This window comes from Paraburkholderia sp. UCT31, from assembly GCF_014397655.1.
GTDB classification, from domain to species: domain Bacteria; phylum Pseudomonadota; class Gammaproteobacteria; order Burkholderiales; family Burkholderiaceae; genus Paraburkholderia; species Paraburkholderia tuberum.
On the sequence record NZ_VZQP01000021.1, the window covers coordinates 1 to 57671 of the forward strand.

Consider the following 57671-nt stretch of genomic DNA (forward strand, 5'->3'; position numbering starts at 1 on the left):
CACCCCGCCCTCCCTTTTCCCAGTTCCCGCGATGATCGGTGAAATCGATATCTTCGGCGTGTTCGTACCGTCCGTGCTGGTGCTGATGTTGATCGCGTATCTGATCAACCTCGGCATTCGCACCGCGCTCGATTACACCGGCTTTTACCGCTTCGTCTGGCATCGCACCATCTTCGATCTCGGCGTCTATGTGCTGGTGCTGGGCCTTGTCGTCGTCGTTTCGCACAGACTAATAACGTGAAAAAAACCTGGTTCTCCGTCGGTCAGATCCTGCTGACCCTGATCGTCGTAGTGGTCGCAGCATTCGTGCTGTGGAAACTCGTCAACTACTACATGTTCGCGCCGTGGACCCGCGACGGGCGCGTACGCGCCGACGTGATCCAGGTCGCGCCCGACGTGTCGGGACTGATTTCGTCGGTCGAGGTCACGGACAACCAGCAGGTCAAGCAGGGCCAGGTGCTGTTCAGGATCGATCAGGCGCGCTACACGCTCGCATTGCGTCAGGCCGAGGCAACGGCGCAGCAGCGCCGCGCGACGCTCGATCAGGCGCGCCGCGAATACGCGCGCAATCGTCAGCTCGGCAACCTCGTCGCCGCCGAAGTACTCGAAGAAAGCCGCTCGCGCGTCGAGGCGGGCGAAGCCGCGCTCGCCGACGCGAACGTCGCGATCGACACCGCGAAGCTGAACCTCGAGCGCTCGACGATCAAAAGCCCGGTAGACGGCTATCTGAACGACCGCGCGCCGCACGTCGGCGAATTCGTCGCGGCCGGTCGCGCGGTGGTCGCGGTGGTCGACATGCATTCGTTCCGCGTCGACGGCTACTTCGAGGAAACCAAGCTGCGCGGCATCGACATCGGCCAGCCGGTCGACATCATCGTGATGGGCGAGCCGAAGCCGCTGCGCGGGCACGTGCAGAGCATCGTCGCCGGTATCGAAGACCGCGACCGCACGCAAAGCGCCAATCTGCTGCCGAACGTGAACCCGGCGTTCAGCTGGGTGCGGCTCGCGCAGCGCATTCCGGTGCGGGTCGCGCTCGATGAAGTGCCCGCTGATTTCCGCCTGATCGCGGGGCGTACCGCGACGGTGTCGGTGCGTGACCTGTCGCCGCTCAGGAGACGAGCCGTGTCGGGCACGGGTGGCGCATCTGGCACGGTCGCCGCTTCGGCTGCGCCGGTGGCGCCGGGTTCATCGGTGGCGTCCGGGTCCGCTGGGTCGGGCACCGCACCGTCGGGCGCGTCGCAATGAAGTTCGTGCGTACCTTGTCCTCGCTGGCGCCGCGCTTGCCGCTGCTGCCACTGCTGCCACTGCTGCCGTTATTGCCGCTCACCGTCGCGTTGAGCGGCTGCATCAACGTCGGGCCGAACTACACGCTGCCGAAACAGGCGCTCGTCAATGCCCCGCTCGCGAACGGCGCGATCGAGGGCGCCGATCCCAAGCTGACGTCAACCCTCAATCTGCCGACCGTCTGGTGGAAGCTGTACGACGATCCGGTGCTGAACGGTCTGGTCGACCAGGCGTTGAAATCGAATACCGACCTGCGCGTCGCGACCGCGAATCTCGCGCGCTCGCGCGAGGTGCTGGGCATAGCGCAAGCGCAGGGCGGTTTTTCGGGCAACGCGTCGGTGGCGATCCAGCGCGCGCAGGAATCGGCCGAGCAATACCTGCTCTTCGAGAAACTGCCGGTCGCCAACCTGGGTGACATGGGCATCAACGTCTCGTACGAAATCGACCTGTTCGGCAAGCTGCGCCGCGGCGTCGAAGCGGCGGCGGCGGACACCGAGGCCGTGGAAGCCGCGGGCGACCTCGCGCGCATCACTGTCGTCGCGGACGTGGTGCGCTCGTACGTCGAACAATGCTCGGCGGCCGAGGAGCTGCGCGTCGCGCAGCAATCGCTCGCGCTACAGAAGGAGCGCGTGGACGTGTCGCGCCGTCTGCGCGACGCGGGACGCGGAAACCAGACCGCGGTCACGAGCGGCCAGACTCAGGTCGAGACTCTGACGGCCGACATTCCGCGCTACACCGCGCGCCGCAAGATCGCACAATACCGGCTCGCGATGCTGCTCGCCGAGGCACCGTCGCAATTGCCGCCGGCCGTGCTCGCCTGCGACCGGCTGCCGCAAATCCACCAGCCGATTCCGATCGGCGACGGCGCCGGGCTGCTGCGGCGACGCCCGGACGTGCACGAAGCCGAGCGTCAGCTCGCGGCGTCGACGGCGCGCATCGGCGTCGCGACCGGGGCGCTCTATCCGAGCATCAGCATTGGCGCATCGGCGGGCTTCACCGGCATTCTGGAAGACATTCCCACCTCGCCGACGGCGCGTTGGGCCTTCGGTCCGCTGATCAGCTGGACCTTCCCGGCCAATGGCGCGCGCCAACGGGTCCACGAAGCCGAAGCGTCGAGCCAGGTCGCGCTCGCGAAGTTCGACGGCGTGGTGCTGACCGCGCTGCGCGAAACCGAGACCAACCTCGCGACCTACGCGTCCGATTACGCGCGCGCCGAATCGCTGCGCGCGGCGCTGAAGTCGGCGGCGCAATCGGCGGATGAAACGCATCGGCTGTATCGCGCCGGGCGCGAGTCGTACATCTCCGATCTCGACGCGACGCGCACGCTGACAGCCGCGAGGTCGCAGCTCGCGGCGGCGGAGGGTCAGGTGGCGATCGATCAGGTCAATCTGTTCCTGTCGCTGGGCGGCGGGTGGGAAGTTGGCGGGCAAAGCACGCCGGGTGAAACGCGGCCGCAGCTGAAGGCAATACCTGTCGCGGCCAAGCCGTCCGCGAAGTCGGGAGCGTCGACGGCCGCAACTGCGAAAGCGCCTTGATCGGCCGTCTTACGATTTATTTTTGACAATCTTTCTTTTTGCTTTCACTTTCGGTTAAATACGTGACACCACTTCACGCTACGAGGTCTCGTATGTCGCCATTCATGCAGGGTGTAGTTACGTTGGGCGGATGCATCGGTATCTTCACCGCAGTGGTTGCGGTGGTCGAAATGTTGGCTAACTGAGCTGGGCGGGCGGCGGACCGAAAGAGCGGCTAGCTGTTCCGCACTTTCGCCGCCGCCTGATGTATCGCCGCCCGTACCCGCGGATACGTGCCGCAACGGCACACCACCGGCGTCATCGCCTCGTCGATGTCGGCATCGGTCGGATCGGGCTTGTGCTTCAGCAACGCGCAAGCGGCCATCAATTGCGCGCTCTGGCAATAGCCGCACTGCACCACATCGAGTTCGATCCACGCGGCCTTCAGCGCCTGCGCCTCGCGTCCCTGCAAACCCTCGATCGTCGTGATCTTCTGCGTATGCAGGCTCGACATCAACGTCTGGCACGCGAAGCACGCGGCATCGTCGAGATTGATCGTGCACGCGCCGCAGATGCCCACGCCGCAGCCGAACTTGGTGCCGGTCATGCCGAGATCGCAGCGCAGCACCCATAGCAGCGGCATGTCCGGATCGGCATCGATCTTCACCTTGCGTCCGTTGATATTCAGTACCGCCATGCTTGCCTCCTGAGTCGCCGCGCTACACCGCAAGCTTTTGCTCATCCACCGTCCGTCATGCAAGCCGCAACGGCAGCGTCCGCAAACGCTGCCCCGTCAGTGCGAACACCGCATTGCCCACCGCCGGCGCGATCGGCGGCACGCCCGGCTCGCCGACACCTTGCGGGTGCAGCTGGCTCGGCATGATGTCGACCTCGATCGCAGGGCACCCGTTCATCCGCACGACCGGAAAGTCCACGAAGTTCTTCTGCTGCACCTGGCCGTTGACGATCGTGATCTCGTTCTGCAACGCGCTCGACAGCCCGAACACGATGCCGCCTTCCATCTGCTGACGGATCAGGTTCGGATTCACCGGCAAGCCGCAATCGATCACGCACACCACCCGATGCACGCGAATCTGCCGGTTCGCGCCGATCGACACCTCCGCGACCTGCGCGACCACGCTGCCGAACGCCTCGTGCAACGCGACGCCACGAGCGCAACGCGCGCCATCGGCGGCGGGTTTTAGCGGACGCCCCCAGTCGGACAACTTCTCGACACGCTTCAGGACCGCCAGATGACGCGGATGCTGCGCGAGCAGCAGCGCGCGAAACGCGATCGGGTCCTGACCGGCCGCGGCGGCGGCTTCGTCGGTGAAGCTCTCGGTGAAGAAGGCCTGATGCGAGTGGCCGACCGAGCGCCAGAAGCCGATCGGCACCGGCAATTCGACTATCTTGTGCGACACGCGCGCGGCCGGCCACTCGTACGCCTGATCGAACGCGCCTTCGCAGGTGGTCTTGTCGATCGGGATGTGCGGCACGCCGTAGTAACGCGCGAGCGCATCCGGCACGATCGCCTGACCCGCCGACTTCGCGTGCCAGGCGACCAGCGTGCCGTGTTCGTCGAAGCCGGCCTGAAGCCATGCCGCGCATGCGGGCCGGTAGAAGTCGTGGGTGAAGTCCTGCGCGCGCGACCAGATGGTTTGCACCGGACGGCCATCGGCCTCGCGCGCGATCGCCGCGGCCTGCGCGACGAAATCGAGTTCGAGGCGCCGGCCGAACGCGCCGCCCAACAACTGCGTCTGTACATCGACGAGATCGACGTCGAGGCCGAGCACTTTCGCCGCATGATGCCGCGCCAGCCGCGGCATCTGCGTCGACACCCAGACGGTCGCTGCGCCGTCCGCGACCTGCACCGTGCAGTTCAGCGGCTCGACCGCGCCATGCGCGAGATACGGTGCGTGATAGACCGCTTCGATCGTGCGCGCCGCGCGACTCATCGCGTTGTCGACGTTGCCGACGCGGTAATACACGTGGCCGTCCGTATGGTCGAGCGCCTCGACGAGGCGGCAGTCCACCGCCGCGCTCGACACCTTCGCGGCTGCGCCGTCATGCCAGCTCACGTTGATCGCCTCGACCGCGCTCATCGCGCGAAACGCGTTGTCCGCGATCACGGCCACGCCGCCGGTGCCGCCCGCGTACGGCGGCACGGCGAACGCCTTGATGAAGCCCCGTATCTTTTGCGCGGGCGTCGCGTCGAAATGCGCGACCGTGCCGCCGAGCGTCGGACACATCACGACGCTTGCATAGACCAAACCGTCGGGCAACACGTCGATGCCGAAGCGCGCCGCACCGTCGATTTTCGACGCGGCTTCGATGCGCCGCACGGGCTGGCCGATCAGCCTGAAGTCGGCCGGCTGCTTCAGGACGACGCTGCGCGGCAGCGGCTGGCGCGCGGCCATCGACGACAACTCACCGAACGTCGCCTTGTGCCCCCACGGGTGCAGCACGTAGCCCTTTTCCGCGCGGCATTCGCGGACCGGCACGTCCCAGCGCTCGGCCGCCGCCTCGATCAGCATCACACGCGCCGACGCGCCGGCCTCGCGCATCGGCGTCCAGAGATCGTTCATGCTCGAGGAGCCGCCCGTCATCATCGTGCCGATCTCACGCACTGCCTTGCTCGTGATCCACACGGTGCCGCGCCGGATGTAGCTGTCGTCGTCGGGGCGAAACGGCAGATCGTCGACGATGCTCTGCACCGCGTTGTAGATCCGGTCGATCGGCGCCTCTTCGACTTTCACCTGCGGCCAGTCGGCGTCGAGCTCCTCGGCGAGCAGCATCGCAAGCCCCGTATGGATGCCCTGCCCCATTTCGGCCTTCGGCACCATGATCGTCACGCGGTTGTCGGCGTCGATCTTGACCCAGCCGTTTAGCCCAACCTGAGTGCCTTGCGTCGGCAGCGGCGTCGACGTCATCAGGCGCTGGCGCGGCGGCACCACGGCCCAGCCGACCAGCAGCCCGCCCAGCACACTGGCGCCGCCAAGCAGAAAGGTTCTGCGCGTCAACATGGCATGGCTCGCTCGGCTGGCTCGATGGTAGGAAAGCGGCGACAGCGCCGATGCACCCTTCTTTGTCTGCGAATAGTAATAAGACGAATCGGCGAGCGTGAGACTTAAATGCGCGCGTGAACCTCGAGCGGCCGTGCGGCGTGGGAAGGCGGGGACTGAAAGCGGCGGGGGAAAGTCGTGGGGTGTTTCATTAACTGCGACCGCGCAGAGGCGGCGGTGTGCCGGCGTAAGTCACCGCCGGCACACCGCGAACCTTGCGCTTGATTCAATCAGGCGATCATGCGACCGGATCAACGGCGGTTCGAACCCGATACCACGTCGATCCACACGGCCAGCACGAGGATGCCGCCCTTCACGATCATCTGCCAGTACGCGTCGACGTCGAGCATGGACATGCCGTTGTCGAGGCTCGCCATGACGAGCGCGCCGATCAGCGCGCCATACACGGTGCCGGAGCCGCCGCGCATCGAGGTGCCGCCGATAAAGCACGCGGCGATCGCGTCGAGTTCGCCCATCGAGCCCGCCGACGGCGAACCGGCCGCGAGCCGCGCCGTGTTGACGATGCCGGCAAACGCGCACATCAGCCCCATCAGCGCGAAGATCGCGAGCTTCACGCGGTCGGTGTTGACACCCGACAGCCGCGTCGCTTCGAGGTTCGAGCCGACCGCGTAGATGCGGCGTCCGAACACGGTCTGCGTCGCGATCCATGTGAAGACGCCGAGCAGCGCGAGCAGCAGCAACACCGGCACCGGAATGCCGCCGTAACTGTCGAGCATCGCGATGAAGCCGGCGAGAATCGCGCCTGCGCCGATCACCTTCGCGACGTCCTGCCAGAACGGCACGACGCGCAACTGATAACGCTGCCGATTGGCTCGCTGGCGGATCGTCAGAAATGCCAGCAGCAGGAACAGCACGACGGCGAGCGTGTCGCCGGCGAGCCGCGGCAGATAGCCCTGGCCGACGAACACGAAGCTGTCCGACACCGGCGCGATCGTCGACCCTCCGGTAATGCCGAGCAGAATGCCGCGATACGCGAGCATGCCGCCGAGCCCGACGATAAACGACGGCACGCGCCGATACGTCGACCACCAGCCGTTGAACACGCCGACCGCGACGCCGAGCAGCAACACGACCGGAATCGTCACGCCGATCGGCCAGTGCCGGTTCACGTCGAGAATCGCCGCAACGCCGCCGAGCAAACCGAGCAGCGAACCGACCGACAGATCGATTTCACCGGCGATGATCACGAACACCATGCCGCACGCGAGCATGCCGGTAATCGACATCTGCCGCAGCAGATTCGACAGGTTGCGCGGCGTGACGAACGCGCCGTGCGTGAGCGCCGAAAAGAAAATCCAGATCACGGCGACGGCGATCAGCAGCGCGAGAATCTTGTAGCGCGCGAACAGTTGCTGGATCCGTTGCGTGCCGCCGAATGCGCCTCGCGGCGCGGCGTTGTCGGTGCGTTGGGAAGTTACTTCGGGAGTCATGCGGCACTCGCTGCGGTTGGGTTCGAAGATAGGTGCACGGGGCGGATCGCGGCGCCGAGAATGTCTTCCTGCGTGAGACCGTCGTTGATGAAGTCGCCGCGCAACTCGCCTTCGCCGATCACGAGCACTCGGTCGCTGATGCCGAGCACTTCCGGCAATTCGGACGACACCATCACGATCGACATGCCGCGCTGCGCCAGCTGGAAGATCAGCTTGTAGATCTCGTATTTGGCGCCGACGTCGACGCCGCGTGTCGGTTCGTCGAGAATCAGCACGGTCGGGTTGGTCAGCAGCATGCGCGTGAGCACGGCCTTCTGCTGATTGCCACCCGACAGACTTGCAATCGATAACATCGGATTCGCGGCGCGCACGGAAAGCCGCTTCATTTCCGTCTGAATCGTGTCGAGTTCGGCCGCGGAATCGATACGCCCGCCCGACGCGAAACGCTGCAACACCGCAAGCGTGATGTTATGGCCGACGCTCATGCCCGGCACGATGCCGTGGCGTTTGCGATCCTCGGGCACCATCGCGATGCCGGCGCGAATCGCGTCGATCGGCGCGCGAATTTTCAGCGGCTTGCCGTCGAGCACGACGTGCGCCTCGCTGATGCCTGCATACGCGCCGAAAACCGCCTGCATCAGTTCGGTGCGGCCCGCGCCGACGAGCCCGGCGACACCGAGAATTTCGCCGCGCCGCAACGAGAACGACACGTCGTCCACGCGCTTGCGGCGCGGATTCGTCACGTCGAAACAGGTCACGTTGCGCGCTTCGAAGATCACGTCGCCGATCGGATGCGGCTCGCGCGGAAACAGGTTCCTGATCTCTCGGCCGACCATCAGCGAGATGATCCGCTCGGTCGTCAGGGCGTGCATCGGCTCGGTCGCGACATGGCGGCCGTCGCGAATCACGCTGATCGTGTCGCAGACGGCCGCGACTTCGTCGAGCTTGTGCGAAATGTACACGCAGGCAATGCCGCGCCGTTTCAGATCGCGCACGATATCGAGCAGAATCGCGATTTCGGAGGCGGTCAGCGACGACGACGGTTCGTCGAGGATCAGCAGCTTCGCGCGCTTGTTCAGCGCCTTCGCGATTTCGATCAGCTGCTGATGGCCGCCCCCGTAGTTCATCACGGGCTGCGCGGCGTTGATGCCGCTGATGCCGAGTTCGCGCAACAGTTCGTCGGCACGCTGATACATCGCCGCGTAGTTCATGCGGCCGCCGGGCAGCGTGATTTCGTTGCCGAGAAAGATGTTTTCCGCGACCGACAACTCCGGCACGAGCATCAGTTCCTGGTGAATGATGATGATGCCCGCGCGTTCGGTGTCGCGTACGCTCGCGGCCTTCAGCGTCTCGCCTTCCCAGGTTATTTCGCCATCCCACGTACCGTGCGGATACACGCCGGACAACACCTTCATCAGCGTCGATTTGCCCGCGCCGTTTTCGCCGCACAGGCCCACGCATTCGCCCGGCGATACGGTCAGATCGATGCCGTCGAGCGCCTTCACGCCGGAAAAAGCTTTGACGATGCCGCGCATCGTCAGAACAGGTTGCGTCATTCGCTATGCCTCGCTGCAAGTTGGGCCAATGTTCGATCACGCTCCCGGGCGCGATGACCCGGGAGCGTGGCGTTCACATAGCCCGTCTCCGTGTTATTTGCTCGCGAGTTGCTCTTGCGTGTAGAAGCCGTCCTTCACGACGGTGTCGAGGTTCGCCTTGGTCAGCTTGGTCGGCTGCAGCAGCACCGTATCGACCTTCTTCTTGCCGTTGTCGTATTGCGCGTTGAACGCCGGCTTGTCACCCTTGGCAAGCGCGACCGACAGCTTCGCCGCTTCGCTCGCGATCAGCTTCAGCGGCTTGTAGACCGTCATCGTCTGCGTGCCGGCCGCCACGCGCTTCACGGCTGCGAGGTCGGCATCCTGACCCGAGATCGGTACCTTGCCTGCGAGGCCCTGCGCGGCGAGCGCCTGGATCGCGCCGCCAGCGGTGCCGTCATTCGACGCGACGACTGCGTCGATCTTGTTGTTGTTCGCGGTCAGCGCGTCTTCCATGATGCGCAGCGCGGTCGATGCGCTCCACTCCGGCACCCACTGCTGGCCGACCACCTTGATGTCACCCTTGTCGATCGCCGGTTGCAGCACCTTCAGCTGGCCCTGGCGCAGCATCTTCGCATTGTTGTCGGTCGGCGCGCCGCCGAGCAGGAAGTAGTTGCCCTTCGGTCGCACGTCATAGACGCCCTGCGCCTGCATCTCGCCGACCTTCTCGTTGTCGAACGAGATATAGGCGTCGATATCGGCGTCGAGAATCAGGCGGTCATACGACACGACCTTGATGCCCGCTTTGCGTGCTTCGGCCACGACGTTGCCGAGCGTCTTCGAGTCGAACGGCACGATCACAATCACGTCGACGCCGCGCGAGATCAGGTTTTCGATCTGCGAGATCTGACGCTCTTCGCTCGCATCGGCCGATTGCACCGACACCTTCGCGCCGAGCTTTTCCGCCGCGGCGACGAAATAGTCGCGATCGCGCGACCAGCGCTCGACGCGCAGATCGTCGATACAGAAGCCGATTTCCGGATGAGCCTTGCTGGCGTGCGCGAGCGGCGCGGCGAGCGACAGGCTGGCGAGTACCGCGCCGCACAACAGCGAACTCAGGACGTTACGACGCATTGCGAATTTCATTGATGTCTCCTTTGTGTAGTGATAGCCGGAATACCGGACGTATCGGTCTGCGCTGCGAGCCGCAGACTCGGACAAGCGACAACCCACAGCTTGCTGGTGCGCGCGGTCGACGTGGCCGCGCGATCTTTATTCAACGTCCGCTATAAATCGCCTGATTTACGATGTTTTCCATGTGTTCCTGTTGCCCGCTCACATGCCGCGGATTCAGATCGCGCGCCAGGGTGTCCGCCGCAAGCGTCGACAGCGAGTAGTCGCCGGACAGGATCTTGCGGCCGAACTCGCCATCCCAGCCCGCGTAGCGTTGCCGCTTGAACTGCTCGAGGCGCTCGTTTTCGACCAGAACCGCGGCGCGTTCGAGGCCTAGCGCGAGGTTGTCGATCGCGCCGACGTGGCCATAAAACAGGTCTTCCGCATCGACACTCTGGCGCCGCACCTTCGCATCGAAGTTCATGCCGCCGCTCGTGAAACCGCCGTGGCGCAGGATTTCGTAGAAGGCCAGCGTGAGTTCCTCGACGCTGTTGGGAAATTGGTCGGTGTCCCAGCCATTTTGCGGATCGCCGCGATTCGCATCGACGCTACCGAAGATGCCGAGCGCAAATGCGGTCGCAATCTCGTGATGGAACGAGTGCCCCGCGAGCGTCGCGTGATTCGCCTCGATGTTGACGCGAATCTCCTTGTCGAGGCCGTGCTGCAGCAGGAAGCCGTGCACGGTCGCGACGTCGTAGTCGTATTGATGCTTGGTGGGCTCCTGCGGCTTCGGCTCGATCAGCAGCGCGCCCTTGAAACCGATCTGGTGCTTGTGTTCGACCACCATGTGCAGGAAGCGCGCGAACTGCTCGCGCTCGCGCACGAGGTCGGTGTTCAGCAGCGTGTCGTAGCCTTCGCGGCCACCCCACAACACGTAGTTTTCACCGCCGAGGCGCAGCGTCGCGTCGAGCGCATGACGCACCTGGGTCGCCGCAAAGGCGAAAACCTCCGGATTCGGATTGGTCGCGGCGCCGGCCGCGTAACGCGGATGCGAAAACAGATTCGCGGTGCCCCACAGCAATTTGACACCGGTATCCTGCTGCTTGCGCGCGAGGTAGTCGGACACGCGCAGGAAGTTCTCGCTGTATTCCTTCACGCTCGCGCCTTCCGGCGCGACGTCGGTATCGTGGAACGTGTAGTACGGCGTGCCGAGCTTCGAGAAGAATTCGAACGCGGCGTCGGCCTTTTGCAGCGCCCGCTCCATTGCGTCGCCGGGTTGCTGCCACGGCCGCCGGAACGCGCCCTGACCGAAGATATCGATGCCGGGCCATACGAAGGTATGCCAGTAGCAGACGGCGATACGCAGATGTTCCTCGAGCGTCTTGCCGAGTACCTTCCTCGTTTTGTCGTAGTGACGGTACGCGAGCGGGTTGTCCGATTGCGGACCTTCGTAACGAATTTCCGGAATGTGTTCGAAGTAGGACATCGGCGTCTCCAATGTATGCTGCGTTGCAACCCACGCGAGAAGCCGCGCAGGCCGACAAAGTGACGCCATGCTGCCGCTTGCACGATGTGCCGGCAATTGCGAAATTGCGCAGCGCGCTTGATGTTTCTTACCGCCCGCGCGTTTGTTTACTGCCGTCGCGCGATTCGGCGCCTAGAATAACCAGACGCTTAAAAACGGGGTTGCTCCCAGGCACCCGACACAATGGAGACAAAGGCGCGTGGTCGATCGATCCACCCGCCGCTCACTGCCATGACCCGTCCACAAGCACCTCAGACAACCCATCGCATCGCGCTGCTGTTCAACGCGAACAAGGTCTACGATCGCGAGATCATCACCGGCATCGGCAACTACCTGCTGTCGACGCGCGTCGCATGGGATCTGTTCCTCGAAGAAGACTTCCGCTGCCGGCTCGCCGGTATCCAGCGCTTCGACGGCGACGGCATCATCGCGGACTTCGACGATCCCGCCGTCGACGAAGCCCTGCGCGACTGTCCACTGCCGGTGGTCGCGGTCGGTTCGTCGTACGAGGACCCGACGCAGTACCCCCCGGATTTACCCTATATCGCGACCGACAACAGCAAGCTCGTGTCGCTCGCGTACACGCACCTGATCGGCGCGGGCCTCGAAAACTTCGCGCTGTACAGCCTGCCGCAGGCGCAGGAAAACCGTTGGGCGCAACAGCGCGAACTCGCCTTCGCGCATCTGCGCAGCGCCAACGGACGCAGCGCGGCGCAGATCGATAGCGAGATCTATCGCGGTCTGTCGACGAGCGCGCCGTCCTGGAACCAGGCCATCGAACAGCTGACCACCTGGCTGCGGCAACTGCCGAAGCCGGTCGGCATCATCGCGGTGACCGACGCGCGTGCACGGCATTTGCTGCAGGCATGTCTGATCGCGGGCATTCCGGTGCCCGAGGAAGTCGCGATCATCGGCATCGACAACGATCCGCTCACGCGGACGCTGACGCGCATTCCGCTGTCGTCGGTGATCCAGGGTACCGAGGAAATGGGCCGTACCGCCGCGCACATCCTGCATCAGATGCTGCACGGCGCGCGCTTTCCGGGGCGCCGCATTCTGGTGCCGCCGGTCGGCATCAACGTGCTCGAATCGACGCGGCATCAGCCGCTCGCGAGTCCTTACGTGATGCGCGCCCGCCATTTCATTCGCCAGTACGCGTGCCAGGGCATCCGCACCGAGCAGGTGGCCGACTATGTGGGCGTATCGCGTTCGTCGCTCGAAGAGTATTTCCGGCGCGAGCGGCAGTGCACCGTGCATCAGGAGATCCTGCGCCACAAGCTCGACGTCGCGAAGTCGCTGCTCGCGAAACGCGATGCGTCGAGCGCGGAAGTCGCGATCCGTTGCGGCTTCACGTCGCTGCAATACATGTACGCGGTATTTCGCCGCGAACTCGGCTGCACGCCGCGCGAATACCAGGAGCGCGTGGGCCCGAAGGCCAAAACCGCTGGCTGAGCGTGCTTTCTATTTTTTCTTCGCACTGACCACATGATCAGCATCGCACAACTCTCTTCCGAGCCGTGGGGCACGCTGCAGGGCGGCGATCGCGTACGGCTTTACACGTTGCGCAACGCGCACGGCATGAAAGTCGCGATCAGCGACCTCGGCGCGACGCTGGTTTCGTGGCACGCACCGGATCGCACCGGACGTCTCGGCGATATTCTGCTCGGTCACGACACGCCCGCCGAATACGTGGCGGCCTCGACCTACATGGGCGGACTGATCGGCCGCTGGGCGAATCGCATTGCGGGCGCGCGCTTTTCGCTCGACGGCATCGAGTACACGCTCGATCGCAACGAAGGTCCGAATCTGCTGCACGGCGGCACGGTCGGTTTTCATCGGGCGTTGTGGGAGGTCGCCGAGGACGACGGCGCGTTGCTGATGCGGCTCGAGTCGCCCGAAGGCGATGCCGGTTTTCCGGGCAACGTGACGGTGCAAGTACGCTATTCGCTCGGCGACGACGGCACGCTGACGATCGGCTACGAAGCGATCACCGACGCGCCGACGCCGCTCAATCTGACGAGCCATCCGTACTTCAACCTGACCGGGCGCGCGGGCACCGACATTCGCGGCCACGTGCTGTCGATCGACGCCGAGCGCTTTTTCGAAGTCGACGCGACGATGATTCCGTGCAAGCTCGCCGACGTCGCGGGCAACGCATTCGACTTCCGGCAGAGCGCGCCGATCGGCGGCCGGCTCGACTGGCCGCACGCGCAACTCGCGCGCGCCGGCGGCTTCGATCATTGCTATGTGCTGCGCGAGACGCCGGCAAACGCGATGCAGGGCAACGACGGCCACGCGCCGCCGCTGCGCGAAGTCGCCTGTGCATACGATCCGGGCAGCGGACGCGAACTGACCGTCGCGACCGATCAGCGGGGCTTGCAGTTTTACACGGGCAACGCGTTGAACGGCAACCCGGGACGCGGCGGTGTCCGCTATCAACGGCACGCCGGCTTGTGCCTCGAGGCGGGCGGTTTCCCGAACGAGGTCAATATGACCGGGCAGAACGAAGTGATCGTGCGACCCGGAGATACTTATCGGCAAATCACGAGTTATCGCGTCGATGTGCGCAAAGGTGTGTGACCAGATTGACGGCCGCTTTTGCGCTGTTTTACGAGAACCCGCAACGGCGAGATTACAGCTCGCCGACTACCCGTTCTTTGCAATACTGAATTAGTCGGCTAGTGGTTTTCCCCAAGTTCACCCCCCTCTAGACTGCGCTTATGGCACCGGTATCGCTGCGGTGCCGGATAGACAACTACGGAGGGAAACATCATGAAATCGCTTATCCAGGCAGTTGCGCTTACGGCCCTGATCGCTGCGCCGGTCGCGTCGTTCGCGCAATCGGAACAGCCGATCACGCGGGCCGAAGTCAAGGCAGAGGTGCAGCAACTCGAACAGATTGGCTATAACCCGGCCATCGTGCTCGATGCCCAGTATCCCGCGGACATCCAGGCGGCCGAGGCACGCGTCTCCGCGATGAAGGCGAAGGGCCAAGGCGACACGTCCGGCTATGGGTCGTCGATGGGCGGATCATCGCAAGCGGGCCATCATCCGATGTGGGTCAATCCGGACGGTCAGTGACGAGTCGCGAACGTATAGCGAATGTCCGTAGCGAGGAAAGATTCTCGAGTTGACGGCCCTTTCCCCTCTTTGCGGTTTTCGCCGGTTTCGAACCGATATGAAGCGGGCGCATGTTTTCAAGGCATGCGCCCGCTCTTTACGTTTATGCGGCACTAACAACGTACCGCCAATTCTGACGCCGCGGCAGATTCACCCAGCCCGTGCCTGCGGGCATTCCGCCTGATACCAGGTGTCCACCTGCCTCTGCGCACGCTCGAGACTCGCCGGATAGTCAGGATCAAAGCGTCGTTCAGGGTGGTAGCCCGCTTGCCGCAGCGCTGTCAGTTCGCTCATGCTCCGCTGGTGCGTGGCCGGTGCCTTGTTCCTGAGGTCGGTCAGATCGCGGCATTGCGTTGCACTCAGATGCGTTTGCGCGCCGCCATTCCCGCCGCCAGCGGCGCAGCCAACGAGCGTGAGCACCAACACGGCAGGGATCGACCGCATCTGGGTCGCGATGTTCATGTTGTGCCTCCTTTGGGGAAATGACCTCAGTCGCGAATGCCGTCTTCCCACGCGGCCCTTCGCATCTCTGAACCGGCTTCTTTGCCTGTCGTCATTTTGAATGATTGGAAACGTCTGTGAAAGTCGCCACCCATTTCATCAACCACGGTTTCGATACGGACATAGACTTTCCCCTGGTGAATGCCGATTCGCCTGCGCAACAGTTGGCGCGGCGTTTTCCCTTCAACGAGGGAGCCGCTCCCTCACACCAAGGAGACATGCGATGCCCCGCACCGCCGCTGAAAAACGCGCCGCTTTCCGCGCGCTGCACTCGTCTGGCTGTTTCGTGCTGCCCAATCCGTGGGACGCGGGCAGCGCCCGTTATCTGCATACGCTCGGCTTCAAGGCGCTCGCGACGACGAGTTCCGGTTTTGCGTGGTCGACCGGACATGCGGACAACACATTGCCGCGCGAAACGATCCTCGCGCACCTGCGCGCAATCGTCGACGCGACCGATCTGCCGGTCAACGCCGACTTCGAAAACGGCTTCGGCCGCGACCCGGAAGAAGTCGCCGAGAGCGTGACGCTCGCGGTGGAAACGGGCGTCGCGGGTCTGTCGATCGAGGACTCGACCGGCAACCCCGCCGCGCCGTTGTTTCCGGTCGACGTCGCCGTGCAGCGGCTCGGCGCGGCCCGCCGTGCGATCGATCAGAACGGCGGCGACACGCTGCTCGTCGGCCGCGCGGAGAATTTCTTCGCCGGCAAGCCCGATCTCGACGATGCCATTGCGCGTCTGAAGGCCTATGCGGCGGCGGGCGCCGACTGCCTGTATGCGCCCGGCATCCAGACGCGCGAGCAGATCGAAGCGGTGGTCGCGGCCGTCGCGCCGAAGCCCGTCAATCTGCTGATCGGCTCGACATCGACCCTGACGTTGCAGGACGTGGCCGCGCTCGGCGTGCGGCGGATCAGCGTCGGCGGCGGGCTCGCGCGCGCGGCGTGGGGTGGCTTCATGCACGCCGCTCAGGCGCTGGCCGATGGCCGCTTCGACTTCACCGGCGCGACGGCGGGCACGCAGCTCAATGAGCTTTTCAATCGCAGCGCGTGAAAAACGCCGCGCAAAGGACGCCTCATCAACGTGAGATCGCCACGCTGCGTCGAACTCACCGGAAAAGCCGCGACGTTTCCGATGAGAAAAGCGCACGAACGCCTGAATCGGCGCATAAAGGCCCCGGCCACGCCAAATGTTATGATCGGAAACATTATTCGCCCGATCAAGCGCATACCTGACCAGCGGCAAGCCTCATGGACACCCACCTCACCAAATCCGCCGACACGTCCTCCACCGATCTCGGCCGGCGCGTGCGCGCCGCCCGTCAAGCGCAGGATCTGACGCTCGAAACCGCGAGCCGCCTGTGCGGTGTCTCGCGCTCGACGCTGTCGAAGGTCGAAAACGGCCTGATGTCCCCCACGTTCGACGTGCTGCAAAAAATCGTGCTGGGCCTGAAGATCGAAATTGGCGAACTGTTCGGCTCGACGCCGAAAGTCAGCGCGAGCGGCCGGCGCGCGCTGACGCGCAAGAACGAAGGCCAGCGCCACGCTTATCGCGGCTATCAGATGGAGTTGCTCGCCACCGACCTGGCGCACAAGGCGATGCTGCCGTTTCGCATCCGCATCTCGGCGCACACGCTCGATGCATTCGACGACTGGGGCCGCCACGAAGGCGAGGAGTTTCTGTACGTGATCAGCGGCAGCGTGTGCCTCTATTCGGAGCTGTACGCGCCGACACATCTGAACACGGGCGACAGCCTCTACTTCGACAGCCGCACGGGTCACGCGGCGGTGTCGACCAGCGAGGAAGACGCCGAAGTGTTGTGGATGGCGACCAATGCGGACCTTCCGCATACACCGCCTGCCGCGAACGAGTCAGCGAAGAAATAAAATAGCGCGCCCTGCACTCAGCGCGCACTCAGCGCGCCGCCAGCGCCCGTTGCGCGAGTTGCGCAATATGCAGTGCGTGTCGCCCCGTGCCGTGCTCGATCTGCTCGCGACAACTGAAGCCGTTGGTCAGCACGATCGTTTCCGCATTCGCCGCCATAGCTTCGCGCACGGCCTCAAACATGTCCTCGCCGATCTTTTCCGACAACGCGTGATGCTCGGTGTTGAAGCCGAACGATCCCGCCATCCCGCAGCAGCCGGTATCGAGCAGCTTCCATTTGACGCCGAGCTTGTTCAGCAACGCCGTGTCGCCCTGCATGCCGAATAGCGCCTTCTGATGACAATGGCCATGCACGATCACATCGGCCGCGAGCGTCGGCCACTCGAACGGCTGACGCGCGACGAAATCGGCAAACAGATATGTTTGCGCGGACAGCTTCTTCGCCAACGCATGATCGGGGAGTTGCTTCAGCAACTCGTCCTTGAACACCGATAGACAGCCAGGTTCCAGACCGACCAGCGGCACGCCGGCGGCGATGTCGTCCGCGAGGTCGTCGACGATATGCGTGAGCAGCTCGCGCGCGCGTTCGAGCAGGCCGAAGTCGTACAGCGGACGCCCGCAACACAAACGTTTCTTCGGCAATACGACGTGCCAGCCGAGTTGCGTGAGCACCTCAGCGGCGGCCTGCGCGATCTCGGGCGTGAAGTGCTCGTTGAATGTATCGACCCACAGGATCACCTTCTTTGCGTCGCCGCCGAGCGCATCAATCGCGGATGCTTGCGACGACGCACTCCGTCTATAAGTTGCAGCGGCGAACCGCGGCAACGCACGCGTCTGCGCCACGCCCGCGATCCATTTGCCGAGCGCGGACAAACCGGGCGCCGTCGTCAGAAAGTTCGTCACGTGCGGAAAACGTGCGGCCCACGGTGCCCATTCGCCGATTCGTCCCATGAACAGCGCCTGACGCGGCCGACGATTGTTCTCATAGTAGTGGGAAAGGAACTCCGCCTTGTACGACGCCATGTCCGTATGCGTCGGGCAATCGGACTTGCAGCCCTTGCATGCGAGGCAGGTATCGAGCGCTTCTTTCACTTCGCGGCTGTTCCAGCCGTCGGCGATCACGTCGCCTTGCAGCATTTCCCAGAACAGATGCGCACGCCCGCGCGTCGAGTACTTTTCCTCGCGCGTGCCGCGATAGCTCGGACACATCGTGCCGCCTTCGAGCGAGCGGCATTTGCCCATGCCGATGCAGCGTTCGATCGCACGCTGAAAGCCGTCGCCTTCCTGGCTCGCGAACGCGAGCTTCGTATGCAGCGTCACCGGCTTGTACGCAGGGCCCATGCGCAGGTTTTCGTCGGCGCGGTATGCATGCACGACTTTGCCCGGATTCAGACGATTCGCCGGGTCCCAGATCGCCTTGAACTGCTCCATCGCCTGCATCAGCTCGGGGCCGTACATGATCGGCAGAAACTCGGCCTTCGCCTGGCCATCGCCGTGTTCGCCCGACAGCGAGCCGCCGAATTCGACCACCAGTTCCGCCGCTTCGCGCAAGAACCCGCGCCACGTCGCGATACCTTCCGCGCTGCGCAGATCGAATGTGATGCGCGCGTGCACGCAGCCGTCGCCGAAATGGCCGTACAGGCTCGTCTCGTAGCCATGGCGATCGACGAGCGCCTGAAACGCGCGCAGATAATCGCCGAGCCGCAGCGGATCGACCGCCGCGTCTTCCCAGCCGACGACCGGATCGGGCTTGTCGCGATCCACTGACAAGGCGACCGCCGACGCCCCCGTCTCGCGAATCGACCACACTTTCGCCTGCAAGGCGCGATCTTCGACGAGCATCGTCGAGATTTGCGGCCCGGCCGCGCCCGATTGGAAATACGCGGCCGCGTCGCGTGCCTGTTGCAGCACCTCGTCCTGTGTGTCCGCGCCGAATTCGAGCACGACCCACGCATCGCCTTCGGGCAGCAGTGCGATCTCGTCCTTCTTCAGGCCGCGCGCCTGCAAGCCGCGAATGATCGCGCGGTCGAGTCCCTCGACCGCGATCGGCCCGCAGCGCATGAAATGCGGCACCGCGTCCGCCGCCGTATAGATGTCGGTGAAGCCGACCACGACGATCACGCGCCTGGCCGGACTCTTCACGAGCCTCACTTTCGCCTGCAACGTGACCGCGCACGTGCCTTCGCTACCGACGAGCGCACGCGCGACGTTGAAGCCGTTTTCCGGCAGCAGTTGATCGAGATTGAAGCCCGACACGCGCCGCTTGATCTGCGGGAATTTCGCGCGAATCCGTTCGGCGTAGGTGTCGCGCAGTTGCTTGAGCGCCGCGTAGATTTCGCCTTGTCGGCCACCCGCCGCGATGATGCGTTCGAGTTCTTCCCCGGAGGTCGGGCCGACCCAGAAACGCGCGCCGTCGAAGGTCGCGATTTCGAGCGCTTCGATGTTCTCGACGGTCTTACCGGCCATCACCGAATGCGCGCCGCACGAGTTGTTCGCGATCATGCCGCCGAGCGTGCAGCGGCTATGCGTGGCGGGATCGGGTGCGAACGTGAGGCCGTGCTGTTCGGCGGCATCGCGCAAGGAGTCGCACACCACGCCCGGCTCGACGACCGCGACGCCCGCGAGCGGATCGATCGAGACGACGCGGTTCAGATACTTGCTCGCGTCGGCCACGACCGCGACGTTCACGCATTGGCCGTTCTGCGACGTGCCGCCACCGCGCGCGAGAAACGGCACGTCGTTGCGACGGCATGCGGCGAGCGTTGCGAGCAGATCGTCGATATCGGCCGGCACCACGACACCGAGCGGGACTTGCCGATAGTTCGACGCGTCCGATGCGTACAATGCTTTGGAACCCTGATCGAATCGCACCTCGCCGCGCACGTGCTGGCGCAGGTCGCTTTCGAGCGCCTGCAATAGCTCCGCGCTGGCCGAGAAAGGCGTGGCGACACGCGGTTCATTCAAAGCGCCCCGCTGCGCGCCAACCCGCCGCTCTTCATCCAATGACAATGACGTCCCCACTGCGCACCTCGTCTGCGATGCCGGCGCTCGCGCCGCCGTAAGCGCTCAGGCCGCCTGGCTCGCGGTCATCCGGAAGATGCCCTGTGCGTTGCCCGCGTCGAAACGCAGGTCCGTTTCCCAGCGGCGCGCGTCCTGATCGAAACTGCGCTTGCGCGTAATGAATTCGTAGAACGAGCCCGGCACGCCGCGCGTGACGACGCTGCCGTCGGCCGCGCAAAATTCACGCTGCACGACATCCGCGCGATACGCGGTCTGGAACACGCGGCCGGAACGCGAATGCTCGACTTCGGGCTTCATCGGCCGACCCTTCGCCTTCTGTTCGTCCGACAGCTTGAAGACGTCCGCGACGCGATCGGTCGCGTGATTGAACGCGTTACCTTCGGTCGCGATCCACGCCATCTCCGCCGATTCCTTCAACAATACTTCGTAATCGGCTTCGCGTGGCATGTCGTGCTGACGCGCGAACGCACCGACGATCACCGGTAGCAACTCCTGCGCCGCATCGAGCGGCAGCACGCCATCGCGTTCGAGTTCCCACAAGAGGCCATGGGCGCGCGGCGTCAACGGATCGCGCGAGGCACCGATCACGTTCGTCACCGCCTGCTGGAACGCCGCGGAAAAACGCTCCGGGTGCAGTTCGCTGACGAAGAACTGCGCGATCTCGTCGGCGGCGTCCTCATGCGCCCACGCGCGGCCTGTCATGCCGAGACGATCGAGCGGGTAACGGCCGTTGATCCGAAAGCCGAGCGGCCGCAGGATGCGCGCGAACGCGGCCTCGCCGGGCGGCAGCGCGCCGCTGTGCGGCCAGCGCACGGTGCGCAGCGCGCCATGATCGAAGTACACGCTGCCGCCGGCGGCGACGGTTTCCTCCGTATAGCGGCGGCCGTTTTCCGAGCGCGCGAGCAGATCGTCGAACAGCGCCATGTTCATCGCCTGTGCGAGTTCGGCGCGCGTGACGCTGCCGCTTTCCCACTCGGTCAACACACGCGGATGATTCAGCGTCGCAAAAAGGCGCGCGGCTTTCTCCGCGCCCAGCAGCTTCACCAGTAGTTGTTCGACGTTCGCATTCTTCAGGTTTCGCATCCGGCTTCTCCACGCTATACGTTGAGCGCTGCACGAGCGCCTCATAACGGGCGAAATTATTCAAAATGCGCTGTGCCCCGTAAAGCGAGATAAACTCGCCACTTGATGCGTTTCTGGAATTAACGTGCGAAAGTTCAAGATTCCCAACATGGGCGCGCTGCTCGCGTTCGAAGCCGCCGCGCGGCACCAGAGCTTCACGCATGCGGCGCGCGAACTGTTCCTCACCGAAAGCGCGGTGTCGCGACAGATCAATACGCTCGAAAGCAATCTCGGCGTGCGGCTGTTCGTGCGCGTCAAGCAACGCGTGGTGCTGACGCGCGCGGGCAAGGTCTACAGCGCGCAGGTGAGACGCTCGCTCGAACACCTCGATCGCGACACGCTGTCGATCATCGCGCACGGCAGCGGCGGCGGCTATCTGGAACTCGCGGTATTGCCGACGTTCGCATCGCAATGGCTGATTCCGCGCATGGCCACATTCAATGAACAATACCCGGACGTACGCGTGAACATGGGCGTGCGTACCGCGACGTTCCCGTTCGCCGAGACGCATTTCGAAGCGGCAATTCACTACGGCAAGCCGACGTGGCCGGGTACGTCGGCCGATTTTCTGTTCCGCGAGGAAGTGGTGCCGGTCTGCGCAGAGAGTCTGCTGAAGCGGCCGGTCCGCAATGTCGCCGAACTACTCAACTATCCGCTGCTGCATTCGACGACGCGACCCGACGGCTGGGCGAGCTGGTTCGCGAATTTCGGCGTCGACGACAGCCGCACGATGCAGGGCGTGCGCTACGAACTGCACACGATGCTGATCAGCGCTGCCGCAGCCGGACTCGGCATCGCGCTGGTGCCGCGCTTTTTCGTCGACACGCAGTTGCAGCAGTTCGGTCTCGTGATTCCGTTCGACACACCCGCGCTCGCCGAGGCCGCGTACTACCTTGTCTATCCGACCGAGTTGAGTCACGGCAAGCCGCTCGCGAGTTTCCGCGAGTGGCTGCTGCGTCAGGCCGCCGCATACGGCGCGATTTATCCGGAGTTGGTGGAGCGGCCCGAGGGGGCGTGAGGTGACGAAAGCCGCATGCGTGAGTGATCCAATCACGCATGCGACTACGCGCAGTGTTCAGCTGCCGGTGCGCGCCTGGGCCAATGCGGCGAGATTGCCTTCGCCGAAGCCATGATGTCCCTGGCGTTGCACGATCTCGAAGAAAATCTCGCCGGCGCGGCGGCGCACGAAGGTCTGGAAAAACAGCAGCGGCACGCCGTCCGCGCCGATCTCGCCATCTACGAGCACATGCGTGCGCCGCAGTCGCTCGACATCGAGCCCGTGGCCCGGCAAACGTGCATCGAGCTGCTCGTAGTAGCGCGGCGGCGGCTCGACGAATTCGACGCCGTTCGCGAGCAGACGCTCGACGCACGCGAAGATGTCGTCGGTGGCGAGCGCGATGTGCTGCACGCCTTCGCCCGGATGATCGGGCAAATACTCGTGCATCAGGTTGGTCCGGCCCGTGCCTTCCTCGTACAGCGGCACGCGGATCGCGCCGCACGGCGACACCATCACGCGCGATTCCGCCGACACATGCCAGTTGGCGTGCAGCTCGTGGATCTCGCGGAAATTCAGCAGGTCGCGATAGAAGTCGATCCACTCCTGCATGCGGCCTTCGCCAACGGTTTGCGTCAGATGGTCGACCGCGATCAGGCCGCTGCCCGCGTGATTCAGATCGGCTGCGGCCGTGTCGATTTCGATGGGCCGGAAGTCGATGTCGAAGATCGAGATATCGCCAAGGCCGCCGCGCTGACCGCCTCGCCCGCGCCAACGATCGACGAAATAGATGTGCGAATCGCCGATGCCTTGAATGGCCGGAATCAGCAGTTCGCCGGCACCGAGGCGTTCGCCTTCGAACGCCCACGCGCCGAGTTCCACCGCGCGTTCGAACGCGCGCTGCGCGTCGGCGACGCGAATCCCGATCGCGCAGATGCCGACCCCGTATTCTTCCGCGTAGCGCGCTGCGAACGAATCGGGCTCCGCGTTGATCAGGAAATTCATCTCGCCCTGGCGATACAGCGTCACATCCTTGCTGATATGACGCGCGATCGCCTTGAAGCCGAGCCGCGTGAAGGTCTCGCCGAGCGCCTGCGGATCGCGCGCGGCGAACTCGACGAACTCGAGGCCGGCCGTGCCGAGCGGATTGTGCTGCGGCGCCAATACGGCGCGCTGCGCGGCCTCTGGAGTGGGCAAGTCGCTGGGCATGGCAATCTCCTTGTACGGTCTTTCGACGCGGGGCCGGTCTTTCCGGCTTCGGCGCGAAGTGTTCCGGTCGTTCGCGAGGGGCTGCGTGGTGCGTGCTCGCTCGTGGCGCGCACGCGGCGTGCCGCAGGAACAACGGTCTGCGGCGGCTTTCGCACCGTGTTTTTACACCGGGTCGCGGGGCGTTCGCAACCTTCCTTTTGTACTGGTTGGTTCATATGTCGAACGGCACGCCACTGGTGCTCGCGGGCATGCGTGCGGCAGGCCGGCGTATCAGTCGAGCGGCGCGTCCTCTGGGCTGCCTTTGCGCGCCGTTTTGCCGACGGTTTTACCGACGCCTTTGCCCGCATCCTTGCCCGGCATCGCCGCCATTCTGCCCCGCGCGACCTCGCGCACCGCCTCGATGAACGCGCGTCCCACCGTCGACGGCTGCGTATCTGAGCGACGAATCAGCCCCACCGGCTCGCCGGTGCCCGCAAACGGCAGCGGCAAGCGCACCAGCATGCCGTGCGCGAGTTCGTATTCGACCGCGCTTTGCGGCACGAACCACACCGCGCCGTTTTCGAGCGTCAGCGCGCGCCCCGTCGATACCGACAACACCTCGACGAACGCCGACAACGGCGGCACGCCCCACGCGCCGAGCAGGCTCTCGGCCGATTGGCGGATCAGCGTGCCGAACGGCGGCAGCACGATCGGAAATTCCTCCAGCGACGTGGCGGGCAAGGCCTTCCCTTGCGCCAGCGGATGCCCGGCGCGCACGACCGCGATCAGCGGCTCGGTAAACAGTTGCTCGAAACTCAGGCCGACCATCCGCTCCGGGTCCGCGAGGCGGCCGATCGCGAATTCGATCGACCCCGCTTTCAGGCGTTCGAGCAATTCCGGATTTGCGCCGGTCGCGAGGCGCACGATCACGCGCGGCCACTGCGTCGCGAACTGTCTCAGCACGGGCGGTACCAGCACCGCGGCGACAGTGGGCAGCACACCGACTTCGAGCGTCGCGGCGGCCGCGCCCTCGGCCCGCGCAAGCAGATCGACGCCCTGGCGCAGCGCGCTCACGCAGGCGCTCGCGTGCGGCATGAAAAGCTGCCCCTCGCGCGTCGGCACCGCGCCGTGACGGCCGCGCTCGAACAGCTTCACGCCGAGAATGGTCTCCAGCTCGGCGACCGTCTTCGATACCGCCGGCTGCGTGATGGACAAACTGTCCGCCGCCCGCTGGACGCTGCCGAACTGCGCGACGGCCAGAAAGCACTGGAGATGACGGAATTTGACGCGGCTATCCGCGAGACTGCGTTGCATAACGGAAGGTTATACGAAACGGGCAAAAACGTCATTTTTCATAACCACACGCTTTGTATAAAGTGCGAGTCATAACGTCGCATCCCGCGATTCCTCCAACGGAGACACCTCATGGAAGATTCAATTCTTTCGCCGCGAGATTTCGCGTCCCATCCCGAGTACATCTATCCGCCGTACGGTTCGTCGGTCAAACGCGGTCCGTCGCGTCCGCTGATTCCGCTGAAGGAGCGGCTGCGCGACCAGCGCGTACCGGTCTACGGCACCGACAACCTCGACCCGCTCGACAGCGACCTGACCCGCAACGCGGTGCGCAATGGCGAACCGCTCGGCGAGCGCATCATCGTGACGGGCCGTGTGCTCGACGAAGGCGGCCGCCCGGTGCGCAACACGCTGGTGGAAGTGTGGCAAGCGAACGCCGCCGGCCGCTATGTGCACAAGGCCGACCAGCACGACGCGCCGCTCGACCCGAACTTCCTCGGCGCGGGCCGCTGCATCACCGACAACGAAGGCCGTTACCGCTTCATGAGCATCAAGCCGGGCGCGTATCCGTGGGGCAACCATCCGAACGCCTGGCGTCCGCAGCACATCCATTTCTCGCTGTTCGGCGACCACTTCGGCTCGCGTCTCGTCACGCAGATGTACTTTCCCGGCGATCCGCTGCTCGCATTCGACCCGATCTACCAGGGCACGCCCGAGCACGCCCGCGAGCGCATGATCTCGAAGTTCTCGCTCGACACCACGCAAGAGGCCTACGCGCTCGGCTACGATTTCGACATCGTGCTGCGCGGCCCGAACGAAACCCCGATGGAGCGCTAAGCCATGACGACTCTCAAGCAAACGCCTTCGCAAACCGTTGGTCCGTACTTCGCCTACGGTCTTTGTCCGCAGCAATACGATTTCGACTTCAAGAGCCTGTTCACGAACGTTCTGGCCGACATGGAATCGGCCGGCGAGCACATCACGATCGTCGGTCAGGTGTTCGACGGCGACGGCAAGGTGATCGGCGACGCGATGATCGAGATGTCGCAAGTCGACTCGAACGGCCACTATCCGGAATCGCGCGAAGAAATTTTGAAGACCGGCTTTCACGGCTTTGCGCGCGTCGGTACGGGCACGGATCCGCACAAGCGCTTCATCGTCGAGACGGTGAAGCCGGGCCGCGCGAATCCCGACGAAGCGCCGCACATCGACGTAATCCTGACGATGCGCGGCATGCTGCTGCACACGTTCACGCGCATCTATTTCGAGGACGAAGCGCAGGCGAACGAGCAGGACACCGTGCTGGCGTCGGTGCCGGCCGAGCGCCGTAATACGCTGATCGCGCGCCGCGTTGCCGGTACGGCCAACGTGTATCGCTTCGACATCCACATGCAGGGCGATCAGGAAACCGTGTTTTTCGACCTGTGATGCGCGATTCGTCGCGAGACTCCGAGCAGTAAAGATCGAGCCCGCCTTGCGCGGGCTTTTTTTCGCGCGGGCGTTTCGCGGTGCGCCTGCGCGCGCTCAGCAGCGGAAATGATCGATGCTTTGTCCGGCGTGAATCGCGCGCGCGAGCCACGTCGGTTTATCGCCGCGACCGTCCCACGTGTTACCGAACGCGTCGCGATACAGCACTGCGGCCACGGCGTTCGCATCGGCTTCGAGCGATTCGGCCAGCGCTTCGAATGTGATGCCGTGGTCGTCCATGCGTCGGCGGATCCACGCGATCATGCGCTCGCGCAGGTTCTCGTCGCGTTCGAACAGTCGTTGTTGTCCTTCTCGTTGTTTCATAACGTATTGGTGTCGCAGCTCTTGCTGGCATTAGACAAACGGGCAACTCGCATAGCAACGCGAGGCTCGTGCGTAATTCAATTTGAATGGAAGCAATTCGACGAATTCACGCGATCCATGCAAATGCGTGAAAACCCGCATTTGCTAGTGATGCCTGTCAGATCCTGAATTAAAGCGCCTGAAGTAAAGCGCCTGAGTTGAAGCGCTGGGATCAACCGAATCGGCTACTCGAAAAATCGGCGTGGCTCGAATTGCGCCCGTGTTTCGCGTCGTGCGTCGCCTCGTTGTGACGGGGGAGCTTCCGCGTATGGAAAGTCATTCTAGCATTCGATGTATTTTGGCCGCAGCAAAGAACTTTTTCTAATTTCACTGATTGCACGACTTCCGGGTTTTCGGTATTCGTGGCTTCCGCCGCGCGATTGGCGGACAATGCGAGACTCTGTATTCGCCCAGAACATCTGGCATCGGCCCGACATCAGGAGACACGACCATGCCCGCCTCGACCGCCATCCTCACGATCCTCGCCGCGCTGCTATTGGGCGCGATGAGTCCGGGGCCCAGCTTCGTCATCGTCGCACGCAATGCGATCGGTCTGTCGCGCGGCGACGGTCTCGCGACAGCGCTCGGCATGGGTATCGGCGGTGTGTTTTTTAGCGGCATCGCGCTGCTCGGGCTCTATACGCTGCTCGCGACGGTCGAATGGCTCTACGTCGGGCTGAAAGTGGCCGGCGGCGTCTACCTGGTCTATCTGGCGTCGAAAATCTGGCGCGGCGCCGCGAAGCCGCTCGCGTTCAGCGAAACGCAAACCGGCAGCGGCGGCAATCCGCGCAAGTCGTTCTGGATCGGCTTGAGCACGCAGCTCAGCAATCCGAAAACGGCGGTCTATTACGGCAGTATCTTCGCTGCGCTGCTGCCGCAGCATCCGCCGGTGTGGTGCTATTTCGCGCTGCCGCCGGCGATCTTCGCGATCGAGGCGGGCTGGTACACGATCGTCGCACTGTGCTTTTCGAGCCAACGGCCGCGCGAAATCTATCTGCGCTGGAAGGGGTGGATCGATCGCATCGCCGCGAGCGCGGTGACCGCGCTGGGCCTGCGGCTGATTTTTAACGCGCACAAGGTGGGAATTTGACGGCAACACGAAGCGGCGCGCGCCGTCGCGACTCGATGCGCGCCACTCGCGCCGCCCTGAATCAGCGGTAATCGCGGCGCGTTACCCTTTCCCCTCCGCCTTGATCCGCGCGCGCAACTCGAACTTCTGGATCTTCCCCGTCGATGTCTTGGGCAACTCGCCGAAGCGCACCGCCTTCGGCAACTTGTAGCCGGCCAGAAACAGCCGGCAGTGCGCGATGATTTCCTCCTCGGTCACCTGCGCGCCTTCCTTCAACTCGATGAACGCGCACGGCACCTCGCCCCACTTCGGATCGGCCATCGCGACCACCGCCGCCACCGACACCGCGGGATGCCGGTACAGCGTGTCCTCGACCTCGATGCTCGAAATGTTCTCTCCGCCCGAAATGATGATGTCCTTGCTGCGGTCGCGGATGCGGATATAGCCGTCGGCCGTGCGCACGCCGAGATCGCCGGTATGGAACCAGCCGCCTTCGAAAGCCGCTTCGGTCGCGCGCTCGTTCTTCAGATAGCCCTTCATGCAGATGTTGCCGCGAAACATGATCTCGCCGATCGTTTCGCCGTCGTCCGGCACCGGCGCGAGCGTGTCCGCATCGAGCACCGCGACCGCCGCCTGCAGGTGATAACGCACGCCCTGGCGCGCGGTCAGGTCGGCGCGGATTTGATCGTCGAGCGCGTCCCATTCGTCCTGCTTCGCGCAGACGGCCGCCGGCCCGTAGGTTTCGGTGAGCCCGTACACGTGCGTCAGATCGAAGCCGATCTGCTTCATCTTCGCGATCACCGCGGGCGGCGGCGCGGCGCCCGCGACCATCGTCGACACGCGATGCGTGATGCCCCCGCGCCATTCGGCCGGCGCATTCACGAGCGAACTCTGCACGATCGGCGCTCCGCAGTAATGCGTGATGTGTTCGCGGCGAATCAACTCGAACACGATCTTCGCGTCGAACTTGCGCAGACACACGTTGACGCCCGCGCGGGCGGCCACCGTCCACGGAAAGCACCAGCCGTTGCAGTGGAACAGCGGCAGCGTCCAAAGATAGACCGCGTGCTTCGGCATGTCCCATTCGAGAATGTTGCTCAGCGCGTTCAGATATGCGCCACGGTGATGGTAGACGACGCCCTTCGGGTCACCGGTCGTGCCCGATGTGTAGTTCAGCGCGATCGCGTCCCATTCGTCGGCGGGCGGAGTCCACTCGAAGGAAGGGTCGCCGGTTTGCAGGAACTGCTCATAGTCTGTCGCGCGAATGAACTGCGCGGCGTCGGCGGGCTGCGCGTCGGCCACGCTGATCACGCGGAGCTCCGGGAATTCTAGCGCCGCGCGATGCGCGAACTCGCCGTATTCGGTGTCGACGATCAGCGCCTTCGCCTCACCGTGGCGCAGCATGAACAGCAGCGTCGCGACGTCGAGCCGCGTGTTCAGTGTATTCAGCACGGCACCGGCCATCGGCACGCCGAAGTGCGCCTCGAGCATCGGCGGGATGTTCGGCAGCAGCGCGGCGACCGTGTCGCCGCGGCCGATGCCGGCCTCGTGCAGCGCGCTCGCGAGCCGCCGCGCACGCTCATAGGTCTCGCGCCAGTTGCGGCGGATCTCCCCATGGACGATCGCGAGCCGCTCGCCATACACTTGCGCTGCGCGCACGAGGAAATCGATCGGCGTCAACGGGACATAATTGGCCTCGCGCCGCCCGAGGCCTTCGTCGAACATGTGCTGTGTCATTGCTTCGTCTCCTGAGGCGCGGGCCGCGCCGTCGATTGTTGTGACCGTGTTCTATGAAAGAACCAGGGCCTAGCCTAGCAATTGTCGTCATGAACTGTCTGTCATTCAAATGACAGAGTGGCGCCACTGACGCCCCGCCTTGACCTGGCTCAGCCGGCACCGCTCCCAAACCGCTTATCGCCGATGACCGACGCTCCGCTGACTGACCGCGCCGACACCCGGCCGCCCCAACGTGTCGCGCCCGCCGACCTCGCGCGACTGTTCGTCGCGTGCGCGTGGTTTCGCGCGCTCGCCGCCGATCATCAGGCGATGGTGCTCGCCAGCGCACACGCCGAGCACTTTGAAGGCGGTGCGTGGATCGCCCACCGCCAGCAACCGTCCGACTATTGGATCGGCGTGCACTCGGGGCTCGTCAAGCTCGCTATCTACAACGCGTCGGGCCGCAGCTGCACGCTGTCGGGCGTGCCGCCGGGCGGTTGGTTCGGCGAAGGCAGCGTGATCAAGCGCGAATTGCGCAAATACGACGTGGCAGCGATCCAGCCGTCGCTCGTGATGTTCGTGCCGTCCGCGACCTTCCATGCGTTGCTCGAATCGAGTCTGCCGTTCACGGGCTTCGTGATCCGGCAATTGAACAACCGGATGGGGGAATTCATCGCGTCGATCCAGAACACCCGGCTGCTCGACGTGGACGCACGCGTCGCGCAATCGCTCGCTCAGCTGTTCAATCCGGATCTGTATCCGGACACGGGTCGCACACTGGCGATTTCACAGGAAGAAGTCGGTCTGCTCGCGGGAGTGTCGCGGCAGCGCATCAATCAGGCGCTGCAGAACCTCGAGAAGCTGCGGATTTTGCGACTGTCGTATAACCGGATCGAGGTGCTCGATCTCGAGCGGCTGGCTGCGTACGGGCGGGAACAGATCTAGCGGCGCGACTGGCGCTCGCTACCCGGCGCGCACGCCGCCCTTGCGCGTCGCGCGCGTTTCGAGAGCGTCGTCGGTCTTGAACAGCGCGAGCATGATCGCGCTCAACACGCCCGTTTTTTTCCAGCGCAGATAGTAGCGATGCGCGGTCTGGTACGGGACGTAGTGCTCGGGCATTGCGCTCCACGGCGCGCGCGTGTGCAGCACCCACATCACGCTATTGAGCACGTGGCGAATTTCGATCGGCGGACGACCACGGCGCGGGCCGTCATCATGCAAGGTTTCAGGTAACAGCGGCGCGACCCGCTGCCATTGCTGGTCGGTCAGCTCCTGAACGACTGGCGAGGTCGCGATGGATTCGGAAGATGGACTATTCATGCGTGAAAGCGCACGCGTAAAACGCGTGCTGGCGTCGCTCCGAAAGTCGCGTCGATACGTCAATTCGCTCGAGACTACTCGAAGCTTGCCTGGGAGAAAGTCAACCTTTGTCACCAGGAACGGCGCAATTGTCAAAAATGGCAATAGGTCATTGCGCGAGAGCGGCGATGGCACGGCGCGGACGGCGATCTATCATCGGCGCGCCCGGCGCCGCCCCACTCGGCGCGCGCCGCGTCCGGCGTTTTTTTTCAAAGGCCTGACGGTGGCCGCGATGTACTCATTCGGCACGAACTCGGAATCGACCGGCGACGGCGGCTTCTCGGGCCAGGTGCCAGGCCATCTCGGCGCGGGCAACATGTACGGCTTCACGCTGTCGGACGTGGCGGGTCCGCTATCGGTCGCGGCCGGCGTGCAGCAGAACAGCGACAACAGCAATCACAAGCAGACCATCTTCAACGCGAACGCGGTCTATGCGTTCAGCTCGACGAAGCTGTACGTCGGCTATCTGCATTCGAAGGACGACACCGGCTTCGTCGACAGCGCGCTCGCGCAGCAGACGCTCGTGCCGGGCGTCGATATCGTCAAGGGCTCGGGCCGCATCGACAACCGACCGTTCGCCGGCGTCACGTGGCAGACCACGCGCGCGCTGACGCTGACGGGCGCCGCGTACTACGACCACATGTCGAACGCGGCGATCGGCGCTGGTCAGCTCGGCAGTGGCTATCGCTACACGTTCGTCGCACTGGCCGAGTACGCGCTGTCGAAGTGCACCGAGGTGTACGGCACCGTCGATTTCGACAAGGTGTCGGGCGCGGCGTCGGTCGAACTGCCGGGCCGCGACAATCAGACCGGCGTTGCGCTCGGTTTGCGGACAATTTTCTGAATCGTTTCACGTCGTCATGGCAAAACGGGCGTCCCCAGGGACGCCCGTTTTTTTCGCCTCGCATACGGAAACCGGCTCACCGGTCTGCCGCGCGCATAAAAAAAGGTGCCGCGAACGGCACCTTTCTGTACTACAGGCAGCTTCTGCTGAAGCTTAGAAGCGGTGACGCAGACCGACCGTAGCAGCCGTCTGGTTCTTCGACGACGAGGTCGGAACCGTGTTGTCGCCGCTGTAGATCGAAGCCACGCCGCCGTCACCCATTGCGTGCTGGTACACAGCCTGAGCGTAGACGTCGGTGCGACGCGACAGCGAGTAGTCAGCCTGCAGGCCGATCTGGTGGTAACGGGTCTTCATGTCGTTACCGTCGGCGTTGATGCCGTAGCCGCGCGCGTCGGTGAACGTGTACGCGACGCCGAGAGCCATAGCCGGGGTCACGTTGTACTTGCCGTTGATTTCGTAGTTGTTGGTGTGGCCTTGACGCTGACCAGCAGCTTCACCAACCAGGTTGTCGACGCGCGATTGCGTCCATGCCACGCCAACCAGCGCCGGGCCGAAGCCGTACGAAGCGCCTGCGCCGAACTGACGCTGACGGAAGTCGCCTTGCAACACGCCCGCGGTGTTCGCCAGAACGCCGTCCGATGCGCCGCTTGCGTTAGCAGCCGGGTTGTTTTGCTGAGCGTAGGCAGCACCGAGGTGCAGGCCTTGCCACTGGTATGCGGCGCCCAAGCTGTACTGACGGTTGTTTGCGAAGCCACCAGCCTGGTTCGAGAAGCCGTATGTGCCGCCGAACGTGAAGCCAGCGTAGTTAGCGCTCGAGTACTTGACCGAGTTGTTGACCGACAGACCACCGTTGGTGTTCAGGTTGTCGTTGTTGAACGGGTGCGCGAAGTACGTGCCGCCCCAGCTGCCCGTTGCGGTCAGCGGTGCCAGGTAGTCCTGCGCTGCGTCGTACTGGCGACCCAGCGTGACCGTACCGAATTGCGAGCTCGACAGACCGACGAAGGCCTGGCGGTTGAACATGCCGTTGTTGTTAGCGTACTTGCCGTTGTTGATGTTGAAGCCGCTTTCCAACGTGAAGATTGCCTTCAGACCGCCGCCCAGATCTTCCGAACCACGCAGGCCGAACATGCTCTGGTTGATGCCGCCGCTACCTGCTGCCCACTTGGAGTTGTGGGCAACGTTGCTGGTGTACGTCAGACCTGCGTCGAGCAGACCGTACAGGGTCACGCTGCTTTGTGCGTGAGCGACCGAAGCGAACGATGCGGCAGCCGAAACGACGATGAGACTCTTTTTCATGGGAACTCCAATTCGAAAAATTTATACGGGGAGCAGGACCTGCTTCAGCAGCCGATGCATCGCATTTGCCGCCGCCCGCTTGGCCGAACCGTGGGGATCGACCGGGCACCCTTGAAGCGAAGCGTGAGTGTAGGGGGACACCCTGGTACCGACGCAGGCAATTCACGCAACAGGATTTTTCGAATTTCGCAACAATGTTGGACCCGATGGGGATAACTTCTTGTTTTTCCACCGTTTATTGCAAGATCTAGGTGCCGGATCGCCAGCTCCACCCAAAACGAATTTGCAACGCGTCAATATTCTAAGTTGCGCGTTTGCAACAGTGCTTTAATACGCGTGACGTAATCGGGTCGGAGCAAATTGACGAAAAGACCGGCCGATATTTTTTGTAATCAAATGGTTGAAGTGACGGTTTTCCGGGTTGTGTGAGATTTATTTTTGGAGCGTCGGAACTTAATAGAGTTAAATGCAGTCTTGCTCGCGCACCCGCCAATTAATGGTTTCCGGCGGGGCGATTAACTCGTCGAATCACCAAGACGGCTTATTCACCTAATCTTTATTGACCGAGGCAAGCAATCGCTGCCGCCCCCGGGCAGCGCAACGGTTCGAGCCCACCGCGTCGAATCAGCATTCACTATTGAGACACTGCCATTGCGGCGGTCTTCTGATTTCTCGCTTTAGCGAGCACCCTCTGTCACGTCTCTATAAGATGCGCGTGCGATTCGAAAAAACCTTCAGCATGGGCGTTGCCCGGAGGTGAATTGCGACGCCGGCCGCCGCGTGACAAGACCCGCGCTGAAAGCGGACGGCATGCATCAACAAGCCTTCCGCATTCAATTAACGGCGGGGTTGCGCCCGCTTTTACACGGAGTTTCCCTGATTACGCGTGATCACCGCTTATGGCTGGCGCGGAGCGCGCTTAAGCGCCTCCTCGTCCGCGGGTGAGGCCCGGCGCGAGCGGGTCGGTGTCGGGCGGTGTGTGGGGCAACGGACGCGGCTCGCCGGGGTTGAGGCTGGACACTGGGTCGCCCAGCTGAGGCAGTCGAAGACCGCCCAAAAACAAAAAAGGGTTCCGGAATTCGGAACCCTTTTTTCGATACTTTGGTGGGCCGGGTGGGGTTCGAACCCACGATGTCCTTTCGGAGGTGGATTATGAGTCCACTGCCTGCAACCAACACGGCGTCCAGCCCAAGAAAAAAGACCCGGTCGTGAAGGCCGGGCCCGTTTCGTCGATTGGCCGACATACTACACGAAAAAGGAGCCTCCGCAACCGCTTCGCTTCGGCGAAACGACCGGGAGGCCCCTTTGATCGCATCATTTGCGGCCAACCGCGGCCGTCGCCGTCAATTCCCTTCGAGGAATGACTTCAGCTTGTCCGAACGGCTCGGATGACGCAGCTTGCGCAGCGCCTTCGCCTCGATCTGACGAATTCGCTCACGCGTCACGTCGAACTGCTTACCGACTTCTTCGAGCGTGTGATCCGTGCTCATCTCGATACCGAAACGCATGCGCAACACCTTCGCTTCGCGCGGCGTCAGCGAATCGAGCACGTCCTTCACGACGTCGCGCATACTCGCGTGCAACGCCGCATCCGCCGGGGCGACCGTGTTCGTATCTTCGATGAAGTCGCCCAGATGAGAATCGTCGTCGTCACCGATCGGCGTTTCCATCGAGATCGGCTCCTTCGCGATCTTCATGATCTTGCGGATCTTGTCTTCCGGCATTTCCATCTTCTCGGCCAGCGTCGCCGGATCCGGCTCGAGACCGGTTTCCTGCAGGATCTGACGCGAGATGCGGTTCATCTTGTTGATCGTTTCGATCATGTGAACCGGAATCCGGATCGTGCGCGCCTGGTCGGCGATCGAACGCGTAATGGCCTGACGGATCCACCACGTCGCATACGTGGAGAACTTGTAGCCACGACGGTATTCGAACTTGTCCACCGCCTTCATCAGGCCGATGTTGCCTTCCTGAATCAGGTCGAGGAACTGCAGACCGCGGTTCGTGTACTTCTTCGCGATCGAGATCACGAGACGCAGGTTGGCCTCGGTCATTTCGCGCTTCGCCTGGCGCGCCTTAAGCTCGCCGGCCGCCATCTGACGGTTGGTTTCCTTCAGGTCCTTCAGCGGCAGTACCACGCGCGCCTGCAGATCGAGCAGACGTTGCTGCTGTTCGCGGATCGCCGGAATGTTGCGCGTGAGGATCGCGCTATACCCGTGACCTTCGGCGACGATCTTGTCGGCCCATTCGAGGTCCGTCTCGCTGCCCGGGAAACGCGCGATGAATTCCGCACGCGGCATGCCGCACTTGTCGACGACCGTATGCAGGATCTGACGCTCGACCTGACGCACTTCATCCACCTGCGCGCGCAGCGTGTCGCACAGACGTTCGACGGTACGCGCGGTGAAGCGGATCGTCATCAGCTCGTTCTGGATAGTTTCCTGCGCCTTCAGATACGACTTGGACTTGTAGCCTTCCTTCTCGAACGCGCGACGCATCTTGTCGAACCATTCGCTGATCGACGCGAATTTTTCGAGCGACGCGCGCCGCAGCGCTTCGAGCTGCGCGGCGTTGGCGGTGGCTTGCGCCGCGCCATCGTCTTCTTCCTCGTCCTCTTCGTCCTCTTCCTCGGCTTCCTCGTCTTCATTCTCGATCGCTTCCGCCTCCTGCGCGGAGAAGCCGTCGGCGTCTGCCGCGTCGGCGTCGATCAGACCGTCGACGAGTTCGTCGATGCGCGCTTCGTCGTTGGCGACGCGCTCGGCCATCGCGAGAATGTCGGCGATCGTGGTCGGGCACGCGGAGATCGCCATCACCATGTGCTTCAGGCCGTCTTCGATGCGCTTCGCGATTTCGATTTCGCCTTCACGCGTAAGCAGCTCGACCGTGCCCATTTCGCGCATGTACATACGCACGGGATCGGTGGTGCGGCCAAATTCGGAGTCGACGGTGGACAGCGCGACTTCAGCTTCCTCTTCGACTTCGTCGTCTGACGAAGCCGCGGGCGCGTTGTCGTTGAGCAGCAGCGTTTCAGCGTCCGGGGCCTGTTCGTAGACCGCGACGCCCATGTCGTTGAACGTGCTGATGATGCCTTCGATCGCCTCGGTCTCGGTGAAGTTGTCCGGCAGGTGATCGTTGATTTCAGCGTACGTGAGGAAGCCGCGCTCCTTGCCGAGCTTGATCAGGGCGCGCAGCTTGGAGCGACGCTCCTCGAGTTCCTCCACCGTGCCAGGCTGCGACGACGCGAACGCATCCTTCAGCAGCGCTTTTTCCTTTGCACGACGGTCGCGAGCCTTGACCTTCTCCGGCTTGCCCGGTGCGGCGGCAGCGGTTTCTTCGGTCTGGGTTGCATCGTCATCGACGGGTACTTCATTCAGCTTTTTCGTCATGGAGTTCGCCGTACCGGCTGTAGTCTCGACCCCCGGCTGTTGGACAACAGCCGGTTGAACCGTGGATACTGAAGTCACGCGCGCTACCGCATCGTCCTGAACGGCAGCCGCTTCCCTTGCGCTTCTGACACCCGCCCGCTTGGCAGCCGGCGGTGCTACAGCTTTCGCCGCCCGAACCGGTGCGGCCTGCGCGGCCGCAGTGGTCGACGACTTCTTCCCGGCAGCCGGTGCAACGCTGACAGCAGACGTTCTTCTGGCGGATGCAGTCAGCCTGGCTTCGGTAACTTTTCCGGTGCGCTCTTTAGCGCGTGAGCCCGTTGCATGATTTCCGCCTGTCGTCTTTGCCATCGCATCGCCTTTCGCCTTTGCTAGGAAAACCCTTGAAAAACAAACCGCTAGAAACTTTTGATTATACCACCCGAGGTTTCGGCCTCTCCGCTACAGCCCGAGTTGACGCTTCATGTCGGCCCGCTTCCGGTTGAGCTCCGAAAACTCGGCAAACTCTTCCGGCGTATGCCGCGACTGTCGCGAAAGCTGTTCGAGACGATCGCAATAAGCGTCGTATCGCATCTTCAAAATCGCGGCTTTCAGCTCCTCGCCGACAATTCGTTCCTGCTCGCGCCGTTCCTCGATGACGGCCGCGTCCTGCGGGTCTTTCAGCAGCAAATCCCGGACGTTTTCATCATAGTCTAGAATTTTGCGAAAGATTTCCTCGAAAGTTGGGGCGTTCGCGCCATTTCGCAAGAGATCGGACAACAACTGGAACGCTGCCGAATCGCCTAGGGCTCGCGCGTGCGTCGTCACTTCCGCGAACAGTTCGCCGTGCCGGGTCACGGTGAGCAGCGCCTCTTCGGCCGCTTCGTCGAGCATCGCGACCGTGCGCGGATACATCACCAGATTGCGCAGCGTCTTTTCCTCGATGCCGGTCACGCTGCGCCGGTCCTTGCGGGCCGGCGCCTTGCGCGACGCGGCCGCGATCCGCGCGTCGACTTCGCAAAGCGCCGCGACTTCGCTGAATGGCACATCGAGCCGGTCTGCGAACATATGCATGATCTGCGCGCGCAGCGCATTGGCCGGCAACGCCTGCAGCAGCGGTTTCGCGTCGAACAGCGCGCGGGCCTTGCCTTCGGGCTGATCGAGCTCCTTGCCGGTCAACACCTCGTTGAGCATGAACTGCGACAACGGCATCGCCCGTTCGACCTGCTCGGCGAAAGCCTCGGTGCCGAACTCGCGCACGTAGCTGTCGGGATCATGCTCGCTGGGCAGGAACAGGAAACGGATCGTCCGGTTGTCGGCGGCGTGCGGCAGGCACGCATCGAGCGCGCGACGCGCGGCGCGCCGGCCGGCCGCGTCGCCGTCGAAACTGAAGATGACCGTATCGGTCTGGCGCATCAGTTTCTGCACATGAATCGGCGTGCAAGCGGTGCCGAGGGTCGCGACGGCGTTCTGGAAGCCCAATTGGGCCAGCGCGACCACGTCCATATAACCTTCGACGACCAGCACGTAATGTTGCTCTCGAATCGCAAGACGCGCCTCGAACAGCCCGTACAGCTCGCTTCCCTTGTTAAACAGCGGCGTTTCCGGTGAATTCAAATACTTTGGCTCGCCGCCGTCGAGCACGCGGCCGCCGAAGCCGATCACCTGCCCTTTGACATTGCGGATCGGGAACATGATCCGCTCGCGAAAGCGGTCGTAGCGGCGGTTCTGACCCTGCGCGTCCGACTTTTCGCTGACGATCACGAGACCCGCTTCGACCAGGGCGTCGTCGCGATAGTTCGGGAACGCCGCCTCGAGGTTTTGCCACCCGTCCGGCGCATAGCCGAGACCGAAGCGCGCGGCGACTTCGCCGGTCAGGCCGCGCTTCTTCAAATATTGGATCGCGCCCGGCGCACCGCGCAGTTGCTTACGGTAGTAGTCGCAGGCGGTCTGCATGAGATCGGACAGCGCGGTTGTCACGGCCTTCGATGCCGCCGGCGCGTAGCCGCCGCCAGCTCCGCCACCACCGCCGCCGCCATATCCGGGAGAAGGCTCGTGCGGTACGGTGAGACCCACCGATTGCGCGAGCTCGTTGACCGCTTCGGGAAACGACGCGCCCACGTGTTCCATCAGGAAACCGATGGCCGTACCATGCGCACCGCAGCCGAAGCAGTGATAAAACTGTTTAGTCGGACTAACGGTAAACGAGGGGCTCTTCTCGTTGTGAAACGGGCACAGCCCCATGAAGTTCGCGCCGCCCTTTTTCAGCTGCACATACCGGCCGACCACGTCGACGATATCGACGCGGTTGAGCAGGTCCTGCAGGAATGACGGTGGGATCACAGTAAATGACGCTGCCTGGAAAGCTTCAAAATCCAAGCCCGGAGCCCGGGCTCGACACCGCGCCCGGGCCCCGCGCCTCGCCTTCAGGAGGCGCGCGACCCGGACAAATCGACAGAGTTACTTAGCGAGCGCGGCCTTGACCTGTGCGGAGACGGCGGTCATGTCGGCGCGCCCGGCCAGCTTCGGCTTCAGCACGCCCATCACCTTGCCCATGTCCTGCGGGCCGGCAGCGCCGGTTTGCGCGACCGCCGCCTGCACCTCGGCAACGATTTCCGCTTCGGACATCTGCTCAGGCATGTACGCGGAAAGAATGGCCAACTCGGCCTTTTCCTTGTCCGCAAGATCCGTACGTCCTGCGGCCTCGAACTGGCTGATCGAATCCTTGCGCTGCTTGATCATCTTGTCGATGACGGAGGTTATGGCGGCATCGTCGAGCGTGACCCGCTCATCGACTTCACGCTGCTTGATCGCGGCGAGCAGCAGGCGGATCGTCCCGAGACGTTCGGTCTCGCGCGCCCGCATGGCGGCTTTCATATCGTCGTTGATCCGGTCCTTGAGACTCATCACTCACCTGAATTGCGTTGAAAAGTTGAAAAACCGGCCGGTCGACGGCGGCGATACCGCCGCATCAGCACAAAAACCCGCTTGGGACTTCTTCCTCAAGCGGGTTGGCGCAATTTTGCGTAGTGGATGCGACCCTGCCGGTTGGCCCGATGGGCCGGGTTTGTCATGATGACACCTGTCGTGCCGCCATCGGCTTGGATGCTGCCGCGCCGTGTACAGCGGGCAACGCCAGAATCAGTAGAGCTTCCTTGGCAGCATCTGGCCACGCAGACGCTTGAAATGACGCTTCACCGCCGCCGCTTTCTTGCGCTTGCGTTCGGCTGTAGGTTTCTCGTAAAACTCGCGAGCGCGAAGTTCCGTCAGTAAGCCGTTTTTCTCCATGGTGCGCTTGAAACGGCGCATGGCGACTTCGAACGGCTCATTGTCTTTTACGCGGATGGTCGTCATTTTTCAATAACGGAACTTTGTAAAGGTTCAGGAGTATAGCAGAGCTTTCTCACAAAGCCATTGCGCCGTCAAGCCCCCGGGCATATTCGGCCGCCGCCTCGCCCGCCGCGACACCCGACGCCCACGCCCACTGGAAGTTGTAGCCGCCGAGCCAACCGGTCACGTCGACCGCCTCGCCGATGAAGTAGAGGCCCGGCACCCGCGCGCTCATCATCGTGGTCGATGACAAACCGCGCGTATCGACCCCGCCGCGCGTCACTTCGGCCTTGCGATAACCCTCGGTGCCGTTCGGCGTGACGGTCCAGCGCGACAGCGCCTCACCGATGCCGCGCAGCGCCTTGTCCGGCAGATCGGCGACGCGGGCCTCGGCGGCCACCTGGTGAGTGTCGAGCCACACGTGCGCGAGCCGCTGCGGCACCCATTCCGATAGCAGATTGGCGATCTGCCGCTTCGTGCCGCTTTTCGCGTCGATGAGCGCAGTCGCGGCGTCGCGCTCCGGCAGCAGATTGATGTGAATCGGCTCGCCGGGCTGCCAGTAGCTCGAGATCTGCAGCACGCCTGGGCCCGACAGGCCGCGGTGCGTGAGCAGCAGATCTTCGGTGAATTCGGCGCCGGTCTTCGTATTGCCAGTCGACAGCTGTACTTCAAGCGACACGCCCGATAGCGCCGCGAACGGCTCCCAGTCGGCCGGAGCGAAGGTCAGCGGAACCAGCGCGGGACGCGTGTCGATCAACTTGTGGCCGAACTGCCTGGCGATCCGGTACGCGAAATCGGTCGCGCCGATCTTCGGGATCGACAGACCGCCCGTCGCGATCACGAGCGCACGGGCGGCGATCGTGCCCGCCGTCGTGCCGAGCAGGAACTGTCCTTCGGCGTCCTGGCGCACCTCTTCGACCGACAGCGGCGTGCGCCATGCAACCCCGCCGGCGTCGCACTCGTTCTTCAGCACGTCGATGACCGCGTCGCTCGACTGATCGCAGAACAGCTGGCCCTTGTGCTTCTCGTGCCATGTCACGCGATGCTGCTTCAGCAGCGCCATGAAATCGCGCGGCGTATAGCGCGCGAGCGCCGAGCGGCAAAAATGCGGATTCGCCGACAGATAATTGGCCGGCCCCGCATACAGATTCGTGAAGTTGCACCGGCCACCGCCGGAAATGCGGATTTTTTCCGCGAGACGCTGCGAGTGGTCGATCAGCGCCACACGCCGGCCGAGTTGACCGGCCACGGCCGCGCACATCATGCCGGCCGCGCCCGCGCCGATCACCGCGATATCGAAGGATTCCATGGGGCCGCATTGTACCTGCCGGGCCCTCGCGTCCATGCCCGTGGCCAGCCGGCCGCCTGCGGCTGCCTGTCCGCGCTGGTATACTTTGTGGCTTACCTTTCACCTCCGGACGCGCGACGCGCGCGCCCGTCTCAAGCGATTCATCATGCTCGTTCTCGGCATCGAAAGCTCCTGCGACGAAACCGGTCTCGCGCTCTACGACACGGAGCGCGGCCTGCTCGCGCACGCGCTGCATTCGCAGATTGCGATGCATCGGGAGTACGGCGGCGTCGTGCCGGAGCTTGCATCGCGCGACCATATCCGCCGCGCGCTGCCGCTGCTCGAAGAGGTGATGCAGCGCGCCGGCGTCGCGCGCGGCGACATCGACGCGATCGCTTACACGCAAGGGCCCGGGCTCGCGGGCGCGCTGCTGGTCGGCGCGAGCGTCGCGAATTCGCTGGCGATGGCGTGGAACAAGCCGACCGTGGGCATTCACCATCTCGAAGGGCATCTGCTGTCGCCGCTGCTCGTCGACGAGCCGCCGCCGTTCCCGTTCGTCGCGCTGCTGGTCTCGGGCGGCCACACGCAGTTGATGCGCGTGACGGACGTCGGCTTCTACGAGACGCTCGGCGAGACGCTCGACGACGCCGCCGGCGAAGCCTTCGACAAAACCGCCAAGCTGCTGGGCCTCGGCTATCCGGGGGGCCCCGAAGTCTCGCGCATGGCCGAGTTCGGTACACCCGGCGCAGTCGTGCTGCCGCGCCCGATGCTGCATTCCGGCGACCTCGATTTCAGCTTCAGCGGCCTGAAGACCGCCGTGCTCACGCACGCGAACCGGCTGGGCGGTGCGAACATCTGCGAGCAGGCCAAGGCCGACCTCGCGCGCGGTTTCGTCGATGCCGCCGTCGACGTGCTGGCCGCGAAATCTCTAGCGGCGCTCAAGCGCACGAAGCTGAACCGGCTGGTGGTGGCGGGCGGCGTCGGCGCGAACCGGCAATTGCGCGAAGCGCTGTCGGCCGCCGCGCAGAAGCGCAATTTCTACGTCCACTACCCGGACCTGTCGCTGTGCACGGACAACGGGGCGATGATCGCGCTGGCCGGCGCGCTGCGTTTGCAACGCTGGCCCGAACAGGCCGGCCACGACTACGCGTTCACCGTGAAGCCGCGTTGGGATCTGACGTCGCTCGCGCACTGAACCGCCGCCCCAAGAGGACAAAAAGCCGCTTTACAAGCGGCTTTTCGCTTCAATGCTTTCGCAACGAAACGGCGTGGAGCGATCAGGAACGTATCAGGCGAGGCGCTTGTCCCGCTCGATCACCGCATACGCGCTGTGATTGTGAATCGACTCGAAGTTCTCCGCTTCGAGCACATACGCGACGATGCGCTCGTTGGCATTCAGACGCTGGGCAACGTCGCGCACGAGGTCTTCGACGAACTTCGGATTTTCATACGCGCGCTCGGTGACGAACTTCTCGTCCGGGCGCTTGAGCAGGCCCCACAGTTCACACGACGCTTCTTCCTCGGCGATACGGATCAACTCTTCGACAGCGACGTCGCCGCTCAGCTCGGCATCGATCGTCACGTGCGAACGCTGATTGTGCGCGCCGTACTGCGAGATCTTCTTCGAGCACGGGCACAGGCTCGTGACCGGCACCAGCACCCTCAGGAACACCCGCGTCGCGCCATGGCGGGTCTCGCCGGTCAGCGTGACTTCATAATCGAGCAAGCTCTGCACGCCCGACACCGGCGCGGTCTTGTTCACGAAGTACGGGAACGACACTTCGATGCGGCCCGCCTCGGCCTCGAGTTTTTCGAGCATAGCCGCGAGCATCGTGCGGAACGTGGCCGGTTCGAGCGGCGCCTTGTTCTCTTCGAGCAACGCGACGAAGCGCGACATGTGGGTGCCCTTCTGCTCGGCCGGCAGATGCACGTCGAGATTCCACGTGCCGACCGACGGCTGCACTTCGCCACCTTGCGTGCGAATCGTCAACGGATGACGCACGCCCCTCACGCCGACCCGCTGGATCGGAATCTGACGCGTGTCGGGGGTGCTTTGCACGTCGGGCATCACGAAAGCGGGATTCATCTGATTCATTCTTTTGTCCTTTCTGGAAAGCGCCGGGCTGCGCCAAGGTCTCGCTGCATCGGCGACTATCGCGCAGCGAGTGCGAGGCACCCATCGGCCATGCGGATCAGTGCGCGCAACGGCGAACGCCGGCTCGCGCCGGCGTTGGGTGACGGGCCGCAACACCCGTCGGTTCAAACTGGAGATTGCCGAAGCCGCCGTCGCATGACGGCGGCATGAGTCGCACCTACGACGGCACGACAGCCGACAGCGCTTTACGCGACGCGCTTCACGGACGACTGACCGCCGACCGCGCCGCTCGCAAGGAAGCGTTCGCGGATCGACCGGGCGATACCCGCGGCGTCGAGACCGCACGCGGCGAGCAGCTTGGCCGGGTCCCCGTGATCGATGAACCGATCGGGGAGGCCCAATTGTAGTACGGGACGCATAACCCCACTTGCGAGCAGGGCTTCGACGCACGCCGAACCCGCGCCACCCATGATGCAGCCTTCCTCGACGGTGACGATCGCGTCATGCGTCTCGGCCAGCTTGCGCACGAGTTCGGTGTCGAGCGGCTTCACGAAGCGCATGTTCGCGACGGTGGCGTCGAGTTGCTCGGCGGCCGCGAGCGACGGCGCGACCATCGTGCCGAACGCGAGAATCGCGATGCGTTTGCCGGCCGGCGCCGACGTCTCGCGACGCACTTCGCCCTTGCCGAGCGGCAACGCGGCCATCTGCTTGACCGTTGCGACCCCGGTACCCGCGCCGCGCGGGTAGCGCACAGCGGTCGGATGCGACTGCTGCAACGCGGTGTACAGCATCTGGCGGCACTCGTTTTCGTCCGACGGCGCCATCACGGTCATGTTCGGAATACACCGCATGAACGCGAGGTCGTACGCGCCCGCATGCGTCGCGCCGTCCGCACCAACGAGACCCGCACGATCGATTGCGAACACCACCGGCAGGTTTTGCAGCGCGACGTCGTGAATCAGCTGGTCATACGCGCGTTGCAGAAAGGTCGAATAGATCGCGACGACCGGCTTCATGCCGTCCGCGGCAAGGCCGCCCGCGAACGTCACCGCGTGCTGCTCGGCGATGCCGACGTCGAAGTAACGATCCGGGAAGCGCCTTTCGAACTCGACCATGCCCGAGCCTTCACGCATTGCCGGCGTAATGCCGATCACGCGCGAGTCGAGCTCGGCCGCGTCGCACAGCCACTCGCCGAACACCTGCGTGTAGGTCTTTTTCGACGGCGTCGCGGCCGGTTTGATACCCTCGGCCGGATTGAACTTGCCGGGGCCGTGGTACAGCACCGGATCAGCCTCGGCCAGCTTGTAGCCCTGGCCTTTCTTCGTGACCACGTGCAGGAATTGCGGCCCGCGCAGTTCCTTGATGTTTTGCAGCGTCGGAATCAGCGAATCGAGATCGTGACCGTCGATCGGCCCTATGTAGTTGAAGCCGAACTCTTCGAACAGCGTAGCCGGCACGATCATGCCCTTCGCGTGCTCCTCGAGCTTGCGCGCGAGATCGAGCACCGGCGGCGCGACGCGCAGCACGCGCTCGACGCCCGCGCGCGCGGCCGCATAGAAGCGCCCAGACATCAGACGCGCGAGATGGCGATTCAGCGCGCCGACCGGCGGCGAGATCGACATGTCGTTGTCGTTGAGGATCACGAGCAGCGGCACGTCGTCTTCGACGCCCGCGTTGTTCATTGCCTCGAAGGCCATGCCGGCCGTCATCGCGCCGTCGCCGATCACGGCGATGCCCATGCGGTTGTCGCCTTGCAGCTTGCTCGCGATCGCCATGCCGAGCGCGGCCGAAATCGACGTGCTCGAGTGCGCGGTGCCGAAGGTGTCGTATTCCGATTCGTCGCGCTTCGGGAAGCCCGAGATGCCGCCCAACTGACGCAGCGTGTGCATCTGGTCGCGACGACCGGTCAGGATTTTGTGCGGATAGGTCTGATGGCCGACGTCCCAGACGATCCGGTCGTGCGGCGTATCGAAGACGTAGTGCAGCGCGATGGTCAACTCGACCGTGCCGAGGTTGGACGAGAGATGGCCGCCCGTCTGCGATACGCTGTCGAGCACGAAGGCACGCAACTCGTCGGCAAGCGGTTGCAATTGGCGGCGATCGAGGCGGCGCAGGGCTGCCGGGTCGTCGATGGTTTTCAGCAAGTCGTACATCGTCGTTCCATTGTAGGAAAACTTACGCGCCCGCACTTCATACATGCACCCCGGGGATGGAGGGTGCGCGGCGGCGGGCTTTCGCGTTCAGCTGACCCGGTTCACCACCAGGTCGGCCAGTTCGGCAAGACGCTGCGCGCGCGCGCCGAACGGCGCGAGCGCGGCGTGCGCGTCGCCGCGCAGTTGCGCCGCGAGCGCGCGCGACGCGTCGAGCCCAATAATCGACACGTAGGTCGGCTTGCCGTCCTTCGCGTCCTTGCCGGCGGTCTTGCCGAGCGTTGCGGAGTCGGTCGTGACGTCGAGAATGTCGTCGACGACCTGAAACGCAAGACCGACCGCGGCGGCGTAGGCGTCGAGCGACGCCAGACCCTGCGCGTCCGGCGTCTCGCCGGCCAATGCGCCCATGCGCACGGCCGCGCGCAGCAGCGCGCCGGTCTTCATGCGATGCATGGTCTCGAGCTGCGGGCGGGTCAGCGTGTGGCCGACGCTCGCCAGATCGATGGCCTGGCCGCCGCACATGCCGATCGAGCCGCTTGCGAGCGCGAGTTCGCGTACGAGCGAGGCCTGCTGCGGCCGGCCGAGTACGTCGGACGTGAGCACGATGAATGCTTGCGACTGCAGCGCGTCGCCAACCAGCAGCGCGGTCGCTTCGTCATACTTGACGTGGACCGTCGGCTTGCCGCGGCGCAGTTCGTCGTCGTCCATGCAGGGCATGTCGTCGTGCACGAGCGAGTACACGTGAATCATTTCCAGCGCCGCCGCCGCCGCATCGAGGCATTCGGCACGCGCGCCGGTCAGCTCGCCGGCCGCGTGGCACAGGAGCGGCCGCACCCGCTTGCCGCCGCCGAGCACCGCATAGCGCATCGCCTCGTGCAACCTGGCGGGTTCGGTCGTCTCGGCCGGCAGATAGTGTTCCAGAGCCGTTTCGACGCGTTCGAGCACCGAGCGCGTCCATTGTTCGAATGTCATAGGTCGTCCCCGCTCTCAGTCGCGGCTGTTCCTGCGGTATTCATGGGCAGCGGCTTGAGGGTCTCGCCATCGAGGACCCGCACCTGCTGCTCGACCTTTTCGAGCTGCTGTTGACAGAATGCGACAAGTGTCGCCCCGCGACGGTAAGCGGCCAGCGATTCCTCGAGGCTCAGACTGCCGCCTTCCATGCGCGCGACGAGCTCTTCCAGTTCGGTCTGCGCGGCCTCGTAGTTCTCCGGCAGCGGCGCGCTATCGCCGCTTTCGGCTGGTGCGGCGGCGGAATCGTTCGATGCGGTCTTCGCCATGAATAGTCGCAAAATTAAAACAAGTCGGACATTCTACGGCAAAAGCGACATTTTCGATCCGCTCGCCGGCCTGCGCCCCGCCGTGCTGTCTCGCTTCGAGCCTGTCCGATGCCCACCCTTGCCCCGCTTCGACCCTGAAGTCTCGCAGAAAAAAAGCTCGAGGTCTGCGGCGAAAATGCCGAACTTTCTTGACATTTTTAACCCAAATCAGGGACTTAAGTGCCCCTGTCACAGGGAAACGGGTATAATTGCGGGCTCCCTAAATCGAATCTTCGATGGTTGGGTTGTTCACTGCTTTCACGTCTTCATCGGGAGTGGGAATGTCCAATCTGAGCAATGCATTGCAGTTGCGGTCTGTTCACAGCCAGCTGCCAGTCACGGCTTACTTTGACGAAGCGCTTCTTACGCGCGAAATCGACACCCTTTTCAAGAAAGGTCCTCGCTACATCGGCCACGATCTCATGGTGCCCGAAGCGGGGGATTATTTTGCCTTGCCCAGCGAACGCGAGGGGCGGGTACTCGTCCGTAACCAGCAGTCGCAAGTCGAGTTGCTGTCGAACGTGTGCCGCCACCGGCAAGCCATCATGCTCAACGGCCGCGGCCAGACGCAGAACATCGTCTGTCCGCTGCATCGCTGGACGTACGACCTGAAGGGCGAGCTGCTCGGCGCGCCCCATTTCGCCGACAACCCGTGCCTGAATCTCGGCGCCACGCCACTGCAGAACTGGCAGGGTCTGCTGTTCGAGGCTCAAGGTCGGGATGTCGCGAAAGATCTCGCACGCCTCGGCACCAAGCGCCATTTCGATTTCTCGGGCTTCATGTTCGATCACGTCGAAGTCCATGAGTGCAACTACAACTGGAAGACCTTCATCGAGGTCTATCTGGAGGACTATCACGTCGCACCGTTCCATCCGGGCCTCGGCAGCTTCGTCAATTGCGACGATCTGACGTGGGAGTTCGGCGACTGGTACAGCGTGCAGACGGTCGGCGTGCACAAGGCGCTCGAGCAACCGGGCAGCCCGACGTATCGCAGGTGGCACGACGAAGTGCTGCGCTTTCGCGACGGCAATCCGCCCGAGTTCGGCGCGATCTGGATGGTGTACTACCCAGGCATCATGATCGAGTGGTATCCGCACGTGCTGGTCGTGTCGTGGCTGATTCCGCGCGGTCCGCAGAAGACCACCAACGTGGTGGAGTTCTATTACCCCGAGGAAATCGCGCTGTTCGAGCGCGACTTCGTCGAAGCCGAGCGCGCCGCCTATATGGAGACAGCCCGCGAAGACGACGAGATCGCCGAGCGCATGGACGCGGGCCGCCTCGCGTTGATGGAGCGCGGCGAATCACAGGTCGGACCGTATCAGAGCCCGATGGAAGACGGTATGCAGCACTTCCACGAGTTTCTGCGGCGCGAACTCGGCACGATCTGATCCGCGCCGCGTGGCGCATCGATCGACTCAAGGAAAGACGGGCTTCGACCCGTCTTTTTTTGTTTAGACTACCGATATAGACCGGCCATGCGCCAGCCGCGTGAACGACGCGGCCCGCAGCCGCCATCGCCCGTATCGAGGAGACGCTCATGCCCCACACTCATTACACCACCCTGATCTCCGCGACCAATCTTGCCGAGCGGCTCACGGCCGCGCCGGGCAGCGTGTTCGTGATCGACTGCCGGTTCGACCTCGCCGATACCGACGCGGGCGAGAAAGCCTGGCTGGCCGGCCATCTGCCGGGCGCGCACTATCTGCATCTCGATCGCGATCTGTCCGGGCCGAAGAACGGCTCGAACGGCCGGCATCCGCTGCCCGATCGCGCGCGGCTCGTCGAAACGCTGGAGTCGCGGGGACTGAAGCAAGGTCAACAGGTCGTCGCATATGACGCACAAGGCGGCATGTACGCAGCGCGCGTCTGGTGGCTTTTGCGCTGGCTCGGTCACGACGCGGTCGCGCTGCTCGACGGCGGGCTGCAGGCATGGGAAGCGGCTGGCCAACCGCTGACGCAGGACGTGCCCGCGCAGAACACCGGCGACTTCAAGGCGGCCGCGCCGCTCGCCGTGACTATCGATACCCAGGCGGTCGAGCGCAATCTAGGTTCGAAGGAGCGAATCGTCGTCGATGCGCGCGCGGCCGATCGCTATCGCGGCGAAAACGAGACGCTCGACCGCGTCGGCGGCCATATCCCGGGCGCGCTGAACCGCTTCTTCAAGGACAACCTGACCCCCGACGGCCGCTTCAAGCCGGCGCACGCACTGCGTGAGGAATTCCACGCGCTGCTCGGCGACACGCCGCCCGAACACGTGGTGCTGCAATGCGGCTCGGGCGTGACCGCCTGCATCAATTCGCTTGCGATGGAGGTTGCCGGCCTGCATGGTTCAGCGTTGTACGCGGGCTCCTGGAGCGAATGGAGTTCCGACCCGAAACGGCCGGTGGCGACGGGGGCGAAACCTTGAGCGCGAGCCGCCGCAAGTCGTAACCAGACGCGAGGAATTCGAGCAGCGCTTCAAGCCACGCCGTGCTGCTTGAACCACACGAGCGCGCGACGCCAGCCATCCTCGGCATCGGCCTTCCTGTAGCTCGGACGGTAATCGGCGAAAAACGCGTGACCCGCGTCGTCATAAACGACGAACTGCGAGCCGCGTCCTGCTTGCGGCCCTTGCGCGATCGCCTGCTTCATCTGCTCGAGCGTGTCCTGCGGATTGCTTTGATCCTGGCGCCCGTACAGGCCGAGCACCGGCGCATGAAGGTCAGCGACGAGATCGATCGGATTGGCCGGCGTCATCGCATTCTTCGCGCCGGTCACGCGACCGTACCAGGCGACCCCCGCCTTCACGCGCGGATTGTGTTCGGCATAGAGCCACGAGATGCGCCCACCCCAGCAGAAGCCGTTCACGCCGAGCCGGTTCAGGTCGCCGCCGTTTTCGCCGGCCCACGCGACGGCTGCGTCGAGGTCGGCCAGCACCTGCTCGTCGGGTACCTTGCTGAGCAGTTGCTCGCTCAGTTGCTGGATGCTCGTGTAGACGGTCGGATCGCCCTCGCGCTCGAACAGGTTCGGCGCGATTGCCAGATAGCCCAGCTTCGCGAAGCGCCGGCAGACGTCCGCGATATGCTCGTGCACGCCGAAAGCCTCATGCACGACGAGGATCACCGGCAGATGCGTCTTGCCCTTCGGCTGCGCGCGGTAGGCCGGTATCAGCGTACCGAGCGAATGAAACGCCACCTCCCCTGCTTCGAGGCCGTCGCTATCGGTATGGATGGTTTGCGCCGAGACCGGCAGCACCGCCGCCGCGAAGCCGGAGCCCAGCGTCGCCTTGATGAAGGTGCGCCGATCGAAAGGAACGTGCGGGATCAGACAGTCGACTTCAGGCTTCAGCACGGGGCGCTCCTCGAAGTATTGTTAGAGGCAACAGGATACGCCTTGCGCGCATCCCGTTGCAGATTCAACTGAGGAGATCGTCCGCGCGCGTCAGTGCAGCTTGACGCGCGGCAGCGTGGTACGGCGCAACCAATGCGCGAAGGTGTCGAGCACCATGCGCGGATAGCCGTGCAGCGCCGCGATATGCAGCCGGTACAGCGACATGTACATGAAGCGCGCGAACAGCCCTTCGATCAGCATATTGCCGCCAATCACCCCGCCCATCAGATTGCCGACCGCGCTGAAGTGGCCGAGCGAGACCAGCGAGCCGAAGTCGCGATAAGTGAATTCCGGTAGTGGCCTGTTGTCGAGGCGCGCCGCCAGTCCTTTCATCAGAAAGCTCGCCTGCTGATGCGCGGCCTGCGCGCGCGGCGGCACGTTGCGCTCGTTGCCCGGCCACTCGCAGGCCGCGCAGTCGCCGAGCGCGAAGATGTTGTCGTCGATCCCGGTTTGCAGCGTACGGCGCACGACCAGTTGGCCGAGCCGGTTGACCGGCAAGCCGTCGAGCTGACCGAGCACCGCCGGCGCCTTGATGCCCGCCGCCCACACGGTCAGATCGGCCCGCACGGTGTGACCGCTCGCGGTGCGGATGTAGCCCGGCGCGACCTCGGCCACCGTCTCGCCGATCATCAGCTTCACGCCGAGCCTGGTCAGCAATTCGGCGGTGGCCGTGGAAACGCGCTCCTGCAACGCGGGCAGAATGCGCGGCCCCGCCTCGATCAGCACGATGCCGACGTCATGCCGCGGATCGAGCTTGTGCAAGCCATACGCGGACAACACCTGCGCGGTATTGCGCAACTCCGCCGACAACTCGACCCCCGTCGCGCCGCCGCCGACGATCGCCACCTGAATGCGCGGCTCGCTGGACGTCCACGTGCCGGGTCCCGGTCTCGACTCGACGGGCTCGTGTGCCTGATGCTCGGCGCGCATGCACGCCGCGATCAGGCGCTTGCGGAAACGCTCTGCCTCGCTAACCGTATCCAGTGCAATGGAGAATTCGGCCGCTCCCTTGACGCCGAAGAAGGCCGTGGTACTGCCGATCGCGATGATCAGCGTGTCGTACTCGAGCTCGCGTTCGGGCAGCAGTTCAGCGCCGTCGTCGTCCAGCACGGTGCCGAGCGTAATGCGTCGGTTCGTGCGGTCGAGTGCGGTCAGGTCGCCTTGCTGGAATGCGAAGCCATGCCAGCGCGCCTGCGCCGCGTACGGGAGCTCCTGCGTGAACGGGTCCATGCTGCCCGCCGCCACCTCGTGCAGCAGCGGCTTCCAGATATGCGTCGGATAGCGGTCGACCAGCGTGACCTGGGCCTGCGCGCTGCGCCCCTTCTTGTCGGCCCCATAGCGATCGCCAAGACGCGTCGCCAGTTCCAATCCTCCCGCACCTCCGCCAACGACGATAAATCGATGCATGGCACTTCTCCGTGTAGCCGATGAATTATCTGTCGCGACGCTGCGCATGAATGCGCCGTCCTGAACCGATTGTCCTCGACCCGCCTAAGAAGTCACAAGTCGCCAAAACCCATGTGTCACATGCGCACGACGTTATCGTGCGCATGTCACGGGCATGTCAATGCGCTTCCTCCCAGTTCAGGCCCGCACCGACCTCGGCGACGAGCGGCACCTTCAGCGCGGCGACGCCGCACATCAGTTCTGGCAGGCGCTTGCGGACTTCGGACAACTCAGCGTCGGGCACTTCGAGAATCAGTTCGTCATGCACCTGCATGATCATCCGCGTGCCGATCTTCGAGTCTTCGATCCAGTTCTGCACGGCGATCATCGAAAGCTTGATCAGGTCAGCCGCGGTGCCCTGCATCGGCGCGTTGATCGCGGCACGCTCGGCGGCCTGGCGGCGCGGACCGTTGCCGCCGTTGATCTCGGGCAGCCACAGACGACGGCCGAACACCGTTTCGACGTAGCCCTTCGCCTTCGCGCTCAAACGCGTCTCGTCCATATAGCGCGCGACGCCGGGATAGCGCGCGAAGTAGCGGTCGATATAAATCTTCGCCGCGTCGCGCGTGATGCCGAGGTTCGACGCGAGTCCGAACGCGCTCATGCCGTAGATGAGCCCAAAGTTGATGACCTTCGCGACGCGCCGCTGATCGCTCGACACTTCGAGCGGCGTCACGCTGAAGATTTCCGACGCGGTCGCGCGGTGAATGTCCTCGCCCTGCGAAAACGCGCGCAACAACGATTCGTCGCCCGAGATGTGGGCCATGATGCGCAATTCGATCTGCGAATAATCGGCGGAGACGAGCTTGTGCCCGAGCGGCGCGATGAACGCCTCGCGGATGCGCCGACCTTCGCCGGTACGCGCCGGAATGTTCTGCAGGTTTGGATCGTTCGATGCGAGCCGCCCCGTCACCGCGACGGCCTGCGCGTAGTTCGTATGCACGCGGCCGGTGTGCGGATTGACCATGCGCGGCAGCTTGTCGGTATAGGTCGACTTCAGTTTCGACAGGCCGCGATGTTCGAGCAGAATCTTCGGCAGCGGATAGTCTTCGGCGAGCTTCTGCAACACCTCTTCGTCGGTGGAAGGCGCACCGCTCGGCGTCTTCTTGATGACCGGCAGTTCGAGCTTCTCGAAGAAAATCTGACCAATCTGCTTTGGCGAGCCGAGGTTGAATTCGCCGCCGGCCAGTTCGTACGCCTTGCCTTCGAGTTCGATCAGACGCGTGGCGATCTCACTGCTCTGCTGACGCAGCTTCTCCGCGTCGATCAGCACGCCGGTCCGCTCCATCTTGCGCAGTACGCGCGAAGTCGGCACTTCGATCTCGCGATACACGTGGTCGAGCGACTTCTCCGCGGCGATCTGCGGATACAAGGCCTGATGCAAACGCAGCGTGATGTCTGCGTCTTCGGCCGCATATTCGGCGGCTTTGTCGAGCGCGACTTCGTCGAAGCCGATCTGCTGCGCGCCCTTGCCCGCGACCTCTTCGTACTTGATCGTCTTCACGCCGAGATGACGCAGCGCGAGGCTGTCCATGTCGTGCGTGCGATGCGATTCGAGCACGTACGACTCGAGCAGCGTGTCATGCTCGACGCCGCGCATTTCGATGCCGTAATTCGCGAGCACCTGTTCGTCGTACTTCAGATGCTGGCCGACCTTCTTGTGGCCGGCGCTTTCGAGCCACGGCTTGAGCTTCGCGAGCACTTCGTCGCGCGGCAGCTGCACCGGCGCGTCGGGGCCGCGATGCGCGAGCGGCACATACGCGGCGCGGCCCGCTTCGACCGACAGCGACAAGCCGACGATCTGCGCGATCATCGGATCGAGCGACGTGGTCTCGGTATCGAACGAGGTCAGCTCGGCCGCATTGATCCTGTCGAGCCACGCGTCGAGCTGCTCCCATGTTTGCACGGTCTCGTAGTGGCGCTCGTGATCGACGGACAACGCGGGGGACACGTCGGTTTCCGGACCTTCGACCGCATCGGCGATTTCGACTTCGCGCAGCCACGTCTTGAAGCCGTGGCGCGTGAACACCTCGCGCAACTCTTCGCGCGATTCGGGAAGGCTCGGCAAACTCTCCTCGATCGACACGATGTGCCCGGTCAGATCGCAATGACGCTCGACTGTGACGAGCTTGCGCGCCATCGGCAAAAAGTCCAGCGCGCGGCGCAGATTCTCGCCGACCGCGCCCTTGATCTCGCTCGCATGCCCGACGATGCCATCTAGCGACTCATATTGCGTCAGCCATTTGACCGCGGTTTTCGGACCGCACTTCTCGACGCCCGGCACGTTGTCGACGGTATCGCCGATCAGCGACAGATAATCGATGATGCGCTCCGGCGGCACACCGAACTTCGCGACCACGCCGTCGCGGTCGAGCGTTTCGTTGGTCATCGTATTGACGAGCGTCACGCGGTTCGACACGAGCTGCGCGAGGTCCTTGTCGCCGGTCGACACGACCACGTTCATGCCGAGCTTTTCCGCTTCGGTGCACAGCGTGCCGATCACGTCATCCGCTTCGACGCGATCGATCATCAGCAGCGGCCAGCCGAGCGCACGCACCGCGACGTGAATCGGCTCGATCTGACGGGCAAGATCTTCCGGCATCGACGGACGGTTCGCCTTGTATTCCGGATACCAGTCGTCGCGAAACGTTTTGCCCTTGGCGTCGAACACGCACGCGCTATACTCTGCTGTGACTTCCTTGCGCATGCGCCGCAGCATGTTGATCATCCCGTAGAGCGCACCCGTCGGGCCACCCTCGGGACCGCGCAGATCAGGCATCGCATGGTAGGCCCGGTACAGATAACTCGAACCGTCGACCAACAGCAGGGTCTTACCTTCAAGGCTTCGTTCTTCAGGCATTATGACTAAGAGAAAAGTGATTCCGAGTCTGCGATCGCTCGCAGATCAAGAGCGCGCAACGGCCAAGAAAGCCCGCGCATCGTGGCAGATGTTCACGATTATGGCAGAGTTTATCGAGGCGACCGAGTACCTGTCGGAGATTCGCCCGGCGGTCAGCATCTACGGTTCGGCGCGCCTGAAACCGAACTCGCCGTACTACAAACTCGCCACGCAGATCGCGCGCAAATTGTCGGATGCTGGCTTCGCGGTGATCTCCGGCGGCGGCCCCGGCATCATGGAAGCGGCCAACAAGGGCGCGCATGCGGGCAAGGCGCCTTCGGTTGGTCTGAACATCGAGTTGCCGCACGAGCAGTCGGGCAACCAGTGGCAGGACATCTCGCTGCGCTTCCGCCATTTCTTCACGCGCAAGGTCACGTTCGTAAAGAACTCGGACGCGGTGATCGTGATGCCCGGCGGCTTCGGCACGCTCGACGAACTGGCCGAAGTGCTCACGCTGATCCAGACCAAGAAGTCGCGCCATGTGCCGATCATTCTGGTCGGCGCCGAGTTCTGGGAAGGTCTGCTCGCGTGGTTCAAGAGCGCTCTGATTCCGATGGGTTTGATCAATCCGACCGACATCGATCTGATGCAGGTGATCGACAATCCGGACCAGGTGCTCGAAGCGGTGCTCAAGTTCTACGAAGACCGCGAGGAAGGCGAAGTTCATCCGGTCAAGTCGGAAGAAGACCGGATGTTCTACCTGTGATGGCAAGAGGCTGCGCGCCTCGCATTGCGCGTAGCACGATGCCCATCGTCGCGCACATGGCGGGCAGCCTTCGGGCTGCCCGCTTTCGTTTAGCAGGCCAGTTTGCGGCGCGCTGACTGTCAACCGGATTGGCGAACAAATCGTTTGCACGCTTGCCGTCCGGCGCTAACGTGCTCAGCTGGTACTCGAAGCTCGCAATCTGAACGAACTCACCTCACCCGAAGCCGCGCTCGCGCGCCGCGCACTCGTCGATGCTGCGACTGCCGCTGCCGCCGACGATGCTTGTGCTCACGCCGCTCAGCATTTATCTTGCTGCAAGGAGCGCGCAATGAACGACATGCTCGATTCCCTTGCGGCGATTTTTAGTCAGCTGTCGCCGCTCGCGTTCCGCGGCGGCAATACGATCCTTCCGGAGATGCAGCGGCAGGTGGTCGACGTGCATCACTGGATGCCGGCCAGCGAGTTCAGCGCGCTGTTCGCGCTCGCTCAAGCCGCGCCCGGCCCGAACCAGATGATCGTCACGCTGATCGGCTGGCATGTGGCCGGCTGGGCCGGCATGCTCGTCACGTCGATTGCGAAGTTCGGGCCGTCGTCGCTCCTGACGATCCTCGCGCTGTATGCGTGGGACCGCTTCAAGGACCGTCCTTGGCGCCGCTTTGCGCAGCTGGGACTCGTGCCGGTGACGGCCGGCCTCGTCGCGGCGAGCGCGGCGCTGATCGCACGCGCGTCGAATCCGACCGCGATAGCGTGGGCGATTACTGCGTTCACGGCCGTGATGGCGACGAAGACGCGGATTCATCCGCTGTGGCTGCTGGCGGGCGGGGAGCTTGATCGGGTTGACCCGGTTTCGGGCAGGGTTGAGCCGGCGAGCGTCACCTCGACAACCAACGAAGATTGGTTCCGACGTCGCTCGCGAGCCATCTTCAAAGCGGCACATCCAGCGTAAGCGGGCTGTTTATCAGTGCCTCGGCCTGAGTTACTGAAACGCGACTTCCGCGAAACTCCGCAGCTTGCGGCTATGCAATCGATGCAGCCCATTCATCCGCAGCAGTTCCATCGCCTTCACGCCGATCTGCAGATGCTGATCGACCTGCGCGCGATAGAACTGATCGGCCATGCCCGGCAGCTTCAGCTCGCCGTGCAGCGGCTTGTCCGACACGCACAGCAACGTGCCGTAAGGCACGCGGAAGCGGAAGCCGTTCGCGGCGATCGTCGCGCTTTCCATATCGAGCGCGATTGCACGGCTTTGCGACAGCCGCTGCACCGGCTCGCGATGATCGCGCAGCTCCCAGTTGCGATTGTCGACGCTCGCCACCGTGCCCGTGCGCATCACGCGCTTCAGCTCGACGCCGTCGAGCTGCGTGACCTGCGCGACCGCGCGCTCGAGCGCGACCTGCACTTCGGCGAGCGCCGGAATCGGCACCCACAGCGGCAGATCGGCATCGAGCACATGATCTTCGCGCACATAGCCGTGCGCGAGCACGTAGTCGCCGAGACGCTGCGTGTTGCGCAGTCCCGCGCAGTGGCCGAGCATGATCCACGCATGCGGACGCAGCACCGCGATGTGATCGGTGATTGTCTTCGCATTCGACGGCCCGACCCCAATGTTGATCATCGTGATGCCGCTGCCGTCCGCGCGTTTCAGGTGATAGGCCGGCATCTGCGGCAGACGTGGCGGCAGCGTGCCCTCCTGCGCCTGCTCGCCGAGATTCTCGTTGTAGGTGATGACGTCGCCGGGCTCGACGAACGACGTGTATTCGCTGCGATAGGCGCGCAATTCCTCGTCGTCGGTACGGGCCATCATGCCCCGGCCGAGCTTGACGAATTCGTCGATATAGAACTGGTAGTTGGTGTACAGCACGTAGTTCTGCACATGCGTCGGCGAGGTCGCCGTGTAGTGCTTCAGCCGATGCAGTGAAAAATCGACGCGCGCCGCCGTGAACAACGCGAGCGGATGCGGCTCGCCCGGCAGCGGCTCGTACGTGCCGTTGACGATGCGGTCGTCGAGCAGCGCGAGGTCCGGTATATCGAAGATGTCGCGCATCAGGAACAGGCGCTCGCGGTCCAGATCGCCTTCGAGGTGGATGCCCTCGGCGAACGCGAAATGAATCGGAATCGGCTGGTCCGACACACCGACTTCGATCTGCACGTGATGATTCTTCGCCAGCAGCCGCAGTTGCTCGCGATAGTAGTTGCCGAACAGGTCTGGCCGCGTGACGGTCGTCTCGAACACGCCCGGCCCCGCGACGAAACCGTACGAGCGGCGTGAATCGACGTGCGTGTTGACCTCGGTACGCACGCGCACGAACGGATAACAGGCGCGCACGCGATGGTCGAACTGCTCGTTGCGGCGATAGCGCGCGAACGCATCGCGCAGGAACGACGTGTTCGCCTCGTAGATCGCGGCGAGGCGGGTGACGGCCTCGGCCGCGTCGTCGAAGCCTTCGGTTGGGAAGCTGTTGGCGGGAGTCTGCACCGTGCGCTGATTGATATCGTTGTTGATCATCATCGTTCACCCTTTTTGATGAGACGACATTACCACGGAACCCGCTGTTGCCAAATGTCGGCGGCGACGCTTGCAACAGCGCCCGCGAGAACGCGCGCAGGTTGCGCGAAAGCGGCGCAAAATAAGGCTTGGCGCCCGTGCGTCAGGCCGGATTTGCTAGAATCCGGGCACCCAATCGGAGAATCACCATGAAGCTGCTCCTTCCCATCGCTGTTGCGCTGGCTCTGGCCTTCGGCAACGCCGCGATGGCTGCCCAGCCCGTCGACGAACCGCCGGCCGCCGGCGTGCCCCAGTCCGCCAATGAACGGGCCGGTCTGCCGGACCTGGACAAGATCAATCGTCCGGGCGCAGAGGTCAGCTCGAAGGTCAACATCAACGTTCCGCGCACGCCGAGCTTTCACGAAGTCAGCCCGAACGGCACCGAAATCACCGAATTCCGCGACAAGGGCAAGCCGGTCGAAATCGACGTGCATTCGAATTTCGGCACCCGCTAC

Annotated in this window: 46 protein-coding genes, 1 tRNA gene and 2 pseudogenes (1 of these 49 running past the window's edge); 20 read left to right on the forward strand and 29 right to left on the reverse strand. The window is 63.8% G+C overall.

What is annotated here, in order from left to right; translation table 11 throughout:
- Positions 1 to 31 precede the first annotated feature (31 nt).
- Genes F6X40_RS18940 through F6X40_RS18950 form a run of 3 tightly spaced genes read left to right on the forward strand, consistent with a single transcriptional unit; the run spans position 32 to position 2819 of the window.
- Positions 32 to 241 carry a DUF1656 domain-containing protein gene (locus F6X40_RS18940; protein ID WP_184011511.1) on the forward strand — a complete coding sequence of 70 codons (210 nt, stop codon included), beginning with the start codon at positions 32 to 34 and terminating at the stop codon, positions 239 to 241.
- Positions 238 to 1245, forward strand: coding sequence for an HlyD family secretion protein (locus F6X40_RS18945; RefSeq protein ID WP_184072150.1), 1008 nt, complete (start codon positions 238 to 240; stop codon positions 1243 to 1245). The genes F6X40_RS18940 and F6X40_RS18945 overlap by 4 nt, the downstream gene beginning before the upstream one ends.
- On the forward strand, positions 1242 to 2819 hold the full coding sequence (locus tag F6X40_RS18950; RefSeq protein WP_187628831.1) for an efflux transporter outer membrane subunit: 1578 nt from the start codon (positions 1242 to 1244) through the stop codon (positions 2817 to 2819). The genes F6X40_RS18945 and F6X40_RS18950 overlap by 4 nt, the downstream gene beginning before the upstream one ends.
- Before the next feature lie 214 nt (positions 2820 to 3033).
- Here the strand turns inward: F6X40_RS18950 and F6X40_RS18955 are convergent, their stop codons facing one another.
- The 6 genes from F6X40_RS18955 to xylA form a co-directional block, all read right to left on the reverse strand.
- Entirely contained in the window at positions 3034 to 3495 is a 462-nt protein-coding gene (locus F6X40_RS18955) for a (2Fe-2S)-binding protein (RefSeq protein WP_184072152.1), read from the reverse strand.
- A 55-nt stretch (positions 3496 to 3550) separates the two neighbouring features.
- Positions 3551 to 5821, reverse strand: coding sequence for a xanthine dehydrogenase family protein molybdopterin-binding subunit (locus tag F6X40_RS18960; protein WP_187628832.1), 2271 nt, complete (start codon positions 5819 to 5821; stop codon positions 3551 to 3553).
- A gap of 290 nt (positions 5822 to 6111) precedes the next feature.
- Entirely contained in the window at positions 6112 to 7311 is a 1200-nt protein-coding gene (locus tag F6X40_RS18965) for a sugar ABC transporter permease (RefSeq protein ID WP_187628833.1), read from the reverse strand.
- Positions 7308 to 8867, reverse strand: coding sequence for a D-xylose ABC transporter ATP-binding protein (gene xylG / locus F6X40_RS18970; protein ID WP_187628834.1), 1560 nt, complete (start codon positions 8865 to 8867; stop codon positions 7308 to 7310). Before xylG ends, F6X40_RS18965 begins: the two co-directional genes overlap by 4 nt.
- A 93-nt stretch (positions 8868 to 8960) precedes the next feature.
- Positions 8961 to 9989 carry a D-xylose ABC transporter substrate-binding protein gene (gene xylF, locus F6X40_RS18975; protein WP_187628835.1) on the reverse strand — a complete coding sequence of 343 codons (1029 nt, stop codon included), beginning with the start codon at positions 9987 to 9989 and terminating at the stop codon, positions 8961 to 8963.
- A gap of 130 nt (positions 9990 to 10119) precedes the next feature.
- Positions 10120 to 11442, reverse strand: a complete 1323-nt coding sequence (xylA, locus tag F6X40_RS18980; protein ID WP_184036307.1) for a xylose isomerase — start codon at positions 11440 to 11442, stop codon at positions 10120 to 10122.
- Between the two features lie 270 nt (positions 11443 to 11712).
- Here xylA and F6X40_RS18985 point away from each other — a divergent pair, with 270 nt between their 5' ends.
- The 3 genes from F6X40_RS18985 to F6X40_RS18995 all read left to right on the forward strand — a co-directional run bounded on the left by F6X40_RS18985 (position 11713) and on the right by F6X40_RS18995 (position 14562).
- The gene (locus F6X40_RS18985) at positions 11713 to 12933 is read left to right on the forward strand and encodes a XylR family transcriptional regulator (protein ID WP_187628836.1); all 1221 of its coding nucleotides are present in this window, start codon (positions 11713 to 11715) and stop codon (positions 12931 to 12933) included.
- Between the two features lie 33 nt (positions 12934 to 12966).
- On the forward strand, positions 12967 to 14061 hold the full coding sequence (locus F6X40_RS18990; RefSeq protein ID WP_187628837.1) for an aldose epimerase family protein: 1095 nt from the start codon (positions 12967 to 12969) through the stop codon (positions 14059 to 14061).
- A 192-nt stretch (positions 14062 to 14253) separates the two neighbouring features.
- The gene (locus tag F6X40_RS18995) at positions 14254 to 14562 is read left to right on the forward strand and encodes a DUF4148 domain-containing protein (RefSeq protein ID WP_184072160.1); all 309 of its coding nucleotides are present in this window, start codon (positions 14254 to 14256) and stop codon (positions 14560 to 14562) included.
- Between the two features lie 189 nt (positions 14563 to 14751).
- Here F6X40_RS18995 and F6X40_RS19000 read toward each other — a convergent pair whose 3' ends face one another.
- Complete coding sequence (locus F6X40_RS19000) at positions 14752 to 15063, reverse strand: hypothetical protein (RefSeq protein WP_187628838.1); 312 nt, start codon at positions 15061 to 15063, stop codon at positions 14752 to 14754.
- A 262-nt stretch (positions 15064 to 15325) separates the two neighbouring features.
- Between F6X40_RS19000 and F6X40_RS19005 the strand changes: the two genes are divergently transcribed.
- Both F6X40_RS19005 and F6X40_RS19010 read left to right on the forward strand, forming a co-directional pair.
- Entirely contained in the window at positions 15326 to 16147 is an 822-nt protein-coding gene (locus tag F6X40_RS19005; protein WP_187628839.1) for an oxaloacetate decarboxylase, read from the forward strand.
- Positions 16148 to 16344: 197 nt separating this feature from the next.
- Positions 16345 to 16980, forward strand: coding sequence for a helix-turn-helix domain-containing protein (locus F6X40_RS19010; protein ID WP_090808454.1), 636 nt, complete (start codon positions 16345 to 16347; stop codon positions 16978 to 16980).
- A gap of 28 nt (positions 16981 to 17008) precedes the next feature.
- Here F6X40_RS19010 and F6X40_RS19015 read toward each other — a convergent pair whose 3' ends face one another.
- Positions 17009 to 19981, reverse strand: a complete 2973-nt coding sequence (locus F6X40_RS19015; RefSeq protein WP_187628896.1) for an FAD-binding and (Fe-S)-binding domain-containing protein — start codon at positions 19979 to 19981, stop codon at positions 17009 to 17011.
- 63 nt (positions 19982 to 20044) lie between these two features.
- On the reverse strand, positions 20045 to 21082 hold the full coding sequence (locus tag F6X40_RS19020; RefSeq protein WP_187628840.1) for a DUF1338 domain-containing protein: 1038 nt from the start codon (positions 21080 to 21082) through the stop codon (positions 20045 to 20047).
- Positions 21083 to 21206: 124 nt separating this feature from the next.
- Between F6X40_RS19020 and F6X40_RS19025 the strand changes: the two genes are divergently transcribed.
- Entirely contained in the window at positions 21207 to 22139 is a 933-nt protein-coding gene (locus F6X40_RS19025) for a LysR substrate-binding domain-containing protein (protein ID WP_184072164.1), read from the forward strand.
- A gap of 57 nt (positions 22140 to 22196) precedes the next feature.
- On the opposite strand, the gene F6X40_RS19030 is transcribed toward F6X40_RS19025, so the two are convergent.
- Positions 22197 to 23324 carry a 4-hydroxyphenylpyruvate dioxygenase family protein gene (locus F6X40_RS19030; RefSeq protein WP_187617575.1) on the reverse strand — a complete coding sequence of 376 codons (1128 nt, stop codon included), beginning with the start codon at positions 23322 to 23324 and terminating at the stop codon, positions 22197 to 22199.
- Positions 23325 to 23594: 270 nt separating this feature from the next.
- Positions 23595 to 24617 (reverse strand): pca operon transcription factor PcaQ, encoded by a 1023-nt coding sequence (gene pcaQ, locus F6X40_RS19035; protein ID WP_187628841.1) that lies wholly within the window; start codon positions 24615 to 24617, stop codon positions 23595 to 23597.
- A 111-nt stretch (positions 24618 to 24728) separates the two neighbouring features.
- Here pcaQ and pcaH point away from each other — a divergent pair, with 111 nt between their 5' ends.
- Both pcaH and pcaG read left to right on the forward strand, forming a co-directional pair.
- Positions 24729 to 25433, forward strand: coding sequence for a protocatechuate 3,4-dioxygenase subunit beta (gene pcaH / locus F6X40_RS19040; protein ID WP_187628842.1), 705 nt, complete (start codon positions 24729 to 24731; stop codon positions 25431 to 25433).
- Positions 25434 to 25436: 3 nt separating this feature from the next.
- Positions 25437 to 26024 (forward strand): protocatechuate 3,4-dioxygenase subunit alpha, encoded by a 588-nt coding sequence (gene pcaG / locus F6X40_RS19045; protein WP_187628843.1) that lies wholly within the window; start codon positions 25437 to 25439, stop codon positions 26022 to 26024.
- Between the two features lie 96 nt (positions 26025 to 26120).
- On the opposite strand, the gene F6X40_RS19050 is transcribed toward pcaG, so the two are convergent.
- Positions 26121 to 26387, reverse strand: coding sequence for an H-NS histone family protein (locus F6X40_RS19050; protein ID WP_187628844.1), 267 nt, complete (start codon positions 26385 to 26387; stop codon positions 26121 to 26123).
- Between the two features lie 490 nt (positions 26388 to 26877).
- On the opposite strand from F6X40_RS19050, the gene F6X40_RS19055 reads away from it, so the two are divergent.
- Positions 26878 to 27516, forward strand: a complete 639-nt coding sequence (locus tag F6X40_RS19055) for a LysE family translocator (protein ID WP_184072167.1) — start codon at positions 26878 to 26880, stop codon at positions 27514 to 27516.
- Between the two features lie 81 nt (positions 27517 to 27597).
- Here the strand turns inward: F6X40_RS19055 and F6X40_RS19060 are convergent, their stop codons facing one another.
- Positions 27598 to 29232, reverse strand: coding sequence for an acyl-CoA synthetase (locus F6X40_RS19060; RefSeq protein ID WP_187628845.1), 1635 nt, complete (start codon positions 29230 to 29232; stop codon positions 27598 to 27600).
- A gap of 183 nt (positions 29233 to 29415) precedes the next feature.
- Between F6X40_RS19060 and F6X40_RS19065 the strand changes: the two genes are divergently transcribed.
- On the forward strand, positions 29416 to 30156 hold the full coding sequence (locus F6X40_RS19065) for a Crp/Fnr family transcriptional regulator (protein ID WP_187628846.1): 741 nt from the start codon (positions 29416 to 29418) through the stop codon (positions 30154 to 30156).
- Between the two features lie 18 nt (positions 30157 to 30174).
- On the opposite strand, the gene F6X40_RS19070 is transcribed toward F6X40_RS19065, so the two are convergent.
- The gene (locus F6X40_RS19070; RefSeq protein ID WP_187628847.1) at positions 30175 to 30531 is read right to left on the reverse strand and encodes a transposase; all 357 of its coding nucleotides are present in this window, start codon (positions 30529 to 30531) and stop codon (positions 30175 to 30177) included.
- Between the two features lie 247 nt (positions 30532 to 30778).
- Between F6X40_RS19070 and F6X40_RS19075 the strand changes: the two are divergent.
- Positions 30779 to 31414 (forward strand): annotated as a pseudogene (locus tag F6X40_RS19075) (porin); the annotation flags it as partial.
- 153 nt (positions 31415 to 31567) lie between these two features.
- Here the strand turns inward: F6X40_RS19075 and F6X40_RS19080 are convergent.
- The 7 genes from F6X40_RS19080 to F6X40_RS19110 form a co-directional block, all read right to left on the reverse strand.
- Positions 31568 to 32710 (reverse strand): porin, encoded by a 1143-nt coding sequence (locus F6X40_RS19080; RefSeq protein ID WP_187628848.1) that lies wholly within the window; start codon positions 32708 to 32710, stop codon positions 31568 to 31570.
- Between the two features lie 1102 nt (positions 32711 to 33812).
- A tRNA-Ile gene (locus tag F6X40_RS19085) sits at positions 33813 to 33900 on the reverse strand.
- A gap of 153 nt (positions 33901 to 34053) precedes the next feature.
- Positions 34054 to 36444, reverse strand: a complete 2391-nt coding sequence (gene rpoD / locus F6X40_RS19090; protein ID WP_187628849.1) for an RNA polymerase sigma factor RpoD — start codon at positions 36442 to 36444, stop codon at positions 34054 to 34056.
- Positions 36445 to 36534: 90 nt separating this feature from the next.
- Entirely contained in the window at positions 36535 to 38415 is a 1881-nt protein-coding gene (gene dnaG / locus F6X40_RS19095) for a DNA primase (protein WP_184072171.1), read from the reverse strand.
- 117 nt (positions 38416 to 38532) lie between these two features.
- Entirely contained in the window at positions 38533 to 38979 is a 447-nt protein-coding gene (locus tag F6X40_RS19100; protein ID WP_184057455.1) for a GatB/YqeY domain-containing protein, read from the reverse strand.
- 234 nt (positions 38980 to 39213) lie between these two features.
- Positions 39214 to 39426, reverse strand: a complete 213-nt coding sequence (gene rpsU, locus F6X40_RS19105; RefSeq protein WP_018424196.1) for a 30S ribosomal protein S21 — start codon at positions 39424 to 39426, stop codon at positions 39214 to 39216.
- A gap of 49 nt (positions 39427 to 39475) precedes the next feature.
- Positions 39476 to 40711 carry an NAD(P)/FAD-dependent oxidoreductase gene (locus F6X40_RS19110; protein ID WP_187628850.1) on the reverse strand — a complete coding sequence of 412 codons (1236 nt, stop codon included), beginning with the start codon at positions 40709 to 40711 and terminating at the stop codon, positions 39476 to 39478.
- Between the two features lie 145 nt (positions 40712 to 40856).
- Here F6X40_RS19110 and tsaD point away from each other — a divergent pair, with 145 nt between their 5' ends.
- Positions 40857 to 41885, forward strand: coding sequence for a tRNA (adenosine(37)-N6)-threonylcarbamoyltransferase complex transferase subunit TsaD (tsaD, locus tag F6X40_RS19115; protein ID WP_184036225.1), 1029 nt, complete (start codon positions 40857 to 40859; stop codon positions 41883 to 41885).
- A gap of 93 nt (positions 41886 to 41978) precedes the next feature.
- Here tsaD and folE2 read toward each other — a convergent pair whose 3' ends face one another.
- The 4 genes from folE2 to F6X40_RS19135 form a co-directional block, all read right to left on the reverse strand.
- Entirely contained in the window at positions 41979 to 42785 is an 807-nt protein-coding gene (folE2, locus tag F6X40_RS19120) for a GTP cyclohydrolase FolE2 (protein WP_187628851.1), read from the reverse strand.
- A 245-nt stretch (positions 42786 to 43030) separates the two neighbouring features.
- Positions 43031 to 44938, reverse strand: coding sequence for a 1-deoxy-D-xylulose-5-phosphate synthase (dxs, locus tag F6X40_RS19125; RefSeq protein ID WP_184072175.1), 1908 nt, complete (start codon positions 44936 to 44938; stop codon positions 43031 to 43033).
- A gap of 87 nt (positions 44939 to 45025) precedes the next feature.
- On the reverse strand, positions 45026 to 45907 hold the full coding sequence (locus F6X40_RS19130; protein WP_184072176.1) for a polyprenyl synthetase family protein: 882 nt from the start codon (positions 45905 to 45907) through the stop codon (positions 45026 to 45028).
- The gene (locus F6X40_RS19135) at positions 45904 to 46212 is read right to left on the reverse strand and encodes an exodeoxyribonuclease VII small subunit (protein WP_187628852.1); all 309 of its coding nucleotides are present in this window, start codon (positions 46210 to 46212) and stop codon (positions 45904 to 45906) included. Before F6X40_RS19135 ends, F6X40_RS19130 begins: the two co-directional genes overlap by 4 nt.
- Positions 46213 to 46532: 320 nt before the next feature.
- Here F6X40_RS19135 and F6X40_RS19140 point away from each other — a divergent pair, with 320 nt between their 5' ends.
- On the forward strand, positions 46533 to 47639 hold the full coding sequence (locus F6X40_RS19140; RefSeq protein ID WP_184072178.1) for an aromatic ring-hydroxylating oxygenase subunit alpha: 1107 nt from the start codon (positions 46533 to 46535) through the stop codon (positions 47637 to 47639).
- A gap of 149 nt (positions 47640 to 47788) precedes the next feature.
- Positions 47789 to 48658, forward strand: a complete 870-nt coding sequence (locus F6X40_RS19145; protein WP_184072179.1) for a sulfurtransferase — start codon at positions 47789 to 47791, stop codon at positions 48656 to 48658.
- Between the two features lie 50 nt (positions 48659 to 48708).
- On the opposite strand, the gene F6X40_RS19150 is transcribed toward F6X40_RS19145, so the two are convergent.
- The 3 genes from F6X40_RS19150 to polA form a co-directional block, all read right to left on the reverse strand.
- The gene (locus F6X40_RS19150) at positions 48709 to 49581 is read right to left on the reverse strand and encodes a dienelactone hydrolase family protein (RefSeq protein WP_187628853.1); all 873 of its coding nucleotides are present in this window, start codon (positions 49579 to 49581) and stop codon (positions 48709 to 48711) included.
- A 90-nt stretch (positions 49582 to 49671) separates the two neighbouring features.
- Positions 49672 to 51027: an NAD(P)/FAD-dependent oxidoreductase gene (locus F6X40_RS19155; protein WP_187628854.1), complete on the reverse strand. Its 1356-nt coding sequence runs from the start codon at positions 51025 to 51027 to the stop codon at positions 49672 to 49674.
- A gap of 157 nt (positions 51028 to 51184) precedes the next feature.
- A complete protein-coding gene (gene polA / locus F6X40_RS19160; RefSeq protein ID WP_187628855.1) occupies positions 51185 to 53926 on the reverse strand; it encodes a DNA polymerase I in 2742 nt (913 codons plus the stop codon).
- Between the two features lies 1 nt (position 53927).
- On the opposite strand from polA, the gene F6X40_RS19165 reads away from it, so the two are divergent.
- Both F6X40_RS19165 and F6X40_RS19170 read left to right on the forward strand, forming a co-directional pair.
- Positions 53928 to 54671, forward strand: a complete 744-nt coding sequence (locus F6X40_RS19165) for a TIGR00730 family Rossman fold protein (RefSeq protein ID WP_035471771.1) — start codon at positions 53928 to 53930, stop codon at positions 54669 to 54671.
- A 328-nt stretch (positions 54672 to 54999) separates the two neighbouring features.
- Positions 55000 to 55500 (forward strand): annotated as a pseudogene (locus tag F6X40_RS19170) (chromate transporter); the annotation flags it as partial.
- Between the two features lie 147 nt (positions 55501 to 55647).
- Here the strand turns inward: F6X40_RS19170 and F6X40_RS19175 are convergent.
- A complete protein-coding gene (locus F6X40_RS19175; protein WP_409259241.1) occupies positions 55648 to 57174 on the reverse strand; it encodes an AMP nucleosidase in 1527 nt (508 codons plus the stop codon).
- A 191-nt stretch (positions 57175 to 57365) separates the two neighbouring features.
- On the opposite strand from F6X40_RS19175, the gene F6X40_RS19180 reads away from it, so the two are divergent.
- Positions 57366 to 57671, forward strand: the 5' portion of a protein-coding gene (locus F6X40_RS19180; RefSeq protein ID WP_187628857.1) for a hypothetical protein. 90 nt of this gene lie beyond the right edge of the window; the window shows 306 of its 396 coding nt (coding positions 1-306); the start codon lies at positions 57366 to 57368; its stop codon lies off the right edge, out of view.

Bases quoted from the DNA above. Each gene is read 5' to 3' on its own strand.
- polA (WP_187628855.1), bottom strand. From the start codon at position 53,926: ATGCCTGAAGAACGAAGCCTTGAAGGTAAGACCCTGCTGTTGGTCGAC.
- F6X40_RS19010 (WP_090808454.1), top strand. From the start codon at position 16,345: ATGGACACCCACCTCACCAAATCCGCCGACACGTCCTCCACCGATCTC.
- F6X40_RS19130 (WP_184072176.1), bottom strand. From the start codon at position 45,907: ATGACATTCGAACAATGGACGCGCTCGGTGCTCGAACGCGTCGAAACG.
- F6X40_RS18985 (WP_187628836.1), top strand. From the start codon at position 11,713: ATGACCCGTCCACAAGCACCTCAGACAACCCATCGCATCGCGCTGCTG.
- F6X40_RS19005 (WP_187628839.1), top strand. From the start codon at position 15,326: ATGCCCCGCACCGCCGCTGAAAAACGCGCCGCTTTCCGCGCGCTGCAC.
- F6X40_RS19080 (WP_187628848.1), bottom strand. From the start codon at position 32,710: ATGAAAAAGAGTCTCATCGTCGTTTCGGCTGCCGCATCGTTCGCTTCG.
- F6X40_RS19135 (WP_187628852.1), bottom strand. From the start codon at position 46,212: ATGGCGAAGACCGCATCGAACGATTCCGCCGCCGCACCAGCCGAAAGC.
- tsaD (WP_184036225.1), top strand. From the start codon at position 40,857: ATGCTCGTTCTCGGCATCGAAAGCTCCTGCGACGAAACCGGTCTCGCG.
- F6X40_RS19000 (WP_187628838.1), bottom strand. From the start codon at position 15,063: ATGAACATCGCGACCCAGATGCGGTCGATCCCTGCCGTGTTGGTGCTC.
- xylA (WP_184036307.1), bottom strand. From the start codon at position 11,442: ATGTCCTACTTCGAACACATTCCGGAAATTCGTTACGAAGGTCCGCAA.
- pcaG (WP_187628843.1), top strand. From the start codon at position 25,437: ATGACGACTCTCAAGCAAACGCCTTCGCAAACCGTTGGTCCGTACTTC.
- F6X40_RS19070 (WP_187628847.1), bottom strand. From the start codon at position 30,531: ATGAATAGTCCATCTTCCGAATCCATCGCGACCTCGCCAGTCGTTCAG.
- xylF (WP_187628835.1), bottom strand. From the start codon at position 9,989: ATGAAATTCGCAATGCGTCGTAACGTCCTGAGTTCGCTGTTGTGCGGC.
- F6X40_RS19050 (WP_187628844.1), bottom strand. From the start codon at position 26,387: ATGAAACAACGAGAAGGACAACAACGACTGTTCGAACGCGACGAGAAC.
- F6X40_RS18965 (WP_187628833.1), bottom strand. From the start codon at position 7,311: ATGACTCCCGAAGTAACTTCCCAACGCACCGACAACGCCGCGCCGCGA.
- F6X40_RS19110 (WP_187628850.1), bottom strand. From the start codon at position 40,711: ATGGAATCCTTCGATATCGCGGTGATCGGCGCGGGCGCGGCCGGCATG.
- F6X40_RS19030 (WP_187617575.1), bottom strand. From the start codon at position 23,324: ATGCCCAGCGACTTGCCCACTCCAGAGGCCGCGCAGCGCGCCGTATTG.
- F6X40_RS18995 (WP_184072160.1), top strand. From the start codon at position 14,254: ATGAAATCGCTTATCCAGGCAGTTGCGCTTACGGCCCTGATCGCTGCG.
- F6X40_RS18955 (WP_184072152.1), bottom strand. From the start codon at position 3,495: ATGGCGGTACTGAATATCAACGGACGCAAGGTGAAGATCGATGCCGAT.
- F6X40_RS18950 (WP_187628831.1), top strand. From the start codon at position 1,242: ATGAAGTTCGTGCGTACCTTGTCCTCGCTGGCGCCGCGCTTGCCGCTG.
- F6X40_RS19055 (WP_184072167.1), top strand. From the start codon at position 26,878: ATGCCCGCCTCGACCGCCATCCTCACGATCCTCGCCGCGCTGCTATTG.
- F6X40_RS19165 (WP_035471771.1), top strand. From the start codon at position 53,928: ATGACTAAGAGAAAAGTGATTCCGAGTCTGCGATCGCTCGCAGATCAA.
- F6X40_RS19140 (WP_184072178.1), top strand. From the start codon at position 46,533: ATGTCCAATCTGAGCAATGCATTGCAGTTGCGGTCTGTTCACAGCCAG.
- F6X40_RS19145 (WP_184072179.1), top strand. From the start codon at position 47,789: ATGCCCCACACTCATTACACCACCCTGATCTCCGCGACCAATCTTGCC.
- F6X40_RS18940 (WP_184011511.1), top strand. From the start codon at position 32: ATGATCGGTGAAATCGATATCTTCGGCGTGTTCGTACCGTCCGTGCTG.
- xylG (WP_187628834.1), bottom strand. From the start codon at position 8,867: ATGACGCAACCTGTTCTGACGATGCGCGGCATCGTCAAAGCTTTTTCC.
- folE2 (WP_187628851.1), bottom strand. From the start codon at position 42,785: ATGAATCAGATGAATCCCGCTTTCGTGATGCCCGACGTGCAAAGCACC.
- pcaH (WP_187628842.1), top strand. From the start codon at position 24,729: ATGGAAGATTCAATTCTTTCGCCGCGAGATTTCGCGTCCCATCCCGAG.
- F6X40_RS19065 (WP_187628846.1), top strand. From the start codon at position 29,416: ATGACCGACGCTCCGCTGACTGACCGCGCCGACACCCGGCCGCCCCAA.
- rpoD (WP_187628849.1), bottom strand. From the start codon at position 36,444: ATGGCAAAGACGACAGGCGGAAATCATGCAACGGGCTCACGCGCTAAA.
- F6X40_RS18960 (WP_187628832.1), bottom strand. From the start codon at position 5,821: ATGTTGACGCGCAGAACCTTTCTGCTTGGCGGCGCCAGTGTGCTGGGC.
- dxs (WP_184072175.1), bottom strand. From the start codon at position 44,938: ATGTACGACTTGCTGAAAACCATCGACGACCCGGCAGCCCTGCGCCGC.
- F6X40_RS19020 (WP_187628840.1), bottom strand. From the start codon at position 21,082: ATGCGAAACCTGAAGAATGCGAACGTCGAACAACTACTGGTGAAGCTG.
- rpsU (WP_018424196.1), bottom strand. From the start codon at position 39,426: ATGACGACCATCCGCGTAAAAGACAATGAGCCGTTCGAAGTCGCCATG.
- F6X40_RS19060 (WP_187628845.1), bottom strand. From the start codon at position 29,232: ATGACACAGCACATGTTCGACGAAGGCCTCGGGCGGCGCGAGGCCAAT.
- F6X40_RS18990 (WP_187628837.1), top strand. From the start codon at position 12,967: ATGATCAGCATCGCACAACTCTCTTCCGAGCCGTGGGGCACGCTGCAG.
- F6X40_RS19100 (WP_184057455.1), bottom strand. From the start codon at position 38,979: ATGAGTCTCAAGGACCGGATCAACGACGATATGAAAGCCGCCATGCGG.
- pcaQ (WP_187628841.1), bottom strand. From the start codon at position 24,617: ATGCAACGCAGTCTCGCGGATAGCCGCGTCAAATTCCGTCATCTCCAG.
- F6X40_RS19155 (WP_187628854.1), bottom strand. From the start codon at position 51,027: ATGCATCGATTTATCGTCGTTGGCGGAGGTGCGGGAGGATTGGAACTG.